Origin of the sequence: Allotabrizicola aquatica (SeqCode) (genome assembly GCF_965194375.1) — a bacterium.
In the GTDB taxonomy this organism is placed as follows: Bacteria; Pseudomonadota; Alphaproteobacteria; order Rhodobacterales; family Rhodobacteraceae; genus Tabrizicola_A; species Tabrizicola_A aquatica.
On record NZ_CBDAEL010000004.1, the window covers coordinates 222,297 to 278,397 of the forward strand.

The following is a 56,101-nucleotide window of genomic DNA, read 5'->3' on the forward strand; positions in this document are numbered from 1 at the left end:
TCGGACAGGCCCTGCATGAGGCCTGCGATGCAGATCTGGTTCATCATCTTGGCCAGTTGCCCGGCCCCAGTTTCGCCCAGCCGGCGGCAGATGCGGGCATAGGCCGCCATCACCGGCTCGGTCGCGGCATACTGGGCGTCTGGCCCGCCGCACATGATGGACAAGGCACCGTTTTCTGCCCCGGCTTGGCCGCCCGACACCGGCGCATCGACAAAGCCAAAGCCGTGGGAGGCCGCAAGCGCTGCGAGTTCGCGCGTGACTTGAGCCGAGACCGTGGTGTGATCGACAAAGATCGCGCCTTTGGACATGCCCGCAAAGGCCCCATCGGGACCAAGGCACACCTGGCGCAGGTCATCGTCATTTCCGACGCAAGCCATGACGAAGTCCGCCCCCGAAACGGCTTCGCGCGGGGTGGTCGCCGAGGCGCCGCCATGTTTGGCGACCCAAGCGGCGGCCTTGGCGGGCGTGCGGTTGTAAACCGTCACCTGATGGCCCTTGGCCGCCAGATGCCCCGCCATCGGAAAGCCCATGACCCCAAGACCCAAAAACGCCAGTTTTGCCATGATGCCTCCCCAGAAGATTGCCGATCGCGTGCCGATGCACTAGGACTGCATCAGGGCCATGTCGTCAAGGACCGCCCCCCGGATTGTCCCCGGATTGTCCCCCTGAGTGCCCCAAGGATTGCTCGTATGCTGATTGCCTTTCGTTGGACCTTGCGCCTGTTCACCGGCCTTGTTCTTCTGATCCTGCTGGCAGGTTGGCTGGCCTATTACGTCCTGTCACGCTCGTTGCCCGACTATTCGGAAAGCTTCACGCTGGAGGGCATTTCGGCCCCGGTCGAGATTGTGCGCAACAATGCCAATGTTCCGCATATCTTTGGGGGGAACGAGGCCGACGTGTTCTATGCCTTGGGCTTTGTGCATGCCCAAGATCGGCTGTGGCAGATGACAATGCTGCGGCGCACGGCGCAGGGGAAATTGTCCGAGATTTTCGGAGCCCGCACGATGAAGATTGACGAGCTGTTGCGGCGGCTCGATCTTTATGAGCTGTCGCTGCAATCGGTTGCGGCGCAGGACGCGCGGACCACAACCGTGCTTGAGGCCTATTCGGCAGGCGTGAATGCCTGGATCAACGAGGTGAACGCCGGAGCGCGGGGCCGCGGCGCGCCTGAGTTCTTTTTGTTTTCCAATGAAATCTCGGCTTGGGCACCCGCGGATTCCATCGCTATCGTCAAGCTGATGGCACTGCAGATGTCGTCGCATCTGCAATCCGAGGTTCAGCGCGCGCAGCTTTCGCAGATCCTGACGCCGCCGCGTCTGGCCGATATTCTGCCGGAGGACCCGACACAGGGGATTGCAGCTCTGCCCCCCTATGCCAGCCTGATGCCCGGCCCCTATGCCGCGCCGAACCCCAACGCGATGGCCTATCTAGATGAGCCTTTGTCCCCCTTTGTCTCGCGCGCTTTTGCCGGAGCCTCAAACGCCTTTGCCGCCTTGCCCAGCCGTTCGGCTGCGGGTGGTAGCCTCTTGGCCAATGACCCGCATCTGGGATTAACCGCGCCGTCCATCTGGTATCTGGCGCGGCTGGACCTGCCTACAGGTGGCGTGATTGGCGGCACCATTCCGGGGATGCCCCTGATGCTGGTGGGCCGGTCGGACAAGCTGGGTTGGGGCCTGACCTCAGCCTATGTCGATGATCAGGATGTGGTGATGGAAAAGGTCAATCCTGACAACACCGAGGAATATCTGACACCCGAAGGACCAAAGCCGTTTCGCACCGCGCAGACCATCATCACGGTGAAAGATGAGGCGCCGATCACCATCACCCAAAGGTGGAGCGAAAGCGGCCCGATCCTGCCGGGCACCCATTACGATCTGGCCTCGGTCACCCCACCCGGCACCGTGGCCGCGCTGCAATGGACGGCCCTTTCGGGGGCGGACACCTCGATGATGGCGGGGCTGCGGCTGATGACGGCGCAATCGGTGGCGGAGGCTATGGCGGCGGGGCGATTGTTCGTGGCCCCAAGCCAAAACCTGACGCTGGCTGACCAATCCTCGATCGCGTTGCAGACGATCGGAGCTGTGCCCCAGCGCGATGCCTCACACGTGACCCAAGGCCGGATGCCCGCGCCGGGATGGGAGGGTTCGAACCGTTGGACGGGCGTACAGCCCTATGCGACCAACCCCAGCGCGATGAACCCCACCAGCGGCATTGTCGGCAACACCAACAACAAGACCGTCGACCGCCCATTCCCCGACCATGTCTCGTTCGACTGGGGCGATACCCAGCGCGTCCAACGCTGGCTGGCGCTAATGACCGCGCGCGAGGTGCATACACGCGACAGTTTCATCGAAGCGCAACTTGATACCGTCTCGCCCACGGCGCGCAACATCCTGCCCTTGATCGGGGCGGATCTGTGGTTCACGGGCGAACCCGCCCCCGAAGGGACGCCCGAACGCCTGCGCCAGCGTGCGCTGACGCTTTTGGCCGAGTGGAACGGCGAGATGAATGAGCATATGCCCGAACCCTTAATCGCCGAGGCGTGGCTGCGCGCCTTGCAAGACCGGCTGGCACGCGATGAGATCGGGCCTTTGGCCGATGGCTTCACGCATCCCGAACCGCTGTTTTTGGAGCGGGTTTACAAGAACATCGATGGGGCCTCGGTCTGGTGTGATGTGATCCAATCAGCGGCGGTGGAAACCTGCACCGACATTGCCCGCATCGCGCTGGATGAGGCGCTCTTGGGGCTGGTGGAACGCTGGGGTCCGAACCTTGAAAGCTGGCGCTGGGGCGATGCGCATCAGGCCACCCATGACCATCCGGTTCTGGGCGAGGTGCCGGGTCTGCGGTTCTTTGTGAACATCCGCCAATCCTCCAGCGGCGGCGACACCACCTTGATGCGCGGACGCACCAAAGGCACCGGGCCAGAGCCCTATTGGAATGTGCATGCCGGGGCCTATCGCGGGGTCTATGACTTTGCCGATCCTGACAGTTCGGTGTTCATCGTCTCAACCGGCCAGTCAGGCCATCCCTTGTCGCGGTTCTATGATGACCTGTCCGAGCTGTGGCGGCGCGGCGAGTATATTCCGATGAGCCTTGATCCCGCCTTGGCCCGCGCGGCCGCGGTGGGGGTGACGATGTTGACGCCTGAGGGGCGATAGGGGGTAGCACGCCGAGGCAGATGAGCGGGCGTTACAACTCGCTATAGCGTTTGTGCTGACGCGCGGTCCACAGAACGTCAATCTGCCAGCCATCCTCGCCCATCTCTTCGGCCTCGATCACACCTTCGCCGTGGAGCCAAGCCCGCGCCTTACCGGCGGCAAAGGGCAGATGCAGCCGTTCTTGGGTCTTTTCCTCGCCAAAAACGGCGCTCATCGCGGCCAACAGCCGGTCAATCCCGACGCCGGTCAGCGCCGAGACGGGGAAGACCCCTGCCCGGTTCTGGGCTTGCTGCAACAGTGCCTCGTGCTGGCTGGCGTCCACCAGATCCAGTTTGTTCCAAACCTCAATCACCGGAACCTTCGGGTCTACCTTAAGGCTGGTCAGGATATCCATCACATCGGCGGCCTGCTCGGCGGTTTCAGGGTGGCTGATGTCGCGCACATGCAAGATGAGATCGGCCTCTAGCACCTCTTCCAGCGTGGCGCGGAAGGCGGCGACCAGTTGCGTCGGCAGATCCGAGATGAAGCCCACAGTGTCGGACGCAATCACCTTGCGCCCCGCGCCTTCCTTGGAACCGGGCCCGCCCTTTTCATCGGGCAAGACGACGCCACGCATCGTGGGGTCCAGCGTCGCAAAGAGCATGTCCTTGGCCAGCACGTCCGCCCCGGTCATGCGGTTGAACAGCGTCGATTTGCCTGCGTTGGTATAGCCCACCAGCGCCACCAGCGGGAACGGCACCTTGCGGCGCGAGGCACGGTGCAATTCGCGGGTTTTCACCACCTTGTCGAGCTGGCGCTTCAGCCGGATCACCTGATCGTCAATCGCGCGGCGGTCGGCTTCGATCTGGGTTTCCCCCGGACCGCCGACAAACCCAAAGCCGCCACGCTGGCGTTCAAGGTGGGTCCAGGCGCGCACAAGCCGGGTGCGTTGATAAGACAGCGCGGCCAGTTCCACCTGCAACACACCTTCGCGGGTGCGGGCGCGGTCGGCGAAAATCTCTAAAATCAGACCGGTCCGGTCCAAAAGCTTGACGCCCCATTCCTTTTCCAGATTGCGCTGCTGCACCGGGGTCACCGGACCATCGACCAGCACCAGATCAATCTTCAAAGCCTTGAGCCGGGCCGTCACCTCATCCACCTTACCAGAGCCGAACAGCATTCCGGGATGCAACTTTGGCAGGCGCACCACTTCGGCGCCAAGAACCTCAAGGTTGGGCAAGGCGGCGGCAAGACTGACCGCTTCGGCCAACCCATGTTCGGGCAAACGGCGCGAGCGGGACGATTTCAGATCAGGGTGCAGCACATAGGCGCGGGTGAGGGGTTTGGCGGTTTCATAGGCATCAATCCCGCCGTCCTGCGACAACGGGTCATCGTCGAACTCTTCCTCGGGAAGATCAGGGATCAGTCTTCACCCTCATACAGGTTCAGCGGCCCGCCAGGCATGATGGTGGAAATCGCATGTTTGTAGACCAATTGCGATTGACCATCGCGGCGCAAAAGCACGCAAAAATTGTCAAACCAGGTGATGACGCCCTGAAGTTTCACACCGTTGATAAGGAAAATGGTGACCGGAACCTTGGACTTCCGAACCTGATTGAGAAACGCATCCTGCAAATTTTGTTTATCGGCGGCCATTGGCTTATTGTCCTTGTTTCCGTCGCGCTACCCGCATCCGACGCGAAGACGCGCCGGGCATACTAAGTATTGCGCGACACGCAGGCAGTTTCCAGCCCCAAAAAGGACATTATCCCCGCGGAAATCCAACAGTTTCGCTGATTTTCCGCCAGCTTGAGTGTGGGCTGTGCTAGCGGCGCAAGTTTTCGGGCAGCAAGATCGCCAGAATCGCCAGCGCCTCGATCCGCCCCACAACCATCGCAAAGCCCAGGACGATCTGGACTGCACCGCTCTGTCCGCCATAGCTCGCCCCGATGCCCCCCGATTGAGTAACCAGCGGCCCGGTGGTTGTCAGGGCCGACAGTGCCAGCACCAGACTTTCGTCAAAACTGACCCCCAGCACCGTCAGTGCCGCAACAAAGGCCGCGATCGACAGGCCAAAAATCATGAAAAACACCCAAGCCATCGCAGTGCCCTGCCCCGATGCCGCGCGCGAGATGGTTGCGCTTGTGCGCATGCGCGCCACGGCTGAGGGGTGGATCACGCGGTCAAGTTCCTGCTCGCCAAAGCGCAACAGCGCATAGACCCGCAAAAGCTTGACCCCGCCCGCCGTGGTGGCCACCCCGCCCCCGACAATGGCAAGCGCCCAGAGCAAAAGATCGGGTGACGTCAGGCCCGACCAGCCCGGCCACAGCTCCCAAAAGCTGGAGACATAGCCGGTGGTCGTCAGAAATGAGAGGCAGGTAAAGACCAACGCCCAAAGCACGCCAAGCGCTTGGAAAAACCCGTGATCTTGTGTGCCGGACAATGCGCCATAAAGCCCAAGTAGGAACAGACCCACCACGACCACTGCAAGAATACTGCCCGCCAAGCCAAGCTCTGGGTCGCGCCACATCTGCGCCGTGCCGCCTTGCCGCAACAGTCGCAAAAGGGGCCGCCGGCTTAGGGCAAACACCAACACCAGCGCCATCGCAGCTTCGGCCAGAAACCCGCCCTGCCCGTCAGCAGTGCCGCCGGGCAGTGGGCTAATCCCGGAGGTCGAGAGCACCCCCATGGCATGACAGAGCGCCACAAAGCCAGTTTCACCCGCCATGTAGAGACCGGCCCAGAGCACGAGCGTCAGGCCAAAGTAGAACGGAAAAATGCCCGCAGCAAAGCGCGCCATACGCTCAGACGGATCGGCGATCCGGGTGATTTGCTGCATGGCGGGGCTGGCGCGGCCGGGGATGCGGCCGGTTTCGACCTCAACCCCGCCAAGGTTCAGCGGGGCAAGCACCGAAAACACCATAACAAGCGCAAAAAGCCCGCCCAGCCAGCCGACCAGCGATCGCCACAGATGCACCGAGGGCGCAAGCGGCCCTTCAAGAACCGGCGCGCCTGTGGTGGTAAAGGCGGACAGCATTTCAAACATCGCCGCGCCAAACTCAGCCCCGCCCGCGGCGCGCTGCAGCAAGGGCAGCGCCAAGATCGGCGGCAAGATCGCATAGGCCAGCGCCAATGAGATCAGGTGATTGCGCGCCACATTGCGCGGCAGCGCATTGGCACGCGCGAGCCCCAGCATGCCCGCGAAGATCAAAACCAACAGCGCCATATAGACAAAGCTGCGCGCCAACTCATGTTCGTTCAGCACAAAGGCATGGGCCGCGGGCACGAACATGGCCAGCCCAGCCAACCCGATCAAGATGACCAGAAGCGGCAGATCAAGAAGGCGGCGCAGCATCGCCCCGGCCCGTCAGAAGAAGTCGACCGAGACCTGCAGCAGGCGCTCGACCTCGGGCCGGTCGCCGGCCATGGTAAAGAGGGCAATGACATCGCCCGCCTCAATGCGCAGATCACCAGCGGGTTTCATCACCCGGTCGCCCTTCATCACGGCGCCGACCAGCACACCTTCGGGAAAATCAACATCGCGCACCAGCTTGCCCGCCAAAGGTGAGGTGGCCAGAACCTGCGCCTCGACCAATTCGGCCTCGGCATCACCGATCGAATAGACCGCGCGCACCTTGCCGTGGCGGATGTGGCGCAGAATGGACGACACAGTGGTGGCGCGCGGGTTGATATAGGCGTCAATGTCCAAGGCCCCCATCAGCGGGGCGAGCGTGGGGTCGTTGACCAGCGCAATCGCCATCGGACAGCCCGCCTGTTTGGCGCGCACGGCGGCCAGAAGGTTGGTCTTGTCGTCGTCAGTGACCGCAAGGACCGCATCGGCGCGTTCAATCGCCGCCTCGGCCAGAATATCCATGTCCATGCCATCGCCGTTCAAAACGATGGTGCGCGTCAGGTTGTCAGCCGCAAATTCTGCGCGGCTGCGGCTTCGCTCAATGATCTTGGCGCGGATGCGATCGGTCCGCGCCTCAAGTGCGCGCGCGACCGCAAGGCCCACATTGCCGCCGCCGATGATAATCAAGCGTTCTTGCTTTTTCGTCCGCTTTCCAAAGACTTCCAGCGTGCGGTTTACGTCTTCAATATGGGTGAAGACATAGATCCGATCCCCAGCCATCAAGATATCCATCGGCGAAGGGGCGAAGAGTTTACCTTCGTCGCGGCGCACACCGACCACAATTGCGCGCAGGGTTGGGAAAAGCTCGTTCAGCTGGCGCAGGGGCGTCATCAGCACCGGGCATTCTTCAGTCAGGGCGATGCCCAAAAGCTGCGCGCGCCCGTTCATAAAGCTTTCAGTGTCAAAGGCGGCGGGTGCGGCAAGGCGCTGGAGCGCAGCCTCGGCCACCTCACGCTCCGGGCTGATCACCACGTCAATGGGCAGGTGATCGCGGCGATAGAGATCGGAATAGATCGCATCAAGATAGGACTGGCTGCGCAAGCGCGCGATCTTGCGCGGGACCGAAAAGATAGAATGGGCGACCTGACAGGTGACCATGTTCACCTCGTCGGAATGGGTGGCGGCGATGATCATGTCGGCATCGCGCGCGCCGGCCTTTTCCAAGACGTCGGGGTAGCTGGCAAAGCCCGCAACCCCTTGAACATCCAAGGTTTCAGAAGCACGGCGCACGAGATCGGCGTTGCTGTCGACCACCGTCACATCATTCTTTTCGCCCGAAAGGTGACGGGCAATCTGCCAACCCACCTGCCCCGCGCCGCATATGATGACTTTCATGGAACACCTCTGCTTGGGCTGGTGATGGCTTGGCACGGGTCGGGCCGGGGGTCAAGGTTTGCGCCGCGGACAGGCCCGATCTTGCACCGGGAACGCGGTTGGAAAGCTGCGCCTCCGGCGGGGATATTTGAGAACAGATGAAGGGCTTAGCCTTCCTCGTCCTCCTCGCCGCCACCGTTCTTGTGGCCGCCGACCACGCCGAGGGATTTCAGCTTGCGGTGCAGCGCGCTCCGCTCCATCCCGACGAACCCCGCAGTGCGGCTGATATTGCCGCCAAAGCGGTTGATCTGGGTGATGAGGTATTCGCGCTCAAACACCTCACGCGCCTCGCGCAGGGGGAGCGTCGCCATGGCGCCGCCCAGAACCATGCGCCCGCCGGTGTCGGGGCTCGGCTCTTGCCCCGGCAATTCACGCGTCTCAATCGGCCCCGTACCGTCACCCAGGATCAGCACACGCTCAATCACGTTGCGCAATTGGCGCACGTTGCCCGGCCATTGCATGGTTTGCAAAAGCGCCTCGGCCTCAGACGACAGATCGCGCAGCGGCAGGCCTTGGGTGCGATGGAAAAGGTCTATGAAATGGCGGGTCAGGTCAGGGATATCCTCGCGCCGCTCTTCAAGGCTGGGCACGGCAATCGGCACGACGTTCAGCCGGTCAAACAGCTCTTGGCGGAAGCGGCCCGCGCCGATCTCGCGGCGCAGATCGCGGGTCGTCGAGGAGATGACCCGCAGATCAACACGCACCTTGTCATTGCCGCCTTGTCGCGTGAACTGCTGTTCGGTCAACACGCGCAGGATCTTTGACTGGGTGCCAAGGGGCATATCGGCCACCTCGTCGAAATAGACCACCCCGCCATGGGCCTGTTCCAACAAGCCCTTTTCCACGCCCCGCTCGGATGTTTCGCGGCCAAAAAGCACCTCTTCCATCCGCTCCGGCTCGATTGTGGCGGACGAGACCGACACAAAAGTGGCGCCCGCGCGGTTCGAATGCTGGTGGATAAAGCGCGCCGCCATTTCTTTGCCCGATCCAGCAGGACCGGTGAGCATCACGCGACCGTTGGATTTGGTGACCTTTTCCAAGTGCGATTTCAATGTCTTGAAGGCCGAGCTTGCCCCCAGCATCTCGGTCGAGCTCACATCGCGGCGGCGCAGGTCGGCGTTTTCGCGGCGCAGGCGGCTTGTCTCCATCGCGCGCGCAACGACCACCATCAACTGGTCGATGTTGAAGGGCTTTTCGATGAAGTCATAGGCCCCCTGTTTGATCGCGGCGACCGCGATTTCAATGTTGCCATGGCCCGAGATGATGACAACCGGGATGTCCGGATTGTCGCGCTTCACGGTTTTAAGGATGTCGATCCCATCCATCCGGCTGTCCTTCAGCCAGATATCCAAGATCATCAACGCCGGAGGTTCGGCATTGATCTCGGCCATGCACTCGTCGGAGTTCGAGGCAAGCCGCACGGCATAGCCCTCGTCCTTCAAAATATCGCCAATCAGTTCGCGAATGTCTTTTTCATCATCGGTGATAAGAATACTGGTCATCTATCCTCCTTGCCCGCTTGGGGCATCCTGTTTGCCCTGCCGCTTTGGGCGCGAGGGGCGCGGGGCAGATGAATAACTGCCATCGCGCCCGCATGGGCGTTGCCGTCAAACAGCGGCGCGTCTTGAAGCGAGAGCGTGCCGCCGTGTTCTTCAATGATCTTCTTCACGATGGGCAGGCCAAGGCCGGTGCCCTTCTCGCGGGTGGTGACATAGGGCTCAAACAGCCTGGCCCGGTCAGGTGGAAGGCCAGTGCCGTTGTCGAGGATGCGGATCTCGGCCTCATCCTCATTCACCACCATCTCGACGCGAATCTCGGGCTGATAGCCCTCGGGGGCGCCCTTTTCGATCAGCCCTTCGGTCGCTTCACCCGCATTCTTGATGAGGTTGGTCAGCGCCTGCCCGATCATGGTGCCGTCAAATTCCAGCATCGCGGGCAGCTTGGGCAAGCTTGTGACAAACCGCACCCCGGGCTGGCCGTTTTCCTGCAACATCACGGCCGCGCGGACCAGTTCCACCAGATCCCCCTCGCGCCGATCAGGTTCCGGCATGCGGGCAAACTTGGAAAACTCATCGACAATGCGGCGCAAATCGTTGGTCTGGCGAATAATGACATCGGTGTATTGTTCCAAATCCTCGGGTTCTTGGACCTGAGAGCGGAACTTGCGCTTGATCCGTTCGGCCGAGAGCTGGATCGGGGTCAGCGGGTTCTTAATTTCATGGGCAATGCGGCGCGCCACATCACCCCAAGCGGCCATGCGCTGGGCCGAGACAAGCTCGGTCACATCGTCAAAGGCGACCACATAGCCTTCAAGCCGCCCGCCTTCGGTGGCTCGGCGTGAGACGCGCACCAGAAGGCTTTCCAGCTTGCCTGCCCGCGTCAGCCGCACCTCTTCTTGCACCGCGGCCTGAACACTGTCGCGCAGGCGGTCAAGAAGCGGTGCAAATTCGGGCACGGCCAACCCCAAGGGCACGTCATGCGTGCCGTGGCTCACGTCCAAAAGCCGCTCAGCCGCGCGGTTGACGAAATCAACCCTGCCATCAGCATCAAGACCGATCACGCCGGCTGTGACGTTCGACAAAACGGAGTCGAACAGACGGCGGCGCTGTTCGGTTTGGCGATGACTGTCCAAAAGCGCATCACGCTGGCCTTTAAGTTGCTGCGTCATCTGGTTGAAAACGCGGCCTAAAGTGGTGATTTCGTCATCCCCTTCTTCCTCGATCACCTGCACATCCAGATCGCCTTCGCCGACCCGGATCGCAGCGCTAGCCAAGCGCCCCACAGGGCGGCTGAGCTTTTCGGCAAACCACAGGCCAAGCCAAATGGCAGCCAGCACAAGGATCAGAGCAAAGCCAAGGTAAAGCAGGCCGAAGTTGAACAGAACACGCCCACGATCCGCCTCCAACTGCTGATAGAGCGACACGGTTTCCTTGGTGTCATCCAAAAGCGACAGAAGCTGGCCATCCACCGCGCGGCTGATGTAGAGATAGCGATCGGGAAACGCCTCAAGCCGGACGAGGGCGCGGAATTCGTTGTTGATCCAGTCTTCGATGACCACCGTCTCACCAGAGGCGGCGCGCTGCAGCTCATCGGTTGATGGGGCTTCGAAATCAAAAAGGTAACTGCGCTCGCCCCGGGTTTTCAGCGTGCCCGAACCGTCGATCAGATAGACCTCACGCAGACCGCGCTGGATGGCCTGCTGGCCTTGGCTCAGCACTTGGCGAATTTGGCCATCGTCCATGAAGAACTGCGATTGGCGGGTCACGTTCAAGATGCCAGCAAAGGCCGCCGCATCCTCGGTCAGCGCGTCGCGGTGCTCTTTTTCATAGGCCTCAGCGGCGGAAAGCGACGAGCCAACCACGTTGCGCACGCGTTCGGAAAACCAACCTTCAAGCCCGATGTTCAGGTTCAACACCGCAAAGACCGCGACCAGAATCGTCGGCACCAGCGCGATAAACGCAAAGACGCCAGTCAGCCTCAGGTGCAACCGCGATCCGGCCGATTGGCTGCGGCGGTCGGCGATCATCCGGATTACCCGGCTGAGGATCAGCGCGGCGACCAAAAGCACATAGACAAGGTCAATCAGCAGGATCAGCCGCAAAAGGCTGGAACTGGCGCCCAGATCGTAAGGGCCCATAGCCAGAAAGGTGACCACGGCCAACAGCGGCCCAAGAAACACCAAACCAAAGCTGAAGGCACCTTGAATCGCCCGCGCCCGGCGCAGGCGAGACAACCTCACCCATGTCGCGCTGCGATAGGAACTTGACGCCACGCCGAACCACCCCCACACGCGGGCAGGCCGTGCCATTCCCGCCACAGTCTTGTGTCCAACCCGCCTCAGGCGCGATGAACACAGGCCTGTGGCTGATTTACATCAACTTGCGGCGGCGTGTCACGCGGATATCGAGTTCGGTGATCTTTTTTCTCAAGGTATTGCGGTTGATGCCCAAGAGATCGGCACATTTTGCCTGATTTCCGGCTGTCGCATCCAGCGCGATCTCGATCAGCGGGATCTCCATTTCACGCAAAACCCGGTCATATACCCCCGGCGGCGGCAGTTGACCGCCATGGAGATCGAAATAGCGCTTCAGATGGCGGGCCACCGATTGCGCCAGCTTTTCGCCCTCCATCGCGCCCGCAGGTGCCGCACTGGCCTGCGCCTGACCAAGGGCTGCCTCAATCTCGGCGCGCGAGATTTCAGGCTCAGAGGAGGTGACCATCAGGCGGCGCAGCGTGTTTTCCAACTGGCGCACGTTGCCCGGCCAAGGATGGGCGCGCACGAAGGCTTTGGCGTCCTGCGAAAGCTGGCGCACCACCCCGCCCATATCCCGCTCACCGCGCGCCAGAACGTGTTCGGACAGAAGTGGAATGTCCTCGACCCGCTCACGCAGAGCGGGCACCGCCAGCGTGACGCCCGAAAGCCGATAATAGAGATCCTTGCGGAAACTGCCCGCTTCAAGCCGAGAAGCAAGGTCGGTCTGCGAGGTGGACATAATGCGCGGGCCGTTTTCGCCCATCACATCCAACATCCGCACCAGCCGCGCCTGCGCGTCGGCGTCAAAATCGGCCACCTCGTCCAGCACCAAGGACCCGCCCTTACTGCGCGCGAGGAGCGTCGAGATGCCCTCCACACCGCCCAGATCCGCCGATTGGGCCACAACAAAGGGTTGGGCGCGACGATCTGAGAAATCATGGATCGCGCGGGCAATCAGCGATTTTCCGGTGCCAGATTCGCCGGTGATCAGCACCGGCAGATCGGCATTCATCACCCGCGCCACCAACCGATAAAGCGCCTGCATCGCGGGCGTGCGGCCCACCAGCGGCAGTTCTTCGACCACAGGGCGCGGCGTGGCGACCTTGGGCGCCAGCCGCTTTTGCTCCAACGCGCGGGCTGAGCGTTTCATCAGGTCAGGCAGGTCAAAGGGTTTGGGCAGATAGTCGAACGCCTCGGCCTCGGCCGCCTGAATGGCGGTCATGATGGTGTTTTGCGCCGAGATCACGATCACCGGCAGACCCGGTCGCAGCCGGGCGATTTGCGGCAGGGCTTGCAGTCCGTTGCCATCAGGCATGATGACATCGGAAATCACCAGATCCCCTTTGCCCTCTTCCACCCAGCGCATCAGCGTCATCAGTGACGAGGTCGCATGCACCTTGCACCCGGCCCGCGTCAGGGCTTGGGTCAGCACCGTGCGGATGGTGCGATCATCGTCAGCAACAAGAACAGTGCCGTCCATGGCTTAGTCCTTCTTTTCCTTGAGCTCTTTGGGGGCGACCGGCAAAGACACACGAAACACCGTGCGGCCGGGGGCGCTGTCGACCGAAATCCAGCCGTCATGGTCGGAGATGATCTTGGAAATGAGTGCGAGCCCCAGCCCCGTGCCGTTTTCGCGGCCCGAGACGAAGGGTTCGAAGATATCGGCGGCGATGTCGGGCGGGATGCCGGGGCCATCGTCCTGCACCTCAACGGTCAGGGGAAGGCGGGCAAAGCTGCCGTCCTTGCGCCGCACGCGCAGGGATTGGTCGTAAAAGGTGTGCAGTCGAATGGTGCCGGGGCCACGCGCTGCTTCGGCGGCGTTCTTGATGAGGTTGAGAAACACCTGCATCAGTTGATCACTGTCGGCAAAGGTGGGTGGCAGCGAGGGATCGTAATCCTCGACGATGGTCATATGGGTGGCAAAGCCCACCATGGCCGAGCGGCGCGCGCGGTCGAGCGCGTCATGCAGGTTGACCGGGCGGCGGTCCGGCGCGCGCAGGTTGCCGAATTGCTCCACCTGCTCCAACAGTTTCACGATGCGCCGGGTCTCGGCCACGATGAGATCGGTTAGCTCCCGGTCTTCCGGCGAGGCGTTCATGGAGATCAGCTGCGCCGCGCCCGAGATTCCCGCCAGCGGGTTCTTGATTTCATGCGCCAGCATTTCGGCCATGCCGATGGCCGATTTCGCCGCCGATTTCACCTGCATGCCGCGCCCGATCCGGTCGGCCAGATCCCGCGGCGAGATCAGCATCAGAATGTAGTCAGCATTGTCGTGCATCGGGGCAAGCTGGATGTTGCATTGCACCGGCGGACGTTCGCCCGTTGTCACATCGACATCGTTGATGAACAGCGCCGCATGATTGGCGCGCGCGCGGTCCATGGCGCTGTCCATCTCGGCGTCAATCGCCAGACGGTCCAGCACCGGCTGGCCTTTCAACGATTTGAGCGAAGCATTGAGGAAAATCTCGCCCGCCGGGTTCACTTCGGCAATCAGCCCGTAGCGGTCAATCAAGAGCGCGGGGGCCGGAAGGCTGGCCCAGATGACGCCCGGAACCGGGTATGGCGGGCGATAGGCGCTCATGCGGCCTGTCTTTCGGGCGAGGTAAAGGCTGACGGGATCAGGCGCAGCACAGTCGCAGCATCGTCAGCGGTCAGCATTTCGGCCTTGGGCGCGCCGGCACGGTCGGCATACCAGCCCAGATGCTTGCGCGCGACCTTCAAGCCAAGCGCGACACCGTAGAATGAGAGGATCGCCTCGTAATGTTCGGCCACCAGATCGGCCAGCGCGCTGCCATTGGGCTCTACCGGGGCGGGCGTGCCATAAAGCGCATGGGCGATTTGGCCCAAAACCCAAGGCGCGCCCTGCGCGCCGCGCCCAATCATCACCCCATCGGCCCCCGAAAGCCGCAATGCGGTCGCGGCACTGGCCGCATCAATGATATCGCCATTGGCGATGACCGGGATCGACACGGCCGCTTTCACCGCCGCAATCGCCGCCCAATCGGCGCTGCCTTTGTAAAACTGCGCGCGGGTGCGGCCGTGGATGGTGACCATGGCCACCCCTGCCCCTTCGGCCGCTTTGGCGATCTGTGGCGCGTTCATCAGCGTGTCATCCCAGCCCAGCCGGGTTTTGAGCGTGACCGGCACTGACACCGCGCCCACCACCGCCTCGATCAAACGCAAGGCGAGGTCGGGTTCCTTCATCAGGGCCGAACCACAAGCCCCGTTCCCGCCCGACGCCGTGACCCGTTTGGCCGGGCAGCCCATGTTGATGTCGATCACCCGGGCGCCCTGCGCCTCAAGGTAGCGGGCGGCTTCGGTCATCCAACGCGGATCGCGCCCCGCGAGTTGCACCGAGGTGGCGGCATCGCCCACCCCAAGCTCTGCCCGCGCCCGCGCCAAGGGTTTGGCGCGCATCATATCCTCAGACGCCACCATCTCGGACACCACCAGCCCCGCGCCAAAGCGCGCCACGATCCGCCGGAACGGCATATCAGTGATTCCGGCCATGGGGGCCAGAATCACTGGGGGCAGGAAAGACAGCGATGCATTCGTCATTTGGCTTCCTCTTCCGTCAGACTGCGCCCTTGCGCGAGTGCCGCCTAGCAAAGACCGGTGCCCTTATGCCGGATTTTCAGGCTTTGCACAAATTTTGTGCAGTTGTGCCGATTTTAAGGGCCTGATTGTCATGCTCTGCGCCATGGCCTAACAGATATGCATGAACAGTTCGGATCATACGGTTGCCATCATCGTCGCCGCCGGGCGCGGAACCCGCGCGGGCGGCGATCTGCCGAAGCAATGGCAAATGCTGAACGGCCAGCCTGTTCTGGCCCATACGCTGGCCGCCTTTGCCGGCCTGCCGCGTGTTTTGGTGATTCACCCCGATGACCGCGCCCGGGCCGAGGCGATTGCCGGCGACGCGCAGATTGTCGAGGGCGGGGCCACCCGCGACGCCTCGGTGATGAACGCGCTTTTGGCGCTGGAAGGGCGCGGCGTGGCCCATGTCTTGATCCATGACGGCGCGCGGCCCTTGGTGTCAGCGGCGGTGATCAACCGGGTCCGCGGCGCGCTGGAAGCTTCACCCGCTGCGGCCCCTGCCCTTGCTGTGACCGATGCGCTGTGGACCGGCACGCAAGGCTTGGTCAGCGGCACCCGTGACCGCACCGGGCTTTACCGCGCGCAAACGCCGCAAGGTTTTCACCATGACGCCATTCTGGCCGCCCACCGCGCCCATCCGGGTGGGGCGGCGGATGATGTGGAAGTGGCGCGCGCCGCAGGGCTTGCCGTCACCATCGTCGAGGGCGACGAGAACAATCTGAAACTGACCTTCCCCGGCGATTTTGATCGCGCGGCGGCAATCATGAAAGGGCGCGGCATGGATCTGCGGCTTGGGAACGGCTTTGATGTGCATGCTTTTTGCGAAGGCGATCATGTCTGGCTTTGTGGGGTCAAGGTGCCGCATGGCAAGGGGCTTTTGGGCCACTCCGATGCCGATGTGGGCATGCATGCGCTGACCGATGCGATCTATGGCGCTCTGGCGATGGGCGACATTGGCCGCCATTTCCCGCCGTCTGACCCGCAATGGAAAGGCGCAGCAAGCCACATCTTCCTGCGCCATGCCGCCGAGCTTGCACGCAGCCATGGTTACGCGATTGCCAATTGCGACGTGACCCTGATCTGCGAGCGGCCCAAGATCGGCCCCCATGCAGAAGCCATGCGCGCCGCCTTGGCCGAGATCATGGGGGTTGAGATTGGCCGGGTCTCGGTCAAAGCCACCACGTCCGAGCAATTGGGCTTTACGGGCCGCGAAGAGGGCATTGCCGCCATCGCCACCGCCGCCTTGATGAAACCATGATCGGCGCCATCGTCACCTTTGGCGGCATCGGCCATCTGCGCCCTGCCCCCGGCACATGGGGATCATTGGCTGCCGTGGTGCTGGCAATTCTGGCCTATGAAGCGGACGCGGCCCTTTTGGTGCCTTTGGGCGCGGTGCTTGCCACGGTGCTTGGCTTCTGGGCCGTTCCGCGCGCCATTGCGGGGCAACAGGACCAAGACCCCTCCGAGATTGTGATCGACGAAGTGGCGGGCCAGCTTCTGGCACTGAGCTTCACCATCCTGCCCTTGTGGCGCCATGGGGTGGACAGCCTGTTTTTGGGCGCCTGGCCTGCATGGGTGATGCCGTTCCTGCTGTTTCGCCTCTTCGACATCTGGAAGCCGTGGCTCGTCGGTCGTGCCGACCGGCGCGGCGATGCGGCGGGCGTGATGCTGGACGATCTTTGGGCAGGGCTGTTCGCCGGGATTTCTTCGGTTATTCTGGCCGGGATTTACCACGGGGCCCTGCAACCATGGCTGAACGGCTGAACATCGCGGATCTTTTGCAAACCGCCCGCGTCTGGGGCTGGCGCATTGCGACCGCTGAAAGCTGCACTGGCGGCATGGTGGCGGCTGCGCTGACCGATGTGCCGGGATCGTCGGATGTGTTTGACCGAGGCTTTGTCACCTATTCCAACGCCGCCAAGGTCGAAATGCTGGGGGTACAGCCGGAAACCCTTGAGGAGCACGGCGCAGTCTCGGAAGCGGTGGCCTATGAAATGGCGCGCGGGGCCTTGGCCCATGCCGATGCCTCACTGGCCGTGTCGATCACCGGGATCGCCGGACCGGGCGGGTCTGAACATAAGCCAGAGGGCCGGGTCTGCTTTGGGCTGGCGCAAGACGGGCGCGGGATTGTCACCCACACGGTAGAGTTCGGGGCCTTGGGCCGGGATGCGGTGCGTCAGGCGGCCCGCGATCATGCGCTGGCCCTGTTGGCCCGCGCGCTTCAGCCCTAAGGGTCAGCCGTAAAGCCGCGCCGCGCGCTCTTCAAAGGCGCGCACCACGCGGCCCATGGCCTCGTTGAACACAAGGCCGATGATCCCCGCCAGAATCGCGTTCTTGAACTCGAAATCCACCTCAAAAGCCACTTCGCACCCGCCCTCGGGTCGATCGGCAAAACGCCAGACCGATTTCAGGTGCTTGAAGGGGCCGTCGATGTATTCGGTCAAAATGCGCTGATCCGCGCGCAACAGCGTCACCCGGCTGCCAAAGCGTTCGCGGAAGACCTTAAAGCTGATCACCAGATCGGCCAGCATCTCTTCGCCGCCATCAACGGGCCGGGTCGAACGGATGCGTGCCGCCGAGGTCCAAGGCAGAAACTCGGGATAGCGCGCCACATCGGCCACAAGATCAAACATCTGCGCCGCCGTGTAGGGCAAGACCTTGGTTTCGCTATGACGGGGCATTGGCGGCCTTCTTCACAGAATTCTGGCGTTCATGGTGGTGACTTCTTTGGCGGTTTTGGTCTAGGAAGGGGGGCAAATCAAGAGGGCCCCATGCCACACCGTCCCTATGTGATCGACCAGATGATCTCGGCCAAGGCGATTGCCGCCCGGGTTGAGGCGCTGGCCGCCGAAATCACCGCACATTACAAGGACTGCGACAAGCTGGTTGTGGTGGGCCTGTTGCGCGGGTCTTTCGTCTTCATCGCCGACCTTGTGCGCGAGATTGACCTGCCGGTGCAGGTGGATTTTCTGGAGGCGAGCTCCTACGGCGATGCCATGCATTCCAGCCGCGAAGTCCGCATCCTGAAAGACCTGCGCGGTGAGATTGCCGGGCAAGACGTGCTGGTGGTCGAGGATATCGTCGACACCGGCTTTACCCTGACCCATGTCAAACGCCTGCTTCTCAGCCGTGAGCCGCGCCGGTTGGAAGTGTGTGCGCTCTTGGACAAGCCCTCGCGCCGGGAGGTGGACATCAAGGCAACTTGGACGGGCTTTGAGATCCCCGATGAGTTTGTCGTGGGGTACGGCATTGATTTCGCGCAGCGTAATCGCAACCTGCCCTACATTGGCAAGGTGCGCTTTACCGAACCGGAATGACCCTCAGGGCTTTTGCGTATGGCAAGGGGGGCGCGTGACGCGCCCTCGCCCGCGCGGGCTACGCTGGTGGTGGCGCTGTGCTTTGCGTTTTGGGGCGTTGAGATAATCTGGGGCTGGCCGGAGGCTTTGACGTTCACCCTTCCCGCAATGCCCTGATCTGACAGGCCCGACAGAAAGAACAGGTTAACTCTGTCGCTGGGTGGTATATGATCCTACAGAACGCCGAAGATTTTGGTTGGCCATAGGATTTTGAATGACCCATCGCGCCCTATTGCTGGCATGTGGCATCGTGCTTTTGGGCTTCGCCATCTTTCTTTTGGCGACCCAACCCCGCCCCGCCCTTCAAGCCGACCTAAACGGGCTGACCCCCGATGCCACCCGCGGCGCCTTGGTCTTTGCCGCCGCCGGCTGCGCCTCATGCCATATGGCGCCGGGGGCGAAGGGCGCAGAGGCTTTGGTGCTGGTGGGTGGTATGCGGTTTCCCTCCGCGTTCGGCACCTTTGTTGCGCCCAACATCTCGTCCGATCCGACCCATGGCATCGGTGGCTGGACGCTGGAGCACTTTGCCTCCGCCCTGCGCGACGGGATCACGCCAGAAGGCCAGCATTACTTTCCCGCCCTGCCCTACACGGCCTATGGCAAGATGACCGGGCAGGATGTCACCGATCTTTGGGCCTATCTGCAAAGCCTGCCGCCCGCCGCCACACCCTCGCAACCGCATGAGGTTGGCTTTCCCTTCAACATCCGCCGCCTGATCGGCGGCTGGAAGCTGTTGTTTCAAAACCGCGACTGGCACATGACCACGGTTACCAGCACCGAGGTGGAGCGCGGGCGCTATATCGTCGAGGCGCTGGCGCATTGTGCGGAATGCCACACGCCGCGCTCGATGCTGGGCGGGCTGGATCAAGGCCGATGGATGGCGGGCGCGCCTTCGCCCGACGGGCAAGGCCGGGTGCCCAACATCACGCCGGCCAAGCTGAACTGGAGCGCGGGCGAGATCTACACCTATCTGACCACCGGCTTTACACCCGACTATGACAGCGTTGGCGGCCATATGGCGCATGTGGTGGACAATATGGCCCAACTGCCCGAAGCGGACGTGCGCGCTGTGGTGGCCTATCTGAAGGCCCTGCCCGCGATTGAATGAGCGCGCGACGCGATCAAAGATCAGACGGCCAATCGCCCCCCACCCAACGGCGGTTCGCCGAAACCCCGTTACCCGCGCCCCAGCTTTTCCAGCCGCGCCGCGCGCAGCCGCGCGAAATCATCGCCCGCGTGATAGCTTGAGCGCGTCAGCGGCGTGGCCGACACCATGAGGAAGCCTTTGCCAAAGGCAGCCTCTTCATAGCTTTTGAACTCATCCGGGGTGACGAACCGGTCAATGCGGTGATGCTTGGGGGTTGGTTGCAGGTATTGGCCGATGGTTAGGAAATCCACATCCGCGGCGCGCATGTCATCCATCACCTGCAAGACGCCCGCGCGGGTTTCGCCAAGCCCTACCATGATCCCCGACTTGGTGAACATCGTCGGATCCAGCTCTTTGACCTTTTGCAGCAGGCGCAGCGAGTGGAAATAACGCGCACCGGGGCGCACTTCGAGATAGAGGCCCGGCACGGTTTCAAGATTGTGGTTGAACACATCCGGCCGCGCCTCGACCACCTTTTCCAAAGCACTCGGCGGGCATTTCAGGAAATCGGGCGTCAGGATTTCAATCGTGGTGCCCGGCGCGCGGTGACGGATGGCGCGGATGGTCTGGGCGAAGTGTTCGGCCCCGCCATCGTCCAAATCGTCGCGGTCCACCGAGGTGATGACCACATGTTTCAGACCCAGCTCGCTGACCGCATGGGCCACCTTGCCCGGCTCAAACGCGTCCAGCGCCTGCGGCTTGCCAGTGGCGACGTTGCAAAAGGTGCAGCCGCGCGTGCAGATCTCGCCCATGATCATCATGGTGGCGTGGCCCTGGCTCCAGCATTCGCCGACATTGGGGCAGCCCGCCTCTTCGCAGACCGTGACCAGTTTCTTCGACTTTAGAATATCACGCGTTTGCTTGTAACCCTCGGAGGTGGGGGCCTTGACGCGGATCCAAGACGGCTTTTTCGGCTGCTCCTGATCGGGGCGATGCGCCTTCTCGGGGTGGCGCTGATTGGGCAACTTGAGATCGCGCAACGGAATTTCCCCCTAACGACAGACAAGGCAAAAGATAGTCTGTCGCAAGGCCAAAGGCAACCGGCTGGGCCGCAGCGCGGCGTCCGGGGTTCTTGGCCTGCGATCGTCGGGCAAGGCCAAACACAAGGGCTGCCCGCTTGAATGGTAACAGGAGGGACTATGTCCAAGAAACTGACAGCCGAAGTCATCGGCACCTTTATTCTGGTCTTCTTTGGCTGCGGTGCAGCCGTCATCGGTGGCGGTGCCATCGGGTTTACCGGCATCTCGCTGGCATTTGGCCTTGCGATCGTGGCTGCGGCCTATGGGCTTGGCGCGATCTCTGGGGCGCATCTTAATCCGGCGGTGTCCTTTGGCATGGTGGCGGCAGGCCGCATGACGATCAGCGACGCCATCAGCTATTCCATCGCGCAGATCATCGGCGCCATCCTTGGCGCAGGCGTGCTGTATCTGATCGCTTCGGGCAGCGCGGGCTGGACCGGCGGCCTTGGGGCCAACGGCTATGGCGCGGGCTATCTGGGTGAGTATTCGCTGACCGCAGCCTTGGTGTTTGAGGCCGTGATGACCTTCCTCTTTGTCACCGTGATCCTTGGCGCAACGGGCAGTGGTTCCGCGCTCGGTTTTGCCGGGCTGGCCATCGGCCTGACGCTGGCGGCTATTCACCTTGTCGGCATCAATGTCACCGGCGTCTCGGTCAACCCGGCCCGCTCGATTGGTCCGGCGCTGTTCTCGGGCGGATCGGCCCTGACGCAGCTGTGGGTCTTTATCGTCGCCCCGCTGGTGGGGGGGCTGCTGGCCGGAGCGCTCTACAAAGCCGGGATCGCCCGCGCCGACTGATCGGTCGGGACAAAGCCTATCTCGGGGGCGCGGGGGACACCTCGGCGCCCCTTTTCCTATTCGGTTGATCTATGTCACAGAAGCGTGGCGCACCTTTCGCCATAAGCGGCCCATGACCTTGATCGAGCTTGCCTTCGCCCTTCTGGCCCTGTTGGCCACCCCCGGCCCAACCAACACGCTTTTGGCGCTTGCGGGCGCGCAGCGCGTGCGCCGCCCGCTGATGTTGCCGCTCGTGGAACTTGCCGCATATCTGGCAACCGTCGTTCCGCTGTCGATCTGGGGGCAGCACTGGCTGGACGCGACGCCCATGCTGCGCCTGATCTTGACGCTGGTTGCCGCCGTTTGGGTGGCGGTGCTGGCGGTCAGACTGTGGCGGCATGCGACGCAAGCTGACGCACAAGGCGCGGCGGGGGTGACGGCGCTGCAGGTGGCTGTGACGACGCTTCTCAATCCCAAGGCGCTGGTCTTTGGCTTGGTCCTGATCCCGGCGGGCCCTGATCTAGTGGCTGGCCTATGGCTCTTTGCCGGGCTGGTGATTGTCGTGTCCCTGGCATGGCTTTGGCTTGGGGCGCAGCTTGCGGGGCGGTTTCAGCCGCTGGTCAATCGGGGCGGCGCGGTCTGGCTGGGTATGCTGGCCGCCCTTCTCCTGGGCCGTGTGCTGACAGCCTAAGGCGCTGTGCACCACCTAACTCTCCAGATTTCAGCCCAGACAAGGTTCCTCTGGCCTTTCTGCCCTGCCTCCTGTAAGGCCCGCGCCAAAGCTGACAAAGAAAGAGACCCCTCCCGATGGAGCTTCGCAACATCGCCATCATCGCGCACGTCGACCATGGCAAAACCACCTTGGTGGACGAACTGCTGAAACAGTCCGGATCCTTCCGCGACAATCAGGCGGTTTCCGAACGCGCCATGGACAGCAATGACATCGAGCGTGAACGTGGCATCACGATTTTGGCCAAATGCACCTCGCTGGAGTGGCAAGGCGCGCGGATCAACATCGTCGACACCCCCGGCCACGCCGACTTTGGCGGTGAGGTGGAGCGCATCTTGTCGATGGTCGATGGCGTTGTGCTCTTGGTGGACGCCGCCGAAGGCCCGATGCCGCAAACCAAATTCGTGACATCCAAGGCGCTTGCCTTGGGCCTTCGTCCGATTGTGGTTCTGAACAAGGTCGACAAGCCCGACGCCGAACCCGCGCGCGCGCTGAACGAAGTGTTCGACCTGTTCGCCAACCTTGGTGCAACGGACGAACAGCTCGACTTCCCGCATCTTTATGCCTCGGGTCGTTCTGGCTGGGCCGATGCTGAACTGGACGGTCCGCGCAAGGACCTGAATGCCCTGTTCGATCTGGTGATGCGCCACGTGCCGGCGCCTGCGCAAATCGCGCGCCGCCATGAGCCGTTCCAGATGCTGGCCACCACCCTGTCGGCCGACCCGTTCATCGGGCGCATCCTGACCGGCCGGGTCGAGGCAGGCACCCTGCGCGCCGGCGAAACCATCAAGGCCATCACCCGCGACGGCGAGCGGATCGAACAGTTCCGCGTCTCCAAGGTTTTGGCCTTCCGCGGCCTGACCCAAACGCCGATTGATGCGGCCGAAGCCGGTGACATCGTGACCCTCGCAGGCATGTCCAAGGCCACGGTGGCCGACACGCTGTGCGCTTTGGAAATCGACACGGCGCTGCCCGCGCAACCCATTGATCCGCCGACAATTTCGGTAACCTTCGGGATCAACGATTCGCCGCTCGCTGGCAAAGAGGGCTCTAAGGTGCAGTCGCGCGTGATCCGCGAACGCCTGATGAAAGAGGCCGAAATCAACGTCGCCATCAAAGTGTCTGACACCGAATCCGGTGATGCCTTTGAAGTGGCGGGCCGTGGCGAATTGCAGATGGGCGTTCTGATCGAAAACATGCGTCGCGAAGGGTTTGAGCTGTCGATCAGCCGCCCGCGCGTGCTGTTCCGCGATGTTGACGGCGTCAAATGCGAGCCGATCGAAGAAGTCACGATCGACGTCGATGACGAATATACCGGTCCCGTGATCGAAAAACTGACCGGGCCGCGCAAGGGCGATCTGGTGGAAATGAAACCGGCAGGTGCCGGCAAGACCCGCATCATTGCCCATGTGCCGTCGCGTGGCTTGATCGGCTATCACGGTCAGTTCATGACTGACACCCGCGGCACCGGCGTTTTGAACCGTGTGTTCCATGACTGGGCCCCGCACAAGGGCCCGATCGAAGGGCGTCGTCAGGGCGTGCTGATTTCCATCGAAACCGGGATTTCGGTCGCCTATGCGATGTGGAAACTGGAAGATCGTGGCCACTTCTTCATTGGCGTGCAGGAACCCATCTATGCCGGCATGATCTTGGGTGAGCACAACCGCGACAATGACCTTGAGATCAACGCGCTGAAGGGCAAGCAACTGACCAACGTCCGCGCCTCTGGCACCGACGAAGCGGTGCGCCTGACCACCCCGGTCAAAATGTCCTTGGAACAGTGCATCGCCTATATCGACGATGATGAACTGGTCGAAGTGACGCCAAAATCGGTGCGGATGCGAAAGCGCTTCCTTGATTCAAACGAGCGTAAACGCAATCGAAACAAAGACTGATTACCAAATAAAAACCGCCCCTTGGGGCGGTTTTTTAATGTTCCATGCGGTGGGCGCGCGCGCCCCGCAGCTTAGGGAGCGGAAGCCAGGCGGCAGGGCAGGAACTCTTCCATCTTCTCATCTGCCCCGTCAAAGGTGCAGAAACTGGACGCGGGCACCTCATGCCAGCCGCCCTCTTCCGCCTCCAAGGGTTCGGACACCACGGCCATACCGCCGCGCGTGGCTGACCAGCGATAGCAAAGCGACGGCGCGTGATCGTCGGTCGCATAGCGCACCGCATAAAGCCGGTGACCATCTGACAGCGCCGCCGTCAGCCGCAGATGCGGCAAGGCGCCCTTGGCGCGGGCCAGCGCAATGAAGCGGGCCGAGGCGCGTTCCAAAGCGCCGCGCGGATCGCCGTCCAGACCTTCGGCGATGGCGACCAAGAAAATCGCCTCGGAATCCGTCGCCCCCTTGCGCGCGCCATAGAGCCCGTCAGGGATCATCATATCAGCATCGCGGCGGAACTGGTCATAGCCGCCGACCTGCCCGTTGTGCATGAAACTCCACTGCCCGTGCACAAAGGGGTGGCAGTTGTTGCGGCTGGTGGCCGTGCCGGTCGAGGCGCGCACATGGGCCATGAACAGGCCCGAGCGCACCTGCGCGGTCAGGCTGCGCAGGTTTGGGTCAGACCATGCAGGCATCACATCGCGGTACAGGCCCGGTTCGGGCCGGTCGGCATACCACGCGACGCCAAAGCCATCGGCATTGATCGCCGAATGACATTGCGTGGCGCAATGGCTTTGGTGAATGAGCGAATGGCCAGGTCGGCTGATGATTTCCTCAAGGAAAATCGGCGCGCCCGCATATGCGGCCCAGCGGCACATCAGTGCTGCCCTTTGAAACGAAACATGCCTGCCTCATGGTGTTTTCTTTTACACTACCACGAAACTGGGGCCTTGCGCGGGGAAAATCCGCGCAAATTGTTCATTCCGCCTCTTCCACCACCATCAGATCGCGCACCGCAGCCCCGCGGGCATGCGACAGCGCGGCCTGATATGCGTCGGAGTGATAGCACTCCACCGCCTTTTCAAGGCTGGGAAAGCGCGCGACCACGTTGCGCGGGCGGTCATTGCCTTCAAGCTGCACATATCGGCCCGCGCGGGCGAGGAAGTAGCCGCCATGGGCGGCAATCGCGGGGCCCGCAAGGGCGGCATATTTGCCGTAGGCTTCGGCGTCGGTCACTTGCACATGGGCAATCCAGAGTGCGGTTGGCATCTTAGGCCTCCAATGCGGCTTCGACCGCCTTCAGCGCAGCATCGGCCAAGGCGATATCCGCCCCGCCGCCCTGCGCCATATCCGGACGGCCACCGCCCCCCTTGCCGCCCAAGGCTTCGACCGCCGCCTTGGCAAGCGTCACCGCCGAAATCCGATCGGTCAGGTCGGCCGTCACCCCAGCAGCCACCGCTGGCTTCGCCCCAGTGTCCGCAATCAACACCACCGCACCCGAACCAATACGGGCCTTCATCTCATCGATCAGGCTGGGAAGATCCTTGCCCGACACACCCGTCATGACCTGAGCAATCAGCTTTATGCCATTGATCTCTTTGGCCTCTGGCCCACCAGACTTGCCGCCCATCGCCAGATCACGGCGCAGGTTGGCAACCTCGGTCTGTAGCGCCTTGCGCTCTTCGACCAGCGCCTTCAACCGCTCCACGATCTCGGCAGGTGCGGCTTTCAGCACCGCCGCTGCCTCAAGAAGCTTGGCCTCTTGCGCTTTGAGGTGATCCACCGCCGCCTGCCCCGTCAGTGCCTCGAACCGGCGGACACCGGCGGATGAAGCGCTGTCGCCAAGGGCGACAAAGGCGCCAATGTCACCCGTGCGCGCCACATGGGTGCCGCCGCACAGTTCCAGCGAATAGGTGTTGCCGTCCGCGCCCTTGCCCGAGCCGTCCTGCACGCCCATTGAGACGACGCGCACTTCCTCGCCGTATTTCTCACCAAAGAGCGCCTGCGCGCCCAAGGCGCGGGCATCGTCGGGGGTCATGATGCGGGTGTCGACGGGGCTGTTCTGCCGGATGAAGGCGTTCACCTCGGCCTCAACCTGCGCCAGTTCCGCCGCAGTCATTCCGGTGGAATGGCTGAAGTCAAAGCGCAGCCGGTCCGGCGCGTTCAAGCTGCCCTTTTGCGCCACATGATCACCGAGCGCACGGCGCAGCGCCTCGTGCAGAAGGTGGGTCGCCGAATGGTTGGCGCGAATCTGCGCGCGGCGGCTGTGCGACACCTCAAGCTTGGCCGGTTGGCCACGCACGATGGTGCCTTCAGTCACCGTGGCGACGTGAATGAACACGCCCGCCGTCTTGCGGGTGTCGGTCACTTCGGCCACGCCGGTCTGGGTGCGGATGAAACCCTGATCCCCCACCTGCCCGCCGCTTTCGGCGTAGAACGGCGTTTGGTTCACCACGATTTGCACAGATGTCCCAGTTTCAGCAGACCCGATTTCAGCCCCATCACGCACCAGCGCGTTGATCTGACCCTCGGCCGCCTCCAACTCATAGCCCAAGAACTCGGTGGTGCCATGGGTCTCGGCCAAGCCGAACCAGATGGCAGCATCCGCCGTGCCGCCCGCCCCCGACCAAGCGGCGCGCGCTTTGGTCTTTTGCTCTTCCATCGCGGCGTCAAAGCCCTGCACATCCACCGCGCGGGCCTTTTCGCGCAACACGTCCTGCGTCAGGTCCAAGGGGAAGCCGTAGGTGTCATAGAGCTTGAATGCCACCGGCCCCGGCAGATCGGCCCCGTCGGGCAGACGGTCCAACTCGTCATTCAACAGCCGCAGGCCACGGTCGAGCGTGGTCTTGAACCGGGTTTCCTCCAGCCGCAGCGTTTCTTCGATCAGGCTTTGGGCGCGGGTCAGTTCCGGATAGGCCGCCCCCATCTGCCGCACCAGCGCAGGCACCAGACGGAACATCACCGGATCTTGCGCGCCCAGCATATGCGCGTGCCGCATGGCGCGGCGCATGATGCGGCGCAGCACATAGCCGCGGCCCTCGTTCGACGGCGTGACACCATCTGCGATCAGGAAAGAGACCGAGCGCAAATGGTCAGCAATCACCCGGTGGCTGGTCTTGCCCTTGCCATCGGGGTCGGAGTTCGTCGCATGCGCCGAAGCCTCGATCAGGCTGCGCATCAGATCGGTGTCATAGTTGTCGTGCTTGCCCTGCAACAGCGCGCCAATCCGCTCCAGCCCCATGCCGGTGTCGATCGACTGCATCTCCAAGGGGACCAGACGCCCATCGGCAAACTGCTCATTCTGCATGAAGACGTTGTTCCAGATCTCGATGAACCGATCACCGTCCTGCTCGGCGCTGCCGGGCGGGCCGCCCCAGATGCTGGGACCATGGTCATAGAAAATCTCGGTGCAGGGGCCGCAGGGGCCGGTCGGCCCCATGCGCCAGAAGTTGTCATCCGACGCGATGCGGATGATCCGCTCTTCCGGCAGGCCCGCGATTTTGCGCCAATAACCCGCAGCCTCATCGTCGGTGTGATAGACGGTGACGGTCAGCTTGTCTTTCGGCAGGCCGAAATCCTTGGTCAAAAGCTCCCACGCAAACGAAATCGCCTGCTCCTTGAAATAGTCGCCGAACGAGAAATTCCCCAGCATTTCAAAGAAGGTATGGTGGCGCGCGGTGTAGCCGACATTGTCAAGATCATTGTGCTTGCCGCCCGCGCGCACGCATTTCTGGGCGGTTGTGGCGCGCTTGTAATCGCGGGTTTCCACGCCGGTGAAACAGTTCTTAAACTGCACCATGCCCGAGTTGGTGAACATCAGCGTCGGGTCATTCCGCGGCACAAGCGGGCTGGAGTCCACATGCCGGTGCCCGTTGCGGACGAAGAAATCAGTGAAAGTCGAGCGGATGTCGTTCAAGGACGCCATGGGAACCCCTTCGGGATGCGGTTTCGCACCCGTTTAGCCCCGCCTGTCCGCCCTGTCCACGGGCTTTGTGCAGGAAACACAAAGGCCAGAGCTGTGCTCTGGCCTTTGATTCCTTGGTCAAATTCTGGGATCAATCGTCCAGAACATCGTCCTTGTCGGCCATGGTGAAATCCAGACCATTGGCGGCACGGATCTTGTCCTCGATCTCAGAGGCGACGCCGGGGTTTTGCTTGAGGAACATCTTGGCGTTTTCGCGGCCCTGACCGATGCGCTCATCCTTGTAGGAATACCAGCTGCCCGACTTTTCCACGACTCCCGCCTTGACGCCAATGTCGACCAACTCACCCACTTTCGAGATGCCTTCGCCATACATGATGTCGAATTCCACCTCTTTGAAGGGCGGCGAGACTTTGTTCTTCACGACTTTGACGCGGGTTGCATTGCCCACCACCTCGTCGCGGTCCTTGATCGCGCCCGTGCGGCGGATATCAAGGCGGACCGAGGCGTAGAACTTCAACGCATTGCCACCCGTGGTGGTTTCGGGACTGCCGAACATCACGCCAATCTTCATCCGGATCTGGTTGATGAAGATCACCATGCAGTTCGACCGCCCGATCGAGGCGGTCAGCTTGCGCATCGCCTGGCTCATCAGGCGGGCCTGGCTGCCCATCTGCATGTCGCCCATATCGCCTTCGATTTCCGATTTCGGCACCAAGGCCGCCACGGAATCGACGACGATCAGATTGACCGCGCCCGAGCGCACCAGCGTGTCGACAATCTCCAGCGCCTGTTCGCCGGTATCGGGCTGGCTGATCAACAGCTCATCCAGATTGACGCCAAGTTTCTTGGCATATTGCGGATCCAGCGCGTGTTCGGCGTCGACAAAGGCGCAGACCCCGCCCTTTTTCTGGCTTTCGGCCACCACATGCAGCGTCAGCGTGGTCTTGCCCGAGCTTTCGGGGCCGTAGATCTCAACGATCCGGCCCTGCGGCAGACCGCCGATGCCCAAGGCGATATCCAGACCGAGCGACCCGGTTGAGGTCGCCTCGATGTCCATCACCGCGTTGTCCTGCCCCAGCTTCATGATCGAGCCTTTGCCAAACTGCCGCTCGATCTGTGCCAGCGCGCTTTCCAGCGCCTTTGCCTTGTCCATGCCCTGCTTCCCGTTCAACTCGAGGAGGTTCGCCACCGCCACCATTGCCGTTCTCCTTATCACATGACCGCACGTCGGCGGCAATTGCCCGGATGTTCCCGCTTTGTTTTCGATATATGAATACAAAACAAGAACATTTCAATCGAATTCTTCCTGCCAGCTTTTACTCAGCATGATTAAGGAATAGTTAGCGCCCGCCCGCTTGGGGGTATTTGAGGTGGAATTCTTGCGCTGCGGACAGTTTAGCTTGGTTTAACGGGGAAAGATCTGACGCCATGATGGTGTTCTGGCAGGAAAGACTGGCGATTCTGGCGACGCCGAAAACCGCATCAACTGCGATTGAGTCGGCCTTGGGCGGGCTGGCAGCTGTGGTGATCCAGCGGCCCCGCGCGCTCAAGCACACCGATGCCTACCGATTCGCGACCTTTTGGAAGCCCTATCTGTCACAGGCCGCCGGGGCCGAGTTTGAGGTGGCAGCCCTGATGCGCGATCCCAAGGACTGGTTGGGCAGCTGGTATCGCGACGGCCAGCGCGACGATGTGGAGCAGGACCGATCAACACGTGGAATAAGTTTTGATGACTTCGTGCACGCCTATTGCGCCCCCGGCCCCCGTCCGAGCTACGCCGATGTCGGCTCGCAGGCCGAATTTCTGGGAGGAACCGGGCCCGCGCGGGTGGATCGTCTGTTCCGCTATGAGGACTTAAGCGGTTTCCTCGAGTTTCTGGAAGATCGGCTCGGCTGCGAGATCATCTTACCACGGCTGAATGTGTCGCCCTTGGGCAATACCAACCTCTCTGCCCCACTCGAGGCGCGACTGCGCGAGGTTTGCGCGGCAGATTTCGCTTTGTATGAAGGGCTGGCGCGGGCGTGACGTGGCGGTTCAGTGCAGGAGTTGGCCCTGCACCGTCGCCGCAAGGTCAGAGAGCGAGAAGGGTTTCGGTAGGAAAACCGAATTCGGAATCCGCGCCTGCATTTCGGACAGTGCATCCTCGGCATAACCTGACACGAAGATCACCTTCACATCTGGGCGGTCTTCAAGGGCCTGCTTAACCCAAGACGGCCCATCCATGCCCGGCATCACAACATCAGTGACAAAGATATCCACCTCAAGCCGAGGATCCTCCAGCATCTGTAGAGCCTCTTCGGCGCTTTCGGCCTCCAACACGGTATAGCCGCGCATCCGCAGGGCGCGGCTCGCAAAGGCCCGCACGGGCGCCTCATCCTCGACCAAAAGGACCACCCCCTCACCCGGGCGCATCGAGAGATTGGCCTTTGCCTCTGCCTTGGGCAGGGACTCCTCTCCGTCCATCCCTTTGTGAATCGGGAAATAAAGCTGGAACGTCGAGCCTTCGCCCTCGGTCGAATCGACGAAGATGAAGCCACCTGATTGCTTGATGATGCCGTAAAGCGTCGACAAGCCAAGGCCGGTGCCCTCGCCGGTTTTCTTGGTGGTATAAAACGGCTCAAAGATTTTCTGCAGACGGTCCGGCGGGATGCCGCAACCGGTGTCACTAACGCGGATCAGCGCGTAATCGCCCGCCGGCACCAGCGCACGGTCGCGACGCAAGTCGTCGCGCAAGCACAGCGCCTCGGTCTCGATCCGGATTGTTCCCCCCTCGGGCATGGCATCTCGGGCGTTGACGACAAGGTGCATCATCACCTGTTCCAACTTACGCCGATCTGCGCGAATGGTCTGCAACCCGCTGCCGTGGCTCAGCCGCAGGCTGATGCGTTCGCCAACCAACCGGTTCAGCAGATGGGTCAGTTCGGACAGCAGATCCTCAAGATCCAATCGCTCAGGCTTTAGGGTCTGCTTGCGCGAGTAGGCGAGCAACTGACCAACAAGGGCCGCAGCACGGTTGGCGTTCTGGTGGATCTGGATCAGGTCGGGATAGGCCGGATCCTCGGCCGTGTGGCGCAGCAGCAAAAGGTCACAATGGCCCGAAATCGCGGTGAGCAGGTTGTTGAAATCATGCGCAATTCCCCCTGCCAGCTGGCCTATGGCCTGCATCTTCTGGCTTTGCACGAACTGCGCCTCCAGCGTTTTGAGCGCGGTCGCATCTTGTAAGATCGCCAGCACCCCCGGGCGCCCCGCCTCCACGATCCGGCGCAAGGTAACCTGCACAAAGACCTCACTGCCCAACTGGCGCGCCGTCAAAACCTCAGCCCCGCCCGGTTTGCGTTCGGCCACCACATCGCCCAGCCAATCCCCGACGGGACGACCCAACCCATCAAAGAGGTCATGAAAAGCCGGGGTCGTCCCCAGATCAATCCGCAGCTGGTCCCGCGCGGCGGCATTGGCGGCGCGCAGATTGCCATCGGGGGCAAGTTTCAAAAGTGGCACCGGCAGATGTTCGAAATCCGCCTGAACCTGCAAAGTCGGCGCGGGGGTGGGCAAGGGCAACAAAAACATCTCACGCCGTTCGGCCAGCCCCTCCACCTCGGCAAGGATGGCCCGCAGGGGGCCGTCCACGCCAATGACCTCCACCTCTTCGCCTGAGCGCAGGGGTTGGCTGGCAAAGACCCGATCCAGCCGCTTGGGCCGACCGCCCAAAAGCCGCCGCATCGCCTCATTGCTGAAGAGAACCACGCCTGCCTTATTGGCGGTCAGCATCGGCAGGCTCAGCGTTTCGGCCCCACGACCGAGGGAACTGCGGTCCGCAAACTCCTCAAGCCGCCACAGGAAGCGATCCTCGGCCAAACGATGCACCGACAGCCGGGTGTGGCCGCGACGGCTGACCACATCTTCACGCGCGGCGCCCGTATGGGCAGCGCGCGCCTGCAAGCGGTAAAGGACCGCCGAGGGGGCGGCAAACGCCTCGCCCAGAACGGCGACCAGCGTAGTGCCTTCGACCCCGCCAAACCGCTCGCGCGCGGCGGGGTTCTGAAAGCGGATCTGGCCAAGGGAGTCGGTGGTAAAACTGGGTGTGGCGTCCTGCCCCGTCATCTGCACCAAACGACGATCCAGCCGCCGTTGATCCAGCATTTTCAACCCGTTGAGACCACGCCCGACAAAGACAAGCGCCACAAAAGTCAGCCCAACAATGACAGCGCCAACCCGCAGCCGGTCATCCGCCGCAAAGGCCGCGACCGCCAAAGCAGCCACCGCCAAGACCACCAAAAGCAGACCCGCCTGCGGGCCACGCCGCCGGTCGGCAAACACTCCGGCCAAATCGGTCACAGGTCGGCCTGCCAAACCCTTCTCCCTTGTGATGGTCGCCGCGCGCAAAACAGCCGCACCCATCACTTGACCCGGCAATGGTTAACCGAGATTTAATCGGCGCAGGCTGCTTCGGGAGAATATCGGACTTCGGAGAGTTACGTTACAAAAAAAAATCTTCTAAAGGTTGTATATTTTGACACCCACTCTACCGAGTCAATAGCGCCAAAAAGAACCCGTCACCGCCCTGCAAAGGGGAAAACCGCCGCTGCAAAAGGCAGGTAAACGCTTTATTTTCAATAAGAAACTTGGCGATTTGATCTTCGTTTTCTTCTTTCAGCATCGAGCACGTCGCATAGGCCAAAACCCCAGTGGGCCCCAACATCGTCGCCGCCCGTGCTAAGAGCTGGCCCTGAAGCGCACAAACCGACGAAAGACGTTCGGGCGTCAGCGCCCATTTGCCCATCGGATCCCGGCGCCAACTGCCCGATCCTGAACAGGGCACGTCGGTTAGGATGAGATCATAAGGCGCCGTTTTCTCGGGTGTCTTTGTAATCGAAATCCGCGCGCCTGCCCGTTCAGCCCGAGCCGGAAGATCGCGCATGCGGCCCGGATCGGCGTCATGGGCGTAAATGTCCAGCCGCGCGCGGGCCGCCATTGCCAAGGTCTTGCCGCCGCCCCCGGCGCAAAGGTCCAGTACTCGCTGGCCATCGCGCAACGGAAGGGCCTCGACCACCGCCTGCGAGGCGGCATCCTGCAGCTCGACCAGACCTTGGGCATAGGCCTTGGATTGATGAATCTTCCGCGTGTTTTCTGTCACTTCCAGCCCGCTTTGCAGCGCTTCGACGGCGTGGCTGACGATGCCCTCCTCGGCCAGAGCTGCGATCGCCTCTGCGGGGCTGGCTTTGGCACGGTTCACCCGCAAGAACACCGGGGCGCGACGGCGCAGCGCTTCAAGCGTTGCATCACATTCTTCGCCTAACGCACTAGCAAATTTATCATAAAGCCAATCCGGAACATCCAAAGCCTCGGCCCCTAGGGGCATCCGTGCTGCCTCGGCTTCTACGACCTGCGCAGGCGCGTGGGCCACGCCGGAAAAAAGCGCCGCGACATCGGCCCCAGCGGCCCGGAGGGCGCCCAAGATGAGGCCGCGCCCCGTCAGCCCGCCACCCAGCGCCGCATAAGACCTTTTGCACCGGAGCGCGTCAAACACCAGATCGCGCACCGCGTGGCGGTCACCCGAACCGGCAAACCGGCTGGCGCGGCCCCAATTGGTGAGTGCCTGTTCGACAGGTTCACCGCCAAGAATGCGGTCAAGCACCGTGATGGCGGCGGAAAGGCGGGCGGCGGGGGTCATGCCTTGCGCTCTTGCAAGATGTTGCCACCATCGACCACCAGCGTCGCGCCATTGACATAGGACGCACCGGGAGAGGCGAGAAATGCCACGCAGGCGGCCACTTCAGCGGGCGTTCCGGCCCGGCGCGGTGGGGTGGCTGTTGCGGCGCGCAGCTCTTCGGGGGTTGCGGCCTCGGTGGCAATCCAGCCCGGGGCAACGGCGTTGACCGTCACCCCTTGCGCCGCCACTTCCAGCGCCAGCGCATGGGTCAGGCCCACAATCGCAGCCTTAGCCGCCGAATAGGCGCTTTCGCCGGGGTTTGAGACCATTGGCCCGGTGACCGAGGCCATCATGACAACGCGACCCTGTCCTGCGGCCAGCATGGCGGGCAGATAGGCGCGCGTCACCAGAACGGCGGTGGTCAGCGTCACATCCATCTGCCGCCGCCATTGGTCAGCCGTCATGTCCAGAAAGGCCATCTGTTCGGCCGGGGCGAGGACCGACCCCATGCCCGCGTTGTTCACCAGAACTGTCGCCGGGCCCGTTGTGTCATAGAGCCGCGTCACTGTGGCCGGATCGGTCAGGTCACCCTGAAAGGCGGTCACGGCAAACCCTTCGGCCATCAATTCGGCGCGGCGGGCCTCGATCCGGCCTGTTGTGGCGGTGATCGCGAGATCAAAGCCCGCTTGGCCCAAGGCGCGCGCGCAGGCCATGCCGATGCCGCCCGGCGCCCCTGCCCCTGTGATAACCGCCAGCGCCATGACGCCCCCCGTTGTTTCCGTTCTCCATAGCCAGCTTGTGCATTTTCCGCAACGCGGCCTCTGGTAAATCAGACGCTGTCACGCCATGTCTTGGTGCATGACACGCACAACCGAAGGTGACCGACTCTCCCAGATTCTGCCCCGGCTTGCCGAGGGCGAAGAGGAGCGTATCAGCATTGGCGATATCGTCTCCCGTCTTGAAAACCGGGCCCATACGACGCTGTTGGTCTTGTTCGCCTTGCCCAACGTGCTGCCAGCGCTTCCGGGGACCTCGGCCATCACGGGGATGCCGCTTGTCTATCTGGCCTTGCAACTGACGCTGGGCCAGCAGCCTTGGCTGCCAAAGTTCATCGCCAACCGATCCTTCTCGCGCGCCGGGCTTGCGGTCGTGATAGATCAGGCCAAGCCTTGGCTAGAGCGCAGCGAGCGTTTTTTGCACCCGCGGCTTGGCGCCCTGACCCGCGGCCGTATGGAGCGGGTGATCGGGGTTCTGATGCTTCTCTTGGCCGTTGCGGTTGTGCTGCCGATTCCCTTCGGCAACATGGTCCCCGCTTTGGGAATCATCTTCTTTTCGCTGGGGTTGATGGAGGAAGACGGGCTCTGGGTGATTGCCGGTTTTCTGACCCTGATCGGCGGAGCAGTGCTCGTTTCCACCCTACTGTGGGCCTTGTTCAAGGCAGCGGTCTTTGTGTTCCTTGGTGCTTTTGGCTACGCGCCTTAAGCGGCAAGGCGGCGCAAAGTGGCACCGCCCTGCCCCTTGTAATCAGCCAATCCGGTAGTTCGGGCTTTCCCGTGTGATCTGCACGTCATGGACATGGCTTTCCTTCAGCCCTGCCCCGGTGATCCGTACAAACGTGCAATTCGCGCGCATCTCGGCAACGGTACGGTTGCCGGTATAGCCCATGGCGGCGCGCAGGCCGCCCACCATCTGGTGCAGAACGGCCGCCACTGTGCCTTTGTAAGGCACCTGTCCCTCAATGCCTTCGGGCACCAGCTTGTCGCTGGCGGCATCTTTTTGGAAATAGCGATCGGCCGAGCCTCGCGCCATGGCGCCAAGGCTGCCCATGCCGCGATAAGCCTTGAAGCTGCGGCCTTGATAGAGGATCAGCTCCCCTGGGCTTTCTTCGGTGCCTGCAATCGCGCTGCCGACCATGGCGCAAGACGCGCCTGCGGCGATGGCCTTGGCAAAATCGCCGGAATACTTGATGCCGCCATCCGCGATGATCGGAATATCCCCCGCCGCGCGGGCCGCATCCATGATCGCCGTCAACTGCGGCACACCCACACCCGCCACAATGCGCGTGGTGCAGATCGAGCCCGGACCAATCCCGACCTTCACCGCATCAGCCCCCGCGCCGATCAGCGCGCGTGTCGCTTCAGCGGTGGCGACGTTGCCCGCCACCACCTGCACGGTGTTCGAGAGCTTCTTGATCCGCTCCACCGCCTTGGCCACGCCTTCGGAATGGCCATGGGCGGTGTCGATCACCACCATATCCACCCCGGCATCAATCAACGCTTGGCTGCGTTCAAACCCGGCATCGCCGACAGTGGAGGCGGCGGCCACCCGCAGACGCCCCATCTCGTCCTTGCAGGCCTGCGGGTTCAGGACCGATTTTTCGGTGTCCTTCAGCGTCAAAAGTCCGGTCAACTTGCCGGTGCCATCGGTGACCAGCAGCTTTTCGATCCGCCGCGCCTTCATCAGGCTGATCGCGGCGTCCCGGTCCACCGGTTCGCGCAAAAGCGCGAGGTTGTCAGCCGTCATCATCACCGAAACCGGCGTCTTGTCATCCGAGGCAAAGCGCATGTCGCGGTTGGTGACGATGCCCACCACACGGCCCTGCTGGTCAACGACCGGAAAGCCGGTGATCTGATAGCGCTCCATCAGCACCTTGGCATCGGCCAGCGTCTGATCGGGGGTCAGAGTGATCGGCGCATAGACGACGCCGGATTCAAACCGCTTCACCCGCCGCACCTCGCGCGCCTGTGCCTCAAGGTCAAGATTGCGATGGATGACCCCGATCCCGCCGGCCTGCGCCATGGCAATCGCCATGCGCCCTTCGGTCACGGTGTCCATTGCGCTGGACAACAGGGGGATGTTCATGCGGATAGATTTGGTGACAAAGGTGGATGTCTCAGCATCCGAGGGCAGCACGCTGGATGCCGCCGGCACCAAGAGCACGTCATCAAAGGTAAGTGCCTCGCGAATCTCCAAGGGGGCCTCCATGAGTTGGGCTGGGGAGTGTTCGTTTGACGGCTCCCCTTTTCACGGGATCGGCCAAAGCGCAAGAGCGTTTTGGCCCCCTTGCGGTTGATTGCGGGGGATGCATTCATGCGCCCGCAAGATAAGGAGATGCCGATGCGCGTGGCCATCATCGAAAACACCGCCGTCACCCATCATGGACAGGTTGGCGTGGCCCTGCATGAGGCTGCGGCGCGGATTGATCTGTGGAAGCCGTGGCGCGACGGGGCGCTGCCCGAGGCGGGGGCCTATGATGCGCTGGTGGTGTTTGGCGGCGAGCAAAACGCAAGGGCCGATGCCACTCACCCTTACCTGCCCAAACTGGCCCGGTTGATGAAGCAAAGCGCCGATATGGGGATTGCCACCTTGGGGATTTGTCTGGGCAGTCAGGTCTTTGCCCGGGGTCTTGGGGCCGACAACCACATCGGCACGGCGGGCGAATATGGCTGGTGCGACGTGGCGCTGACCGACGAGGCGCGCGCCGATCCGGTGTTGTCGCACCTGCCCGAGCGCTTTGCCATCATGCAATGGCATTCGGACACCTTTACCCTGCCCGAGGGCACCACGCATCTGGCCCACTCACCCAAGGCGGCGTCGCAGTGTTTTCGTTATGGCCGCGCAGGCTATGCCATGCAGTTCCATTTTGAGGCCAACCGCGCCGTGGCGGCTGATTGGGCGCGCGAGTTCGGGGAGGCGTTTGAGGTGAACCGCCCCGGTTGGGTGGGTGACTTTGCCACCCACGCCGCGCGCGACGGGGCGGCGGCGGATGCCCATGGGCTGGCGATTGCGCGGGCTTGGGTTGGATTGATCTAGGCGCCAGGTGTGACCCGCCCCGCCCGAGGCATCGGTCGGATGCCTCCGGCGGGAGTATTTTTGCCAAGATGAAATAGGGGCGCGGGCCTTAGGCCTCGGCGGCGTTGGTTTTGGTGGCAAGGCGATTGCCGGGCCAAAGTTTCAGCACGTTCCACGCGATCGCCGGCACAATCCCAAGCGCGAGCACCAAGAGCACAAGGCCCGGCCATTCCCAAGTGCCGCCGAGCGTCAGGAGCGCGGCAGAAAAGGCCGTTAGGGGGAAAGTGAAGGCACCCCAGAGCGGGGAAAACCCCGCCACCGTGATCCAGCGCGCAGCGGCCAAAAGCGCGAGCAGGATCACCATGCCAAAGACGGCCAAGCCGAGCGCAAGGCTGGGAAGGCCGATTTCCCCGGCCACCAGCGACAAAAGCGCGGCGGGGGCCAAGTGAATGGCCAAGAACGGCCGCAAGGGGGCGGGAGGGTTCGTGCGCAGGAGTTGCACGAGTGAGACCGCCCAGATGGCCGACGCGACCGTGAGTGTCACCCAGAATATCGCTGTTGCGGCCGCAATCGCGCCCAGTTGCGCCAAGGGCAAGGCGCCAAGGATGAAGGCGACAAAGGCCAGATGGAAGACCGGGCTGACGCTGCGCGCCTCGGGCGCCATGCGCGCCAATGTCGCGATCAAGATCAGCGCCATCAGACCATGGGCGACCAAGGCCGCGACCACCAGCCCCAAGGCCAGACCCGGCGCATAGGGCACCAGCACCGCCCCTGCCGCCATACCAGACATCGTCGCGGCCGAAAGGCCAGCCCGGCCCGGCAACACGCGCAGATCTTCGACCAGAACGCCGACCCGGCGCAGGATCTTGGCAAAGAGGGCGGTGATCGCGAAAAGCCACAGGATCATCAGCCCGCCAAGCGCGGCCTCAACCAGACCGCCAAGCGGGCTTTGGTCAAGACCCAGCACCTCGGCCCCTTTGCGCGCGGCCAGACCCAAACCCAAAAGCCCCAAGATTGACGGAAAGATCGCCGGAGGCGTGCGGGCAAAAAGCTTGGGCTTGCGCGGCGGAAACTCGGGCGCAGGATAGGCGCGTGGGCGGCGGGCTTGTGCGGTCTCGGTCATGCAGATGCTCCTTTGGGTGCAGCATCTGCCCAAAGCATTCCGCAGGCAAGCCGCCGCGCTGCCGCAGGCAGGCCAAGGTTTTGGCGGGGCGTTAGATTTGGGGCGTTAGATCAGGAAGGGGAACCAGTCCTGCCGCAACACTTGGCCTTCGACCATGTCATGCCCCGGAAAGGGCGGTGAGGTGCGCCCGGGCCGGGTGACATAGCGCGCATCATCGCCCAAAAGCCGCAAGGAAAACGCGCGGCGGCGTGAGGCGGTGGTGTTGCCGCGCGCGCCGTGCAGCGTGCCGTAATTGAAGGCCACAGCGTCGCCCGGCTCCATCTGCCATTCGAGCACGCGCATGCCTTCGGCGTCGGGGTCGGGCACCGGCATGTAGCGATCACTGTCAGGGTAGAAGCTTGTCTCGGCCAGCCAGCGCGTCGGCAGAACCTCTTTCTCCCAGCGGTGACTGCCTGCGACACAGCGCAAAGAGGCCTCTTTCACCGGATCCATCGGCGACCAGAAGGACACCGTCTGGCGGCCTTGGACAAAGTAATAGGGGCCGTCTTGATGCCACGGCGTCGGCTTTGAGGTGCCGGGTTCTTTCACCAGCACATGATCGTGGAATATCTGCACGTGCTGCGATCCCATCAGCCTGGCCGCCACCTGCGCCACGTCGGAGCCCTTGATGACCGTCTCGAACTCGGGGATGCGGGTCCAGTTGCAATAGTCGTCGAAAAACCGCCCGCCTTCGCCCGGTTTCAGGTTTTCCGCGCCATAGGGGCCCGGCTCGGTCATGTTGCGTTCAATCCCGGCGCGCAGGGGTTCGACCCAGTCTTTCCAGAGACCTTTGACCAGAACGGCCCCGTCGCGCTGAAAATCTTCGATCATTTGATCGGTGACGATGGTGGCCATGCCCTGCCCTCCTTGATGCATTTGCCAAAGCTATGGCGCGGTCGTACCATTTGCGCAAATGATACCTTTTAATGGCAGGTATAAACCCATGCTATCGCTTACCCTGCGCCAGATCGAATATGCCGTGGCCGTGGGCGCCCATGGCGGGGTGAGTGCGGCGGCAGCGGCGCTGCATGTCAGCCAGCCCGCGCTGTCGGTGGCCTTGGGGCAGCTTGAGGCGCATCTGGGCCAGCCCTTGTTTTTGCGCCGCGCGGGTGGGCGGCTGATGCCGACGAGCTTTGGGCAGCGCTGGCTGACCAAGGCCGAGGAGGCTGTTGCGGCACTGTCGACTTTGGCCGATCCAAGGCAGCTCGCGGGGCAGACCTTGCGATTGGCCGTGTTCAAGGATCTCGCCGCCTCTTGCCTTGGCCCACTTTTGGCGGCGGTGGGCACGGAAATGCCCGGGCTGCAACTGATCCCCAGCCTCATGGAGTTCGAAGATCTGGCCGCCGCGCTCCGCCAAGGCAAGGCCGATCTGGCGCTGACGTGGGATCTGGGGCTGGAGGATGACATCACCCGCCAGACCTTGGCACGCATCCCGCCCCATGCCGTTTTGGCTGCAGACCACCCCTTGGCCATGCGCGAGACGCTGACGCTGACCGATCTGGCCGATCAGCCCTTGATCCTGACCGATCAGGGCCTGTCGATCAGCCATATGCGGGCCCTCTTTGCCAGCGCCGGGCTTACGCCGCGCATTGCCCATCGCGCGGCCAGCCTTGATCTGATGCGCAGCCTTGCGGCCAATGGCTTGGGCGTTGGACTGTCTTACACCAACCCCGCCGGGCGCCTGTCGCAAGATGGCCGCGCACTGGTGACGCGCGCCCTAACCGACGCCGGGGCCGAGGCGATTGTTCTGGCGCGTCATGTGGCCAACCCAGAAACGCCCGGCGCACACGTGCTGGCGCGGCTTTTGCCCGGGCTGATCGCGCCGCCTGCCTTTCCGGACCGCCTGTTCGGACCGCCTTCCAGCTTGTGATTCCCGGCAAAGCGGTTAGAACCCAAAGCGTTCTGCCTGCAGGTGCCTTTCGATGACCCACCCCTCGCCCACCGCTCTGGCTTTGGTCGCTGACATTGGCGGCACCAACACCCGCGTGGCTTTGGCCGATGGCGTTTCGGTGCGCCAGGACAGCATTCGCCGCTATGCCAATGCCGAGTTTTCCGATCTCGAATCGGTGCTGCGGCGTTATCTGGACGAGACCGCGACCGCGTCTGTGTCGGGCGTTTGCGTCGCCGCCGCAGGGCCGGTCCGCGATGGTGTGGCCAGCATGACCAATCTTGATTGGACGATCACCGGGCCGGGCCTGACGGCAGCAACAGGAACGGCCCATACCGCGATTTTGAATGACCTCCAAGCGCAAGGCCATGCCTTGGGCCGCATCGCGCCCCAGCATTTGCGGCCCGTGATTGCCGGTCCGTCAAAACCCGGCGCTGCGATGCTGGTCGTAGGCCTTGGCACCGGGATGAATGCCGCCCCCGTGCATGAAACCCCGTGGGGCCGCGTGGTGGCGGCCAGCGAATGCGGCCACATCTCGATGCCGGTCAGGACCGAGGAAGACCACCGTCTGGCGGGGTTCGTGGCCCATGTCGGCCCCCATGCCCATGGCTTTGCCGGGGTCGAGGATGTGCTGGCTGGCCGGGGGCTCGAACGCGTCTATGCCTTTGTCGCCCATGAGGCCGGGCATGAGACCACCAAGCGCGGGGCCGAGATCATGGCCGATGTCGCAGCGGGTGAGGCTTTGGCCGCCCGTGCCGCGCAGTTGTACATTCACCTTCTGGGCCAAGAGTTGGGCAACCTTGCGCTTGTCCATCTGCCCTTTGGCGGCATCTATCTGATCGGCGGCGTGGCCCGCGCCATGCAGCCCTATTTTGACCAGATGGAGCTGACCCGCCACTTCCGCGACAAGGGCCGCTTTGCCGAGTTCATGGGCAATTTCGCGGTCACCATCGTCGAGGATGACTACGCCGCACTGACGGGGTGCGCCGCCTATCTGGCAGGCGGCGGCAAGGGCTAAGCCTCTACCCCGGCAGCCTTTCCTTCAAAAACTGCATCGCCACCCCAAGCCCATCGGGCGCGATGCCGTGCCCGGTGCCTTGCATGACATGGCCAAAGGTCGCAAAGCCCGCCCCCACCAGCGCATTGCCTGCCGCCTGCATTTCCTGAAACGGCACTACATCGTCGCGGTCGCCGTGGATCAGCATGATCGGAGGCTTGACCTTAGCTTCTTCGGCCAAAAGCTTCGGAAGCATCAGCTTGCCGGAAATCGCCACCACCCCGGCCATTGGCTGACCGCGGCGGGGGGCGACATGCAGGCTCATCATCGCCCCTTGGGAAAACCCGATTAGCGCAAGGGCGGCGGGCGTTAGCCCTTCCTCGGCCAAGCGCTGATCGAGAAAAGCGTTCAAATCTTCGGCGGCGCGGTTCATCTCGACCGCGGCCTCCACCTCGGTTGATCCATCAAACCGTGGGATCGGGAACCATTGGCGGCCAAAGGGATTGCCCGCACAGGCGCTGGGCGCATCGGCGGCCATGAAGACTGTGTTGGGCAGATGCGGGGCCAGAGGGTCGGCCAAGCCCAAAAGATCAGCGCCATCCGCACCATAGCCATGCAAGAACACCACCAGCGATTTGGCCTGCCCACTGGCCGCCGCCACCCGCCCAAACTTTAATTCGCGCGTCATCTGATGCCTTCCCGTGATTTCGCGACCCGGTAGTAAGCCCAAAGCACCGTCGCCGCAACAGACCGCCACGGGCTCCACGCCTCAGCCATGGCGCGCAAGGCGCGCTCTTTCGGGCGGTCGGGCAGATCAAAAAGCACCCGCGCCGCTTCTTGCAGCGCAAGATCACCGGGGGCAAAAACATCGGCCCGGCCAAGGGCGAACATGGCGTAGATCTCGGCCGTCCACATGCCGATACCGGGCACGTCGGTCAGCACCTCCACCACCTGCGCATCCGGCAACCCGCGCAGCGCGTCAAAATCAATGGCCGACTCCGCCAGCGCCCGGCCATAGCGCGCCTTTTGGCGCGACAGGCCCACGGCACGGCAGGCCTCATCCGAGGCCATGGCCAGCGTGGCGCGGTCGGTCAACCCCGCCGCCTCCATCCGCCGCCAGATCGCATCGGCCGAGGCGACCGAGACCTGCTGGCCGACAATCGCATCCAAAAGCGCGGCAAAGCCCTCGGGCTGGCGACGCAGTGGCAAAGGGCCCACAAGCGTCAGCGCATGAGCAAAGCGCGGCTCGGCGCGGGCCAGCCAATCGGCCCCTTCTGCCACGCAATCGAGTGTTGCGATGATCCGTCCTACCATGGGCAAAGCATGGCGAGGCTGGGCGAAAAGACAAGGCCCATCAGATCGCCCGCGCGCGGCCCCACGTTTTTCCCTTGCCCCGCCCCACGGCCAGGCATAGCCCTAACCCAACGCAAGACCAAAGGCCCCACATGCCCCACGACATCGACGACAACCTCGCCAAACGTAACGTTCTGGTGCTGGTCGCAGCTCAAGCCATCTTGGGCGCGCAGATGCCGATGATCTTTACCATAGGCGGGCTTGCCGGGCAGTCTTTGGCACCGAATGCCTGCTGGGCGACGCTGCCGATCAGCTTTATCGTGATCGGTTCCATGCTGACGGCGACGCCAATTTCCAGCTTCATGGCGAAATACGGCCGCACGGCAGGCTTCGTCGCTGGCGCATTGGGCGGTGCCTTGGGCGCGGCAATCGCAGCGGTGGGGCTGATGACCTCCTCCTTCCCGCTGTTCCTTCTGGGCTCGCTTCTGACCGGCATCTACATGAGCGCGCAGGGCTTTTACCGCTTTGCCGCCGCTGACACCGCCTCGGAGGCCTTCCGACCCAAGGCAATTTCTTGGGTGATGGCGGGAGGGCTTTTGTCGGCGGTGGTTGGTCCGCAACTGGTGAAGGTGACGGCGCAGTCCATGGTGGTGCCCTTCCTTGGCACCTACCTTGCGGTGATCGCGCTGAACCTTCTGGGGATGTTCCTGTTCATCGGCCTACGCATCCCGAAACCGCGCACGCCCGCACAAGGCAGCCCGGTGGGCCGGACCCGGGCTGAATTGATCCGCACGCCCGTGATCGCGGTCGCCATGATCTGCGCGACGGTCTCTTATGCGTTGATGAACCTTGTGATGACCTCCTCACCCCTCGCCGTGGTCGGCTGCGGGTTTGACACGGGCGATGCCGCCGATGTCGTGACGGCCCATGTGCTGGCGATGTATGCGCCTTCGTTCATCACCGGGCACATCATCGCGCGGCTCGGGGTGGAACGGGTGATTGCCATTGGCCTTGTCATCCTTGCCGGCTCGGGCGCGGTGGCGATGGCGGGGGTTGAGTTGGAGAACTTCTTTATCGCGCTGATCCTTTTGGGGGTCGGCTGGAACTTTGGCTTCATCGGCGCGACGACGATGCTGGCCAATGCCCAACGCCCCGAAGAGCGCGGGCGCCTGCAAGGGTTGAATGATTTCATCGTGTTCGGCGGCGTGACGATGGCCTCGTTCTCGTCAGGCGGGCTGATGAACTGTTCGGGCGGATCGGTCGAGACGGGCTGGCAATTGGTCAACATGGCCATGCTGCCGTTCCTGGTGCTGGCCGGCGGGGCGCTGATCTGGCTCTGGATGCGACCGCGCGAAACGCGCTGAGGCCGCGGGCGGCTAGACCCGCCCGGTGAAGGCGGCCCACAAAAGCCCGCCGCGAAGGGCAAATTCTGACAGGCCCATCGCGCCATTGGCGACCACGGCCGGATTTGCCACCACTTGGCGCAACAGCCCCCGCGCCTGCCAAGCGGCCAAAGCGGCGGGCACAGGCACCCTGCCCTTCGCCGTTGCAAGCCGCTGCAAGCCGTCTTTGGCCAGCGCCTGCACCGCCTCGGCCCGCCCATCTGGCAAGGGTTGCCGCCCGCGCGCCTCTAACTCGGGCACCGCGCGCAGGTAATTGGCAAGGCCCATCGCCCAGCCCAAGGCCCGCGCGGCAGGTTCATCGGTGCCGCCGCAGGCCTTGGCGGCAAGCCACATCAACCCGCCAGCGGTGTCGTCAAGATAAGCGTCAAAAGCCGCCCCATCCGCAAAAGGCTCGCCATAGACATCATGAATCCGCGCCTCGATCAGGCGGTCAATCACGGCCAAGGGCAGCGCAGCGTCTTGGATCAGAGCGTGAAACGGCCCGGCCACCTCATGGGCGCGGGGGGCAGGCTCGGCCACCACATCGCGCCACCATTGCAGCCGCATCTCGCCGATCATCGGCTCTTTTGACACCCACGGCGCGCGGGCCACCTCAAGGTTAAAGGCATATAGCGGGAACAACCGCGCGCGCGCGGCCACAGGGGCAGCCATGACGGCCGCAAAGCGGTCAGGATCGCCGCGCTGGACGATCTCGGCGCAGGCATCAAGGCTCACGCAGGCACCTTCATATCGCGCACCAGCTTCCAGTTGATCGCATCCAAAAGGGCTTCAAAACTGGCGTCCACGATATTGGCCGAAACGCCCACCGTCTGCCAGCGACGGCCCGCCGAATCCTCGCTGTCGATGATGACCCGCGTCACGGCCTCGGTGCCGCCATTGGTGATGCGCACCTTGAAATCAACGAGTTTCATGTCGTCGATGCAGGCCTGATAGGGGCCAAGGTCCTTGGACAGCGCCTTCGATAGCGCATTGACCGGGCCATGGTCCTGCCCCGTCTCATCCATGCTGTCGCTGACCGACATTGCCTTGCGCTCGCCGATCTTCACCACCACCACGGCCTCAGAGAGGCTGACCATCCGGTCATATTTGTTCTTCCGCCGCTCGACCGTGACGCGATAGCGCTTCACCTCGAAGAACTGCGGCAAAAGCCCCAACTCCCGCCGGGCCAGAATCTCGAAACTGGCCTGCGCGCCGTCATAGGCATAGCCCTGATCCTCGCGCTCTTTGATGATCTCCAAAATCCGGCCCAAACGGCCATCCTTGACGTCCACCTCGATGCCCGCCGAGGCTAGCCGCGCGCGCAGGTTCGACTGCCCCGCCTGATTGGACATCGGGATCACCCGCGCATTGCCCACAGCCTCGGGGGGGATATGCTCATAGGTGGTGGGGTCTTTCAGGATGGCGCTGGCGTGAAGCCCCGCCTTATGGGCAAAGGCGGATGCACCGACATAGGGGGCCGAGCGCAGGGGGACGCGGTTCAGAATGTCATCCAGACTGCGGCTGATCTTCAGAAGTTGCGCGAGGCCTGCATCAGAAACCCCTGTTTCTAAATGGGATTTGTACGGCTCCTTCAGCAACAGCGTCGGGATCAGCGTCACCAGATTGGCATTGCCGCAGCGTTCGCCAAGACCATTCAATGTGCCTTGAATCTGCCGACACCCGGCCTCGACCGCCGCCAGGGAATTGGCCACAGCGTTGCCGGTGTCGTCATGGCAATGGATGCCCAGACGGTCACCCGGGATGCCCGCCGCGATCACCTCGGCCACGATCCGCCCCACTTCCGAGGGCAGCGTTCCGCCATTGGTGTCGCACAGCACCAGCCAGCGTGCGCCTGCCTCATGGGCGGCGCGCAGGGATGCCAGTGCGTACTCAGGGTTGGCCTTGTAGCCGTCAAAGAAATGCTCGGCGTCAAACAGCGCCTCACGACCCTTGGCGACGCAGTGCGCGATAGAGGCGCCAATCGCCTCAAGGTTTTCGTCCAAGGTGCAGCCAAGCGCAGTTTTGACATGGAAATCATGGGTTTTGCCCACAAGGCAGACGGCGGGCGTGCGGGCATCCAACACGGCGGCCAGAACATCGTCATTCTCGGCCGACCGCCCCACCCGTTTGGTCATGCCAAAAGCGGTCATCGTCGCGCGGGTTTTCGGGGCGGTGGCGAAAAACTCGCTGTCCGTCGGGTTGGCCCCCGGCCAGCCGCCTTCGATATAGTCGATGCCAAGCGTGTCGAGCGCCTGCGCGATCTGCACCTTTTCAAGGGCGGAGAACTGGACGCCTTGGGTCTGCTGACCATCGCGCAGCGTGGTGTCGAAGAGATAGAGGCGCTCACGGGTCATTTGAGGGACTCCAGCTTTGCGGGGTCGAAGCCCGGACCGGGGAGGAGTTCCACCCCCGCCTTGGACATACGCACCTCAACCCCGGCCTCGGTCAGGGCGGATTTAAGGGCGTCAACCGGCGCGAAGTCTTTGGTGGTCATGGCTTCAGCGCGAAGAGAGGCAAGGCGCGCCACGAAGGGTGCAAAATCTGTGATCGTGATGGCCCAACCGCCCAAGCGATCTTCCAGCAATCCGAGCAGCTTTGCAGATGCTTTCAAACCTGCCGCATCCCCTGCACGAGAAAGATCGTGCAGTGCCGCGATGGCACCTGCCGTGTTCAGGTCATCGGACAGCGCTTCGATCACTGAAGCGGCGGGTTCGCCAGCTTCAACGCCCGATACCATCTCCCGCCATTTCCTCAGCGTCGCCTCTGCCTCGCGCGCCTTCTCCGCCGTCCAGTCCATCGGCTTGCGGTAATGAGTGCTCAGATACACGAACCGGATCACCTCCCCCGGCACGCCCTGATCCAGCAAATCCCGCACGGTAAAGAAATTGCCCAAGCTCTTGGACATCTTCTTGCCCTCGACCTGCAGCATCTCATTGTGCATCCAATAGCGGGCAAAGCTGGCCTCGGGATGGGCGCAGCAGCTTTGGGCGACCTCGTTTTCATGGTGCGGGAACTGCAGATCCAAGCCCCCGCCGTGAATGTCAAAGGACGGCCCCAAAAGCTCATAGCTCATGGCCGAACATTCGATATGCCAGCCCGGACGCCCGCGCCCCCAAGGGCTGGTCCAGCCCGGCTCTTCCCCCGATGACGGCTTCCACAGCACGAAATCCATCGGGTCTTCTTTGAAGGGCGCCACTTCCACCCGTGCCCCTGCGATCATATCATCGACAGACCGGCCCGACAGCGCGCCATACTCTTTGTACGACCGTACACGAAACAGCACATGGCCGTCCTTGGCATAGGCATGGCCGCCCGCGATCAGCCCTTCGATCATCGCCACCATTGGCCCGATGTATTCCGTCGCGCGCGGCTCAAAATTCGGGCGGAGCGCCCCCAGCGCGTCCATATCCGCGTGATACCAGCCGATGGTTTCCTCGGTCCGCTCATGGATCAGCGCCTCCATCGGGCGCGGATCCCCTGCCGCCTTGCGTGCTGCTGCGGTGGCGTTAATCTTGTCATCGACGTCGGTGAAATTGCGGGCGTAGGTCACATGATCCGCGCCATAAACATGGCGCAACAGCCGATACAGCGTGTCGAACACCACCACCGGCCGCCCGTTGCCCAAATGCGCCCGGTCATAGACCGTGGGGCCGCAGACATACATCCGCACATTTTCCGGGTCCAACGGCACAAACGCCTCTTTGGTCCGGGTTTTCGAATTGTGCAGCCTGATCGTGACCATGTTCTTTCCCGTCGCTCGCCCTGTGGCGCGGGTTTGTCGTGATCCTTATCAGGGAATGGAGACGAGCCCGCGTGACCTATGTCAGCAGGTAATGCAGCAAATGCCGAAGGTGCGCTGTTGTTCCATGCCTCTGCCCTAGCGCAATTCCCTTGCCCCGCCAAGCCTTTTCCGCTTGTCTCGCCCCCGCAAGGGAGCCTGCCATGAACCATGATGAGCTGAACCAATGGTCCAAGCGCGCCGCCGATTGGGCGACCGAGTATCACGCGGCCTTGCGCGACCGCCCGGTGCGCGCGCCTTTGGTGCCCGGCGCGATTTCGCGCCAGTTGCCGCCCAGCCCGCCCGAAGCCCCCGAGCCGATGGCCGAGATTTTCGCCGATTTTGACCGCATCGTGCCGCCCGGCATCACCCATTGGCAGCACCCGCGCTTTTTTGCCTATTTCCCGGCCAATGCCGCCCCCGCCTCGATGCTGGCCGAGCAATTGGCCAATGCCATCGCCGCCCAAGGGATGATCTGGCAGACCTCGCCTGCGGTGACCGAGATTGAGCAGGTGATGATCCAGTGGCTGCGCCAGTCCTTGGGCCTGCCAGACGGGTTCACCGGGACGATCCATGACAGCGCCACGACCGCGACCCTGTCCGCCGTGCTGACCATGCGCGAGCGGGCGTTGGAGTTTCAGGGCAACGTGAAGGGCCTGTCGGGCCAACCCACCTTGCGGATCTATGCCAGCGCCGAGACCCATTCCAGCGTGGACAAGGCGGTCAGAATTGCTGGCATCGGGCAAGACAACCTTGTGAAAATCCCCACGGATCAAAGCCTCTCGATGAAGCCCGGCGCTTTGGCGGCGACCATTGCGGCGGATCGCGCGGCGGGGCTTTTGCCTGCGGGCGTGATCCTCTGCGCCGGGGGCACCAGCGTGGGGGCCTTTGACCGCATCGGCGAATGTATCACCGTTGCCCATGCCGCCGGACTGCCGGTACATGTCGATGCCGCATGGGCCGGATCAGCGATGATCTGCCCCGAATTCCGCGATCTTTGGGCCGGGATAGAGGCGGCCGACAGCATTGTGTTCAACCCGCACAAATGGCTTGGCGCGCAGTTTGACTGTGCCGTGCAGTTCCTGCGTGACCCAACCCCGCAGGTCAAAACCCTTGGCCTGCGCCCCAGCTATCTGGAAACTGCCGGCAAAGAGGACATCGTCAATTTCAACGAATGGACGGTGCCTTTGGGCCGCCGTTTCCGCGCGTTGAAGCTGTGGTTTACCTTGCGCGCCTATGGGCTGGAGGGCTTGCGCGCCCGTATTCGCAACCATGTGGCTTGGGCGGTGGAGGCCTGTGAGGTGCTGCGTGCCCTGCCCGGCGTGACCATCACCTCCGAGCCGCGCCTGTCACTGTTCACCTTTGCGCTGGAGAATGATGCCGCGACAGAGGCGCTCTTGACCCGCATCAACGACGATGGCCGCATCTACCTGACCCAAACCCGGCACAAGGGGCCCTATGTCATCCGCGTGCAGGTCGGCCAATTCGACTGCACACGCGACGATGTGATGATGATCCCGCAGGTGGTGGCTGAGCTGATCTAGCGGATCAGGCGTCGCGTTCCGCCAAGGCCAGCCATTCCTCTTCCGCCGCCGCAAGGGCCTGTTGGCGCTCGGCAATGGCCTCGGTGGCCTTGCGGAATTTGACGGGCTCACGCGTGAACATCTCGGCGTCTGACAGGAAATCGGTCAGTTTGTTGATCTCGGCCTCAAGGCGTTCCATGATCCCCGGCAATGCCTCAAGCCGCTTTTTCTCGGTGAAGCTCAGACCTTCGCTCAGCTTTTTGACATCCTCGCGCAGGTTCACATGCGATGACCCTGTTTTCTTGGGCATCTCCACCGCATCCGCCCCGCGCTGCGCGGCGTAATCCGACCAGCCCCCCGGATAGGCGGTGGCGCGGCCATTGCCCTCCAGCGCCACGGTGGCTGTGGCGACGCGGTCAATGAAATCACGGTCGTGGCTGACCAAGAGCACCGTGCCGTCATATTCGCCCAAGATGTCTTGCAAGAGATCCAGCGTTTCCACGTCCAGATCGTTGGTCGGTTCGTCCAAGATCAACAGGTTCGAAGACCGCGCCATCAGCTTGGCCAGCAACAGCCGGGCCTTTTCGCCACCCGACAGCGCCTTGACCGGCGCGCGGGCTTGGCGTTCGTCAAAGAGGAAATCCTTCAGATAAGCCACCACATGTTTCGGCGTGCCGCGCACCATGACCTGATCAGAGGCGCCCGAGACGCTCATCAACGGATCGCCCGTCAGATTCTCCCAAAGGCTGGCCTCGGGGTCGAGCTGTGCGCGCGTCTGATCGAATACTGCGATCTCAAGGTTGGTGCCCAGCTTGACGCTGCCGCTGTCGGGCTCCAGCTGGCCGACCAGCATTTTTAGAAGCGTGGTCTTGCCAACGCCGTTCGGGCCGACAAAAGCCACCCGGTCACCGCGCAGGATACGCAGATCGAAATCCTTGATCAGGGTCTTGTCGCCGTAGGATTTGGAAATCCCCACCGCCTCGATCACCTTCTTGCCGCTGACAACGCCGCCCTCAAACTCCATCGCCGCCGTGCCTTGACGGCGGATCTGGGACGAGCGTTCAGCGCGCAGATCGGCCAAGGCGCGCACGCGCCCCATGTTGCGCTTGCGGCGGGCGGAAATGCCTTCAACCGCCCATTTCGCCTCATGCTTGATCTTGCGATCCAGCTTGTGACGCGCCTCATCCTCTTCGGCCCAGACGGTTTCGCGCCACTCTTCAAAGCCGTCAAACCCGGTTTCGCGGCGGCGCACCTCACCCCGGTCGATCCAATGGGTGGCTTTGGTCAAGGCGCGCAGGAAGGCGCGGTCATGGCTGATCAGCACATAGGCACAGCGGGTCGATTTCAACTCAGCCTCCAGCCATTCAATGGCTTGGATGTCCAAATGGTTGGTCGGTTCGTCCAAGAGCATCAGCTCCGGCGCCTCGGCCATGAGTTTGGCTAAGGCCGCCCGCCGCCGCTCACCGCCCGAGGCGGTGGAGACCGGCGTTTCGGGGTTGAACTTCAACCCTTCGGCCACGACGGACACCTTGTAGCTTTCGCCATCGGGCAAGCCGCTGGCCGCGTAATCGCCCAAGGTGGCATAGCCCGACAGATCTGGGTCTTGCTCCATATATCCCACGGACACACCGGGCGGCACAACGCGCAGACCCGCATCCGGCTCGACCAGCCCCGCCATCACCTTCATCAAGGTGGACTTGCCCGATCCATTGCGCCCCACCAGCGCAACCCGGTCGCCGGGTTGCACCACAAGGTCAAGGTTGTCGAAGACCGGATTGCCACCGAAGGTCAGGGAAATGCCGGAAAGCTGAAGAAGGGGTGCGCGTGCCATGGCGGTGCAGCTATGCGGGGATGCGCGCGCCGTCAACCGACCCAAATTTCTTTGCGAAGAAATTTGGCAAAATTCTTCAAGAATTTTGGCCCAAGCCCGCCGCAGCGCTCACCAATGCCCTCAGCGCCCGCGCCCGTGCAGGTGGAATGCGCGCCACCTCGACTGCGGTAAAGACGTGGAGTGTGTCCAGATCGGGGTCGATCACCGCGTGATCGCTGACCCAGCCGCCCAAGGTCAGATAGCTGCGCAGCAGCGGTGGCAACGCCGCGAGCGCCCGGCGCGGATCCGCCGCCAGATTGGGCAAGGTGATGCAACCGACCCCGCGCCGTCCCGGCGCTTGGCCCGCCGGGGCCAGATGGTGCCGCCCGAGATGCGCCAGCGCCTCGGCGTGCCGCGCCGGATCCGCACCTGCGAACGAACTGCAACCGAACATCAGCGTCACCCCGGCCCCTTCAACCAGCCGCGTGATCGACGCCAAAGCCAGACGGAGCACGTCGGGATCGCTGGCCTCGGGGTGGGTGCAAAACCGCCCCAACTCCATCATGGGGCCGGGCTGGGTGCTGATCGGCGTCAGATCATAGAACTGCGCCGAATAGCTGCCGGCAATCTGATCGGCAGGCAGGATCATGGTGCGAAACCCGCCCAGAAGCCGGCCAGAGGCGTCTTCGATCAGCACATGCTGGCACAGATCGTCAAACCCATCCGCCTCGCGCCCGCCGATACGGTCCAGCCCACGCGCGGCGCGAAAGCACAGATGCCGCAGCTCTTGCGCCCGCGCGATGTCCTCCGGCCCATCAGCCAGTCGCGCCACCAAAGCCCCCGTCTGCAGTCGCACCTGCACAGCTCCTCATTGCCCGCGCCGGGCCAGCGGTTGGAAATCGCCGCGCCCGGCGCTAGGTTTGCGGCAGGACGCGGTTCCGCGCAAGCAGTGGCGCGCGGCCCCATGCAGGAGAAGACGATGCACAAGGTGATGAAACCCGATGCCGAATGGCTGGCGCAACTGGGGGAACTGGCCTTTCAGGTCACCCGCCGCGCGGCGACAGAGCGGCCCTTTAGCCATCCCGGCTTTCCCAAGGGCCCCGGCACCTATCGCTGTGTGTGCTGTGATGCGCCCTTGTTCGACGCCTCGACCAAGTTCGAATCGGGCTGCGGCTGGCCAAGCTTTAACGCAGCCCTGCCCAATGACATGGTCGAAGAGCATGAGGACCGCAGCCATTATATGGTCCGCACCGAGGTGACCTGCATGGGTTGCGACGCGCATCTGGGCCATGTTTTCCCCGACGGGCCACCGCCGACGGGCCTGCGATACTGCATCAACGGCGTGGCCGTACGGTTTGACCCCGAAGACTAAGAAAAAGGCCGCCCCATCCGGGCGGCCTCTTCAAATCTTGCAGGGGTCAGGCGTTACTCGATGAACTGATCGGCCCGCAGCCGTCCGATATTGCCCAAAAGCTGACGCAAGAAGCCCACACCCTTGATGTTGCTGTCCGTCACCCGGCGCGAGATGGCCACGACTTGGCCGTTCTCCAGCCCAAAGCGCTCAACATTCTCGACCTTGCCCTCTTCGGTGAAGGTGATCGAGACCACCTGCCGGTCAATCTCTTTCGGGGCCAGCGCGCCCGACTGTTTCCAGCGGCTTTGCACATAGAACCAGCCAACATCGTTCAACAGGCCCTGCCCCGAGGGCCGGCCCAGCGTGGCCGAGACGGTCTCGCGCGTGTCCACCCCGACCTCTATCAGCGCCAATTCCTCTTCCGAGGGCACATAGCCATGATTGCGAAGCACCGGGCTGCAAGATGCCAGCGCGGCCAGCGCAAGCCCGGCCATTGTCAGCCGAACGGTCTGACCCCAGCCCGACACGCGCGTAATGACTGCTTTCGACATGCCCGTCCCCTGATCTTTCCGGCCCTGATCCTGAAGGCCTGACATCTGTCCCGGCCTTGCCAGCGGCGCCGTGCGGCACTATCGACAGGCAAGGACAGGCGCGCGCCCCTTGGCCAAGGCTTACAGTGGGATCGGGCCCGGTTCAAGAATGCAAACACCCCGGCGGCGCGCAAGCGCAACCGGAGGCCCGCCCGAAAGGACGACAGATGACGACCAAGCGCGATCTGCCCCCCGCATCCCCCTCGGCAGAGCCAGCCGGGCCCGCCGTGGCTGGCATGCCCAGCCTGCCCTTTCGCACCCAGTCCTTGGCCACGCGCAAACCCACGCGCTTTGATTTTCGACCCGATGCCGCAGGCCGGGCAGCGATCGCGGCGGCACTTGGCCTCTTGGAACTTTCCAAGCTGCGCCTGACTGGCGAAATCCGGCCCGCCGGGCGGCATGATTTTGATCTGGTGGCCGACTTGACCGCCGCCGCCGTCCAGCCTTGCTCGGTCACCATGGCCCCTGTGCCTTGCACGGTGACCGAACCGGTTCACCGCCGCTTTGTGGCCGAGATGACCACTCCCGAAGTTGATGAGATCGAGATGGTCGATGCCGAGATCGACCCATTGCCTGAGGTGATTGATGTGGCCGCCATTGCCGCCGAAGCGCTGGCGCTGGCGCTGCCGCTTTATCCGCGTGCGCCCGGGGCTGCTTTGGGAGAAGCGGTCTATGCTCCACCCGGTGTCACGCCTTTGGGTGACACCGACCTCAAGCCCTTCGCCGGGCTCTCTGCCCTTGCCGACAAGCTGAAAAAGCCCGATTCCGGACCGACGTAAGACGGCTAAAGAAAAGGGCTTGCGCCCGCACGGAATCCGACTATGTTCCGCGGCTCATTCGGGGTCTTCTGGCCGAGCCTGTTTGCTTGGCCGATGCTTCTGGAATCAAAGGAAAATCCGGGGCCTGTCCCCCCTAATTCGAGGCTGAGACATGGCTGTCCCGCAGAACCGCACCACCAAATCGCGCCGCAACATGCGCCGTTCGCATGACGCGCTGGTTGCTGGCAACCCGCAGGAATGCTCGAACTGCGGCGAGCTGAAGCGCCCGCACCACGTGTGCCCGGCTTGCGGCCATTATGACGCCCGCGAAGTCGTGGCGACCCGCGTCGGCGAAGTGGACGAGGACGCGGCGTAAGCCGCTGCCCTGCCGCGCCTGACCTATGACCAACGGAAATTCCATTCCGGCTGACACGGTTGCAGGGCGCAAGGGGCCTTCTCAGACCGTTATTTCCATCGATGCGATGGGCGGCGATCAAGGACCGGCGGCAGTTGTCGCCGGTCTTGCGCTTTCGGCTGTCGAATTGCCCGATGCGCTTTTTATCCTGCATGGCGATCAGGCGGTGCTTGCCCCGCTTTTGGCCCGCGCCCCTGCTTTGGCGGGACGTGTCGATCTGCGCCATGCCGAGCGCGTCGTCACCATGGAAGACAAACCCAGCCAAGTGATGCGCCATGGCCAAGGCACCTCGATGTTCTCCACCATTGATGCGGTGAAAAACGGCGAGGCGACGGTGGCGGTGTCTTGTGGCAACACGGGCGCGCTGATGGCTGTCGCGATGCTGCGGCTGCGCAAACTGCCCGGCGTGAACCGCCCAGCGATTGCCTGCTATTGGCCGTCGCGCAACCCGGCTGGCTTTAACGTGATGCTGGATGTCGGCGCGGATGTGAGAGCCGATGCGGCGGATCTTTTGCAATATGCCGCCATGGGCGCGTCTTATGCCCGCAACAGCCTGAACCTGCCGCGCCCGCGCGTCGGACTGTTGAATGTCGGCACCGAAGAGCACAAGGGCCGGGCCGAACTGCATGAGGCCTATCCCCAGATGGCCGCTGCCGCGACCGCAGGGGGCTATGACTTTGTGGGCTTTGTCGAAGGGTCTGACATTCCCTCAGACCGGGTGGATGTGATTGTGACTGATGGGTTTACAGGTAATGTCGCGCTGAAAACTGGCGAAGGCACGGCCAAGCTGATTTCCACCTTCCTGCGTGAAGCGCTCACCTCGACGATCTTTGCCAAGCTGGGCGCGCTTCTGGCCATGAAGTCACTGCGCCGCCTGCAGGCCCAGACCGACCCGCGCCGCGCCAATGGCGGGGTGTTCTTGGGGTTGAACGGCACCGTGGTGAAATCCCACGGCTCGGCTGACGCCACGGGTGTCGCGGCAGCAGTGCGTCTTGCGCATCAATTGTCGCGGGCCGATCTGGCCAACCGCATCGCGGCACGGGTTGCATCCACCGGGCTTGCGGGGCAGGATGCCGCCGCAATCGGGGCAGAAGCAGGGTCCGCTGAATGACAATACGCGCCGTGGTCAGGGGCGTCGGGCACTACTTGCCGGACCGTGTGGTTCCCAACTCTGAATTCGAAGCTTTGGTTGAAACCTCTGACGAATGGATCCGTTCGCGCTCGGGTATTGAACGGCGGCATTTCGCGGCCCCCGGCCAGACCACGGCCGATCTTGGCACCCGCGCCGCCCAAGCTGCGCTGGCCGATGCCGGGCTGACCCCCGAGGATGTCGACGCGATCATCGTCGCCACCTCGACCGCCGATTTCACCTTCCCCTCTTGCGCGACGATGATCCAATCCGGCCTTGGCATGACGCGCGGCTTTGCCTTTGACGTCCAAGCCGTCTGCGCTGGGTTTGCCTTTGCGCTGACCACCGCCAATGCGCTGATCTTGGCCGGTCAGGCCAAGCGCGTTCTGGTGATCGGGGCGGAAACCTTCTCGCGGCTGATGGACTGGACCGACCGCGGCACCTGCGTGCTGTTCGGGGATGGCGCGGG

Annotated in this window: 52 protein-coding genes (2 of these 52 only partly in view); 22 read left to right on the forward strand and 30 right to left on the reverse strand. The window is 63.0% G+C overall.

From position 1 onward, the window contains the following. Positions 1 to 563, reverse strand: the 5' portion of a protein-coding gene (locus tag AC72UB_RS08105) for an NAD(P)-dependent oxidoreductase (RefSeq protein WP_505189307.1). 301 nt of this gene lie to the left of the window's left edge; the window shows 563 of its 864 coding nt (coding positions 1-563); it begins with the start codon at positions 561 to 563; its stop codon lies off the left edge, out of view. A 126-nt stretch (positions 564 to 689) separates the two neighbouring features. Here AC72UB_RS08105 and AC72UB_RS08110 point away from each other — a divergent pair, with 126 nt between their 5' ends. Next, positions 690 to 3,161 carry a penicillin acylase family protein gene (locus AC72UB_RS08110; RefSeq protein ID WP_505189308.1) on the forward strand — a complete coding sequence of 824 codons (2,472 nt, stop codon included), beginning with the start codon at positions 690 to 692 and terminating at the stop codon, positions 3,159 to 3,161. Positions 3,162 to 3,192: 31 nt separating this feature from the next. Here the strand turns inward: AC72UB_RS08110 and hflX are convergent, their stop codons facing one another. The 9 genes from hflX to dusB all read right to left on the reverse strand — a co-directional run bounded on the left by hflX (position 3,193) and on the right by dusB (position 15,238). Then, complete coding sequence (gene hflX, locus AC72UB_RS08115) at positions 3,193 to 4,524, reverse strand: GTPase HflX (RefSeq protein ID WP_505189309.1); 1,332 nt, start codon at positions 4,522 to 4,524, stop codon at positions 3,193 to 3,195. 38 nt (positions 4,525 to 4,562) lie between these two features. Further along, positions 4,563 to 4,796: an RNA chaperone Hfq gene (gene hfq / locus AC72UB_RS08120; RefSeq protein WP_430464146.1), complete on the reverse strand. Its 234-nt coding sequence runs from the start codon at positions 4,794 to 4,796 to the stop codon at positions 4,563 to 4,565. A 169-nt stretch (positions 4,797 to 4,965) separates the two neighbouring features. After that, the gene (locus tag AC72UB_RS08125; RefSeq protein ID WP_505189310.1) at positions 4,966 to 6,495 is read right to left on the reverse strand and encodes a potassium transporter TrkG; all 1,530 of its coding nucleotides are present in this window, start codon (positions 6,493 to 6,495) and stop codon (positions 4,966 to 4,968) included. A gap of 12 nt (positions 6,496 to 6,507) precedes the next feature. Then, complete coding sequence (trkA, locus tag AC72UB_RS08130; protein ID WP_463288527.1) at positions 6,508 to 7,887, reverse strand: Trk system potassium transporter TrkA; 1,380 nt, start codon at positions 7,885 to 7,887, stop codon at positions 6,508 to 6,510. A gap of 146 nt (positions 7,888 to 8,033) precedes the next feature. Continuing rightward, positions 8,034 to 9,428: a nitrogen assimilation response regulator NtrX gene (gene ntrX / locus AC72UB_RS08135; protein WP_505189311.1), complete on the reverse strand. Its 1,395-nt coding sequence runs from the start codon at positions 9,426 to 9,428 to the stop codon at positions 8,034 to 8,036. Beyond that, complete coding sequence (locus tag AC72UB_RS08140) at positions 9,425 to 11,734, reverse strand: sensor histidine kinase NtrY-like (protein WP_505189312.1); 2,310 nt, start codon at positions 11,732 to 11,734, stop codon at positions 9,425 to 9,427. Before AC72UB_RS08140 ends, ntrX begins: the two co-directional genes overlap by 4 nt. Positions 11,735 to 11,795: 61 nt before the next feature. Then, positions 11,796 to 13,160 carry a response regulator gene (locus AC72UB_RS08145; protein WP_505189313.1) on the reverse strand — a complete coding sequence of 455 codons (1,365 nt, stop codon included), beginning with the start codon at positions 13,158 to 13,160 and terminating at the stop codon, positions 11,796 to 11,798. Between the two features lie 3 nt (positions 13,161 to 13,163). Then, on the reverse strand, positions 13,164 to 14,261 hold the full coding sequence (locus AC72UB_RS08150) for a two-component system sensor histidine kinase NtrB (RefSeq protein ID WP_463288531.1): 1,098 nt from the start codon (positions 14,259 to 14,261) through the stop codon (positions 13,164 to 13,166). Next, positions 14,258 to 15,238: a tRNA dihydrouridine synthase DusB gene (dusB, locus tag AC72UB_RS08155; RefSeq protein WP_505189314.1), complete on the reverse strand. Its 981-nt coding sequence runs from the start codon at positions 15,236 to 15,238 to the stop codon at positions 14,258 to 14,260. Before dusB ends, AC72UB_RS08150 begins: the two co-directional genes overlap by 4 nt. Before the next feature lie 160 nt (positions 15,239 to 15,398). Here dusB and AC72UB_RS08160 point away from each other — a divergent pair, with 160 nt between their 5' ends. Genes AC72UB_RS08160 through AC72UB_RS08170 form a run of 3 tightly spaced genes read left to right on the forward strand, consistent with a single transcriptional unit; the run spans position 15,399 to position 17,508 of the window. Further along, the gene (locus AC72UB_RS08160; protein ID WP_505189315.1) at positions 15,399 to 16,535 is read left to right on the forward strand and encodes a bifunctional 2-C-methyl-D-erythritol 4-phosphate cytidylyltransferase/2-C-methyl-D-erythritol 2,4-cyclodiphosphate synthase; all 1,137 of its coding nucleotides are present in this window, start codon (positions 15,399 to 15,401) and stop codon (positions 16,533 to 16,535) included. Then, positions 16,532 to 17,041, forward strand: a complete 510-nt coding sequence (locus AC72UB_RS08165) for a phosphatidylglycerophosphatase A family protein (RefSeq protein ID WP_505189316.1) — start codon at positions 16,532 to 16,534, stop codon at positions 17,039 to 17,041. Before AC72UB_RS08160 ends, AC72UB_RS08165 begins: the two co-directional genes overlap by 4 nt. Then, positions 17,038 to 17,508, forward strand: coding sequence for a CinA family protein (locus tag AC72UB_RS08170; protein ID WP_505189361.1), 471 nt, complete (start codon positions 17,038 to 17,040; stop codon positions 17,506 to 17,508). Before AC72UB_RS08165 ends, AC72UB_RS08170 begins: the two co-directional genes overlap by 4 nt. Positions 17,509 to 17,511: 3 nt before the next feature. Here the strand turns inward: AC72UB_RS08170 and AC72UB_RS08175 are convergent, their stop codons facing one another. Beyond that, a complete protein-coding gene (locus AC72UB_RS08175) occupies positions 17,512 to 17,958 on the reverse strand; it encodes a type II toxin-antitoxin system RatA family toxin (protein ID WP_463288535.1) in 447 nt (148 codons plus the stop codon). A gap of 90 nt (positions 17,959 to 18,048) precedes the next feature. Between AC72UB_RS08175 and hpt the strand changes: the two genes are divergently transcribed. The 3 genes from hpt to AC72UB_RS08190 all read left to right on the forward strand — a co-directional run bounded on the left by hpt (position 18,049) and on the right by AC72UB_RS08190 (position 19,741). Then, positions 18,049 to 18,594 (forward strand): hypoxanthine phosphoribosyltransferase, encoded by a 546-nt coding sequence (gene hpt / locus AC72UB_RS08180; protein ID WP_463288536.1) that lies wholly within the window; start codon positions 18,049 to 18,051, stop codon positions 18,592 to 18,594. Positions 18,595 to 18,612: 18 nt separating this feature from the next. Next, positions 18,613 to 18,750 (forward strand): hypothetical protein, encoded by a 138-nt coding sequence (locus AC72UB_RS08185; protein ID WP_505189317.1) that lies wholly within the window; start codon positions 18,613 to 18,615, stop codon positions 18,748 to 18,750. A 97-nt stretch (positions 18,751 to 18,847) separates the two neighbouring features. Further along, on the forward strand, positions 18,848 to 19,741 hold the full coding sequence (locus tag AC72UB_RS08190) for a c-type cytochrome (RefSeq protein ID WP_505189318.1): 894 nt from the start codon (positions 18,848 to 18,850) through the stop codon (positions 19,739 to 19,741). A 68-nt stretch (positions 19,742 to 19,809) separates the two neighbouring features. Here the strand turns inward: AC72UB_RS08190 and lipA are convergent, their stop codons facing one another. Next, entirely contained in the window at positions 19,810 to 20,760 is a 951-nt protein-coding gene (gene lipA / locus AC72UB_RS08195) for a lipoyl synthase (protein ID WP_505189319.1), read from the reverse strand. A gap of 159 nt (positions 20,761 to 20,919) precedes the next feature. On the opposite strand from lipA, the gene AC72UB_RS08200 reads away from it, so the two are divergent. The 3 genes from AC72UB_RS08200 (at position 20,920) to typA (ending at position 24,198) form a co-directional block, all read left to right on the forward strand. Further along, positions 20,920 to 21,594 (forward strand): MIP family channel protein, encoded by a 675-nt coding sequence (locus AC72UB_RS08200; RefSeq protein ID WP_505189320.1) that lies wholly within the window; start codon positions 20,920 to 20,922, stop codon positions 21,592 to 21,594. Positions 21,595 to 21,706: 112 nt separating this feature from the next. Further along, the gene (locus AC72UB_RS08205; protein WP_505189321.1) at positions 21,707 to 22,264 is read left to right on the forward strand and encodes a LysE family transporter; all 558 of its coding nucleotides are present in this window, start codon (positions 21,707 to 21,709) and stop codon (positions 22,262 to 22,264) included. A gap of 116 nt (positions 22,265 to 22,380) precedes the next feature. Next, on the forward strand, positions 22,381 to 24,198 hold the full coding sequence (gene typA, locus AC72UB_RS08210; RefSeq protein WP_463288542.1) for a translational GTPase TypA: 1,818 nt from the start codon (positions 22,381 to 22,383) through the stop codon (positions 24,196 to 24,198). Between the two features lie 71 nt (positions 24,199 to 24,269). On the opposite strand, the gene AC72UB_RS08215 is transcribed toward typA, so the two are convergent. The 4 genes from AC72UB_RS08215 to recA all read right to left on the reverse strand — a co-directional run bounded on the left by AC72UB_RS08215 (position 24,270) and on the right by recA (position 29,306). After that, positions 24,270 to 25,064, reverse strand: a complete 795-nt coding sequence (locus AC72UB_RS08215) for a class II glutamine amidotransferase (protein ID WP_505189322.1) — start codon at positions 25,062 to 25,064, stop codon at positions 24,270 to 24,272. Between the two features lie 100 nt (positions 25,065 to 25,164). Continuing rightward, complete coding sequence (locus tag AC72UB_RS08220; protein ID WP_463288544.1) at positions 25,165 to 25,455, reverse strand: DUF1330 domain-containing protein; 291 nt, start codon at positions 25,453 to 25,455, stop codon at positions 25,165 to 25,167. Position 25,456: 1 nt separating this feature from the next. Further along, positions 25,457 to 28,111, reverse strand: a complete 2,655-nt coding sequence (alaS, locus tag AC72UB_RS08225) for an alanine--tRNA ligase (RefSeq protein ID WP_505189323.1) — start codon at positions 28,109 to 28,111, stop codon at positions 25,457 to 25,459. A gap of 130 nt (positions 28,112 to 28,241) precedes the next feature. Further along, entirely contained in the window at positions 28,242 to 29,306 is a 1,065-nt protein-coding gene (recA, locus tag AC72UB_RS08230) for a recombinase RecA (protein WP_505189362.1), read from the reverse strand. Between the two features lie 233 nt (positions 29,307 to 29,539). On the opposite strand from recA, the gene AC72UB_RS08235 reads away from it, so the two are divergent. Further along, complete coding sequence (locus AC72UB_RS08235) at positions 29,540 to 30,136, forward strand: hypothetical protein (protein WP_505189324.1); 597 nt, start codon at positions 29,540 to 29,542, stop codon at positions 30,134 to 30,136. Between the two features lie 9 nt (positions 30,137 to 30,145). Here the strand turns inward: AC72UB_RS08235 and AC72UB_RS08240 are convergent, their stop codons facing one another. The 3 genes from AC72UB_RS08240 to AC72UB_RS08250 form a co-directional block, all read right to left on the reverse strand. After that, complete coding sequence (locus AC72UB_RS08240; RefSeq protein ID WP_505189325.1) at positions 30,146 to 32,509, reverse strand: hybrid sensor histidine kinase/response regulator; 2,364 nt, start codon at positions 32,507 to 32,509, stop codon at positions 30,146 to 30,148. Between the two features lie 124 nt (positions 32,510 to 32,633). Then, positions 32,634 to 33,782 carry an RsmB/NOP family class I SAM-dependent RNA methyltransferase gene (locus AC72UB_RS08245; protein WP_505189326.1) on the reverse strand — a complete coding sequence of 383 codons (1,149 nt, stop codon included), beginning with the start codon at positions 33,780 to 33,782 and terminating at the stop codon, positions 32,634 to 32,636. Further along, positions 33,779 to 34,522 (reverse strand): SDR family NAD(P)-dependent oxidoreductase, encoded by a 744-nt coding sequence (locus AC72UB_RS08250; protein ID WP_505189327.1) that lies wholly within the window; start codon positions 34,520 to 34,522, stop codon positions 33,779 to 33,781. Before AC72UB_RS08250 ends, AC72UB_RS08245 begins: the two co-directional genes overlap by 4 nt. A gap of 97 nt (positions 34,523 to 34,619) precedes the next feature. Between AC72UB_RS08250 and AC72UB_RS08255 the strand changes: the two genes are divergently transcribed. Continuing rightward, positions 34,620 to 35,243: an exopolysaccharide biosynthesis protein gene (locus AC72UB_RS08255; protein WP_505189328.1), complete on the forward strand. Its 624-nt coding sequence runs from the start codon at positions 34,620 to 34,622 to the stop codon at positions 35,241 to 35,243. 42 nt (positions 35,244 to 35,285) lie between these two features. Here the strand turns inward: AC72UB_RS08255 and guaB are convergent, their stop codons facing one another. After that, entirely contained in the window at positions 35,286 to 36,734 is a 1,449-nt protein-coding gene (guaB, locus tag AC72UB_RS08260) for an IMP dehydrogenase (protein WP_505189363.1), read from the reverse strand. A gap of 144 nt (positions 36,735 to 36,878) precedes the next feature. Between guaB and AC72UB_RS08265 the strand changes: the two genes are divergently transcribed. Next, complete coding sequence (locus AC72UB_RS08265; RefSeq protein WP_505189329.1) at positions 36,879 to 37,574, forward strand: type 1 glutamine amidotransferase; 696 nt, start codon at positions 36,879 to 36,881, stop codon at positions 37,572 to 37,574. Positions 37,575 to 37,662: 88 nt separating this feature from the next. On the opposite strand, the gene AC72UB_RS08270 is transcribed toward AC72UB_RS08265, so the two are convergent. Beyond that, positions 37,663 to 38,676 carry a TDT family transporter gene (locus AC72UB_RS08270; RefSeq protein WP_505189330.1) on the reverse strand — a complete coding sequence of 338 codons (1,014 nt, stop codon included), beginning with the start codon at positions 38,674 to 38,676 and terminating at the stop codon, positions 37,663 to 37,665. A gap of 105 nt (positions 38,677 to 38,781) precedes the next feature. Continuing rightward, complete coding sequence (locus AC72UB_RS08275; protein ID WP_505189331.1) at positions 38,782 to 39,570, reverse strand: phytanoyl-CoA dioxygenase family protein; 789 nt, start codon at positions 39,568 to 39,570, stop codon at positions 38,782 to 38,784. An 88-nt stretch (positions 39,571 to 39,658) separates the two neighbouring features. On the opposite strand from AC72UB_RS08275, the gene AC72UB_RS08280 reads away from it, so the two are divergent. Together AC72UB_RS08280 and AC72UB_RS08285 are read left to right on the forward strand one after the other, a co-directional pair. Further along, positions 39,659 to 40,585, forward strand: a complete 927-nt coding sequence (locus AC72UB_RS08280; RefSeq protein ID WP_505189332.1) for a LysR family transcriptional regulator — start codon at positions 39,659 to 39,661, stop codon at positions 40,583 to 40,585. A 52-nt stretch (positions 40,586 to 40,637) separates the two neighbouring features. Then, complete coding sequence (locus AC72UB_RS08285; protein ID WP_505189333.1) at positions 40,638 to 41,621, forward strand: glucokinase; 984 nt, start codon at positions 40,638 to 40,640, stop codon at positions 41,619 to 41,621. A 4-nt stretch (positions 41,622 to 41,625) separates the two neighbouring features. Here AC72UB_RS08285 and AC72UB_RS08290 read toward each other — a convergent pair whose 3' ends face one another. Together AC72UB_RS08290 and AC72UB_RS08295 are read right to left on the reverse strand one after the other, a co-directional pair. Continuing rightward, entirely contained in the window at positions 41,626 to 42,288 is a 663-nt protein-coding gene (locus AC72UB_RS08290; protein ID WP_505189334.1) for an alpha/beta hydrolase, read from the reverse strand. Beyond that, positions 42,285 to 42,914: a DNA-3-methyladenine glycosylase family protein gene (locus AC72UB_RS08295; protein ID WP_505189335.1), complete on the reverse strand. Its 630-nt coding sequence runs from the start codon at positions 42,912 to 42,914 to the stop codon at positions 42,285 to 42,287. Before AC72UB_RS08295 ends, AC72UB_RS08290 begins: the two co-directional genes overlap by 4 nt. Before the next feature lie 131 nt (positions 42,915 to 43,045). On the opposite strand from AC72UB_RS08295, the gene AC72UB_RS08300 reads away from it, so the two are divergent. Continuing rightward, positions 43,046 to 44,257 carry an MFS transporter gene (locus tag AC72UB_RS08300; protein ID WP_505189336.1) on the forward strand — a complete coding sequence of 404 codons (1,212 nt, stop codon included), beginning with the start codon at positions 43,046 to 43,048 and terminating at the stop codon, positions 44,255 to 44,257. Between the two features lie 12 nt (positions 44,258 to 44,269). On the opposite strand, the gene AC72UB_RS08305 is transcribed toward AC72UB_RS08300, so the two are convergent. Genes AC72UB_RS08305 through cysS form a run of 3 tightly spaced genes read right to left on the reverse strand, consistent with a single transcriptional unit; the run spans position 44,270 to position 48,017 of the window. Then, entirely contained in the window at positions 44,270 to 45,010 is a 741-nt protein-coding gene (locus AC72UB_RS08305; protein WP_505189337.1) for a squalene/phytoene synthase family protein, read from the reverse strand. After that, entirely contained in the window at positions 45,007 to 46,629 is a 1,623-nt protein-coding gene (gene cimA, locus AC72UB_RS08310; RefSeq protein ID WP_505189338.1) for a citramalate synthase, read from the reverse strand. The genes AC72UB_RS08305 and cimA overlap by 4 nt, the downstream gene beginning before the upstream one ends. Then, positions 46,626 to 48,017, reverse strand: a complete 1,392-nt coding sequence (cysS, locus tag AC72UB_RS08315; protein WP_505189339.1) for a cysteine--tRNA ligase — start codon at positions 48,015 to 48,017, stop codon at positions 46,626 to 46,628. Before cysS ends, cimA begins: the two co-directional genes overlap by 4 nt. A 200-nt stretch (positions 48,018 to 48,217) precedes the next feature. On the opposite strand from cysS, the gene AC72UB_RS08320 reads away from it, so the two are divergent. After that, the gene (locus AC72UB_RS08320) at positions 48,218 to 49,597 is read left to right on the forward strand and encodes a pyridoxal phosphate-dependent decarboxylase family protein (RefSeq protein WP_505189340.1); all 1,380 of its coding nucleotides are present in this window, start codon (positions 48,218 to 48,220) and stop codon (positions 49,595 to 49,597) included. 4 nt (positions 49,598 to 49,601) lie between these two features. Here AC72UB_RS08320 and AC72UB_RS08325 read toward each other — a convergent pair whose 3' ends face one another. Next, entirely contained in the window at positions 49,602 to 51,407 is a 1,806-nt protein-coding gene (locus AC72UB_RS08325) for an ABC-F family ATP-binding cassette domain-containing protein (RefSeq protein WP_505189341.1), read from the reverse strand. A gap of 76 nt (positions 51,408 to 51,483) precedes the next feature. Continuing rightward, on the reverse strand, positions 51,484 to 52,242 hold the full coding sequence (locus AC72UB_RS08330; RefSeq protein WP_505189342.1) for a GNAT family N-acetyltransferase: 759 nt from the start codon (positions 52,240 to 52,242) through the stop codon (positions 51,484 to 51,486). A gap of 108 nt (positions 52,243 to 52,350) precedes the next feature. On the opposite strand from AC72UB_RS08330, the gene msrB reads away from it, so the two are divergent. Further along, complete coding sequence (gene msrB / locus AC72UB_RS08335; RefSeq protein ID WP_505189343.1) at positions 52,351 to 52,758, forward strand: peptide-methionine (R)-S-oxide reductase MsrB; 408 nt, start codon at positions 52,351 to 52,353, stop codon at positions 52,756 to 52,758. A gap of 53 nt (positions 52,759 to 52,811) precedes the next feature. Here the strand turns inward: msrB and AC72UB_RS08340 are convergent, their stop codons facing one another. Next, the gene (locus tag AC72UB_RS08340) at positions 52,812 to 53,291 is read right to left on the reverse strand and encodes an outer membrane protein assembly factor BamE (RefSeq protein WP_505189344.1); all 480 of its coding nucleotides are present in this window, start codon (positions 53,289 to 53,291) and stop codon (positions 52,812 to 52,814) included. 206 nt (positions 53,292 to 53,497) lie between these two features. Between AC72UB_RS08340 and AC72UB_RS08345 the strand changes: the two genes are divergently transcribed. The 4 genes from AC72UB_RS08345 to AC72UB_RS08360 form a co-directional block, all read left to right on the forward strand. Further along, a complete protein-coding gene (locus AC72UB_RS08345; RefSeq protein ID WP_505189345.1) occupies positions 53,498 to 54,109 on the forward strand; it encodes a YceD family protein in 612 nt (203 codons plus the stop codon). Positions 54,110 to 54,260: 151 nt separating this feature from the next. Continuing rightward, entirely contained in the window at positions 54,261 to 54,464 is a 204-nt protein-coding gene (rpmF, locus tag AC72UB_RS08350) for a 50S ribosomal protein L32 (RefSeq protein ID WP_430464188.1), read from the forward strand. Positions 54,465 to 54,507: 43 nt separating this feature from the next. Then, the gene (plsX, locus tag AC72UB_RS08355; RefSeq protein WP_505189364.1) at positions 54,508 to 55,614 is read left to right on the forward strand and encodes a phosphate acyltransferase PlsX; all 1,107 of its coding nucleotides are present in this window, start codon (positions 54,508 to 54,510) and stop codon (positions 55,612 to 55,614) included. Further along, a protein-coding gene (locus tag AC72UB_RS08360; protein ID WP_463288568.1) for a beta-ketoacyl-ACP synthase III crosses the window boundary here: on the forward strand, positions 55,611 to 56,101 show its 5' portion. It continues 481 nt past the right edge of the window; only the first 491 of its 972 coding nucleotides appear in the window; its start codon is at positions 55,611 to 55,613; the stop codon falls past the right edge of the window. The genes plsX and AC72UB_RS08360 overlap by 4 nt, the downstream gene beginning before the upstream one ends.

Bases quoted from the DNA above. Each gene is read 5' to 3' on its own strand.
- AC72UB_RS08250 (WP_505189327.1), bottom strand. From the start codon at position 34,522: ATGGCGCTGGCGGTTATCACAGGGGCAGGGGCGCCGGGCGGCATCGGC.
- AC72UB_RS08175 (WP_463288535.1), bottom strand. From the start codon at position 17,958: ATGCCCCGTCATAGCGAAACCAAGGTCTTGCCCTACACGGCGGCGCAG.
- AC72UB_RS08160 (WP_505189315.1), top strand. From the start codon at position 15,399: ATGAACAGTTCGGATCATACGGTTGCCATCATCGTCGCCGCCGGGCGC.
- msrB (WP_505189343.1), top strand. From the start codon at position 52,351: ATGCAGGAGAAGACGATGCACAAGGTGATGAAACCCGATGCCGAATGG.
- rpmF (WP_430464188.1), top strand. From the start codon at position 54,261: ATGGCTGTCCCGCAGAACCGCACCACCAAATCGCGCCGCAACATGCGC.
- AC72UB_RS08185 (WP_505189317.1), top strand. From the start codon at position 18,613: ATGGCAAGGGGGGCGCGTGACGCGCCCTCGCCCGCGCGGGCTACGCTG.
- AC72UB_RS08205 (WP_505189321.1), top strand. From the start codon at position 21,707: ATGACCTTGATCGAGCTTGCCTTCGCCCTTCTGGCCCTGTTGGCCACC.
- AC72UB_RS08295 (WP_505189335.1), bottom strand. From the start codon at position 42,914: ATGGTAGGACGGATCATCGCAACACTCGATTGCGTGGCAGAAGGGGCC.
- AC72UB_RS08245 (WP_505189326.1), bottom strand. From the start codon at position 33,782: ATGACCCCCGCCGCCCGCCTTTCCGCCGCCATCACGGTGCTTGACCGC.
- AC72UB_RS08300 (WP_505189336.1), top strand. From the start codon at position 43,046: ATGCCCCACGACATCGACGACAACCTCGCCAAACGTAACGTTCTGGTG.
- AC72UB_RS08345 (WP_505189345.1), top strand. From the start codon at position 53,498: ATGACGACCAAGCGCGATCTGCCCCCCGCATCCCCCTCGGCAGAGCCA.
- cimA (WP_505189338.1), bottom strand. From the start codon at position 46,629: ATGACCCGTGAGCGCCTCTATCTCTTCGACACCACGCTGCGCGATGGT.
- AC72UB_RS08200 (WP_505189320.1), top strand. From the start codon at position 20,920: ATGTCCAAGAAACTGACAGCCGAAGTCATCGGCACCTTTATTCTGGTC.
- typA (WP_463288542.1), top strand. From the start codon at position 22,381: ATGGAGCTTCGCAACATCGCCATCATCGCGCACGTCGACCATGGCAAA.
- AC72UB_RS08320 (WP_505189340.1), top strand. From the start codon at position 48,218: ATGAACCATGATGAGCTGAACCAATGGTCCAAGCGCGCCGCCGATTGG.
- AC72UB_RS08110 (WP_505189308.1), top strand. From the start codon at position 690: ATGCTGATTGCCTTTCGTTGGACCTTGCGCCTGTTCACCGGCCTTGTT.
- AC72UB_RS08270 (WP_505189330.1), bottom strand. From the start codon at position 38,676: ATGACCGAGACCGCACAAGCCCGCCGCCCACGCGCCTATCCTGCGCCC.
- AC72UB_RS08255 (WP_505189328.1), top strand. From the start codon at position 34,620: ATGACACGCACAACCGAAGGTGACCGACTCTCCCAGATTCTGCCCCGG.
- trkA (WP_463288527.1), bottom strand. From the start codon at position 7,887: ATGAAAGTCATCATATGCGGCGCGGGGCAGGTGGGTTGGCAGATTGCC.
- alaS (WP_505189323.1), bottom strand. From the start codon at position 28,111: ATGGCGTCCTTGAACGACATCCGCTCGACTTTCACTGATTTCTTCGTC.
- AC72UB_RS08325 (WP_505189341.1), bottom strand. From the start codon at position 51,407: ATGGCACGCGCACCCCTTCTTCAGCTTTCCGGCATTTCCCTGACCTTC.
- ntrX (WP_505189311.1), bottom strand. From the start codon at position 9,428: ATGACCAGTATTCTTATCACCGATGATGAAAAAGACATTCGCGAACTG.
- AC72UB_RS08240 (WP_505189325.1), bottom strand. From the start codon at position 32,509: ATGGGTGCGGCTGTTTTGCGCGCGGCGACCATCACAAGGGAGAAGGGT.
- AC72UB_RS08340 (WP_505189344.1), bottom strand. From the start codon at position 53,291: ATGTCGAAAGCAGTCATTACGCGCGTGTCGGGCTGGGGTCAGACCGTT.
- hpt (WP_463288536.1), top strand. From the start codon at position 18,049: ATGCCACACCGTCCCTATGTGATCGACCAGATGATCTCGGCCAAGGCG.
- AC72UB_RS08285 (WP_505189333.1), top strand. From the start codon at position 40,638: ATGACCCACCCCTCGCCCACCGCTCTGGCTTTGGTCGCTGACATTGGC.
- AC72UB_RS08220 (WP_463288544.1), bottom strand. From the start codon at position 25,455: ATGCCAACCGCACTCTGGATTGCCCATGTGCAAGTGACCGACGCCGAA.
- AC72UB_RS08235 (WP_505189324.1), top strand. From the start codon at position 29,540: ATGATGGTGTTCTGGCAGGAAAGACTGGCGATTCTGGCGACGCCGAAA.
- AC72UB_RS08275 (WP_505189331.1), bottom strand. From the start codon at position 39,570: ATGGCCACCATCGTCACCGATCAAATGATCGAAGATTTTCAGCGCGAC.
- AC72UB_RS08165 (WP_505189316.1), top strand. From the start codon at position 16,532: ATGATCGGCGCCATCGTCACCTTTGGCGGCATCGGCCATCTGCGCCCT.
- AC72UB_RS08125 (WP_505189310.1), bottom strand. From the start codon at position 6,495: ATGCTGCGCCGCCTTCTTGATCTGCCGCTTCTGGTCATCTTGATCGGG.
- cysS (WP_505189339.1), bottom strand. From the start codon at position 48,017: ATGGTCACGATCAGGCTGCACAATTCGAAAACCCGGACCAAAGAGGCG.
- AC72UB_RS08215 (WP_505189322.1), bottom strand. From the start codon at position 25,064: ATGTGCCGCTGGGCCGCATATGCGGGCGCGCCGATTTTCCTTGAGGAA.
- AC72UB_RS08280 (WP_505189332.1), top strand. From the start codon at position 39,659: ATGCTATCGCTTACCCTGCGCCAGATCGAATATGCCGTGGCCGTGGGC.
- AC72UB_RS08190 (WP_505189318.1), top strand. From the start codon at position 18,848: ATGACCCATCGCGCCCTATTGCTGGCATGTGGCATCGTGCTTTTGGGC.
- AC72UB_RS08145 (WP_505189313.1), bottom strand. From the start codon at position 13,160: ATGGACGGCACTGTTCTTGTTGCTGACGATGATCGCACCATCCGCACG.
- AC72UB_RS08290 (WP_505189334.1), bottom strand. From the start codon at position 42,288: ATGACGCGCGAATTAAAGTTTGGGCGGGTGGCGGCGGCCAGTGGGCAG.
- AC72UB_RS08150 (WP_463288531.1), bottom strand. From the start codon at position 14,261: ATGAGCGCCTATCGCCCGCCATACCCGGTTCCGGGCGTCATCTGGGCC.
- dusB (WP_505189314.1), bottom strand. From the start codon at position 15,238: ATGACGAATGCATCGCTGTCTTTCCTGCCCCCAGTGATTCTGGCCCCC.
- AC72UB_RS08140 (WP_505189312.1), bottom strand. From the start codon at position 11,734: ATGGCACGGCCTGCCCGCGTGTGGGGGTGGTTCGGCGTGGCGTCAAGT.
- hfq (WP_430464146.1), bottom strand. From the start codon at position 4,796: ATGGCCGCCGATAAACAAAATTTGCAGGATGCGTTTCTCAATCAGGTT.
- AC72UB_RS08265 (WP_505189329.1), top strand. From the start codon at position 36,879: ATGCGCGTGGCCATCATCGAAAACACCGCCGTCACCCATCATGGACAG.